This window comes from Pseudomonas sp. AC239, assembly GCF_979258545.1.
Genome location: NZ_OZ409864.1, coordinates 2,453,114 through 2,510,784 on the forward strand (window position 1 = coordinate 2,453,114; position 57,671 = coordinate 2,510,784).

The 57,671-nt window shown below is 59.9% G+C and carries 46 protein-coding genes and 1 riboswitch (2 of these 47 running past the window's edge); of the genes, 31 read left to right on the plus strand and 15 right to left on the minus strand.

Annotation, left to right across the window (positions count from 1 at the left end; genetic code table 11):
• Nucleotides 1-721: the 3' portion of a glycosyltransferase family 2 protein gene (locus ACZ0AZ_RS11265; RefSeq protein ID WP_463537386.1), read on the plus strand. It extends 188 nt beyond the left edge of the window; 721 of the gene's 909 nt are visible here — the last part of the coding sequence; the start codon falls outside the window, past its left edge; it ends in the stop codon at nucleotides 719-721.
• A 49-nt stretch (nucleotides 722-770) separates the two neighbouring features.
• Nucleotides 771-2,231 (plus strand): hypothetical protein, encoded by a 1,461-nt coding sequence (locus ACZ0AZ_RS11270; protein ID WP_463537387.1) that lies wholly within the window; start codon nucleotides 771-773, stop codon nucleotides 2,229-2,231.
• Nucleotides 2,232-2,234: 3 nt separating this feature from the next.
• On the opposite strand, the gene ACZ0AZ_RS11275 is transcribed toward ACZ0AZ_RS11270, so the two are convergent.
• Entirely contained in the window at nucleotides 2,235-2,888 is a 654-nt protein-coding gene (locus ACZ0AZ_RS11275) for a lipopolysaccharide kinase InaA family protein (protein WP_039756786.1), read from the minus strand.
• A gap of 125 nt (nucleotides 2,889-3,013) precedes the next feature.
• On the opposite strand from ACZ0AZ_RS11275, the gene msbA reads away from it, so the two are divergent.
• The 7 genes from msbA (at nucleotide 3,014) to ACZ0AZ_RS11310 (ending at nucleotide 11,271) form a co-directional block, all read left to right on the plus strand.
• Nucleotides 3,014-4,840, plus strand: a complete 1,827-nt coding sequence (msbA, locus tag ACZ0AZ_RS11280) for a lipid A export permease/ATP-binding protein MsbA (protein ID WP_039756787.1) — start codon at nucleotides 3,014-3,016, stop codon at nucleotides 4,838-4,840.
• Nucleotides 4,834-5,730 carry a GNAT family N-acetyltransferase gene (locus ACZ0AZ_RS11285; protein WP_039756789.1) on the plus strand — a complete coding sequence of 299 codons (897 nt, stop codon included), beginning with the start codon at nucleotides 4,834-4,836 and terminating at the stop codon, nucleotides 5,728-5,730. The genes msbA and ACZ0AZ_RS11285 overlap by 7 nt, the downstream gene beginning before the upstream one ends.
• A gap of 4 nt (nucleotides 5,731-5,734) precedes the next feature.
• Nucleotides 5,735-7,129, plus strand: coding sequence for a PIG-L deacetylase family protein (locus tag ACZ0AZ_RS11290; RefSeq protein WP_463537388.1), 1,395 nt, complete (start codon nucleotides 5,735-5,737; stop codon nucleotides 7,127-7,129).
• Nucleotides 7,130-7,199: 70 nt separating this feature from the next.
• Nucleotides 7,200-8,621: a bifunctional D-glycero-beta-D-manno-heptose-7-phosphate kinase/D-glycero-beta-D-manno-heptose 1-phosphate adenylyltransferase HldE gene (gene hldE / locus ACZ0AZ_RS11295; protein WP_039756793.1), complete on the plus strand. Its 1,422-nt coding sequence runs from the start codon at nucleotides 7,200-7,202 to the stop codon at nucleotides 8,619-8,621.
• Between the two features lie 130 nt (nucleotides 8,622-8,751).
• Nucleotides 8,752-9,726, plus strand: coding sequence for a glycosyltransferase family protein (locus ACZ0AZ_RS11300; protein ID WP_463537389.1), 975 nt, complete (start codon nucleotides 8,752-8,754; stop codon nucleotides 9,724-9,726).
• Complete coding sequence (locus tag ACZ0AZ_RS11305; RefSeq protein WP_039756798.1) at nucleotides 9,727-10,413, plus strand: hypothetical protein; 687 nt, start codon at nucleotides 9,727-9,729, stop codon at nucleotides 10,411-10,413.
• Between the two features lie 57 nt (nucleotides 10,414-10,470).
• Nucleotides 10,471-11,271 (plus strand): hypothetical protein, encoded by an 801-nt coding sequence (locus ACZ0AZ_RS11310; RefSeq protein WP_039756800.1) that lies wholly within the window; start codon nucleotides 10,471-10,473, stop codon nucleotides 11,269-11,271.
• Nucleotides 11,272-11,274: 3 nt separating this feature from the next.
• Here the strand turns inward: ACZ0AZ_RS11310 and ACZ0AZ_RS11315 are convergent, their stop codons facing one another.
• The 4 genes from ACZ0AZ_RS11315 to ACZ0AZ_RS11330 all read right to left on the minus strand — a co-directional run bounded on the left by ACZ0AZ_RS11315 (nucleotide 11,275) and on the right by ACZ0AZ_RS11330 (nucleotide 14,706).
• Nucleotides 11,275-12,240, minus strand: a complete 966-nt coding sequence (locus ACZ0AZ_RS11315) for a metal ABC transporter ATPase (RefSeq protein WP_129998207.1) — start codon at nucleotides 12,238-12,240, stop codon at nucleotides 11,275-11,277.
• Nucleotides 12,241-12,271: 31 nt separating this feature from the next.
• Nucleotides 12,272-13,084: an aldo/keto reductase gene (locus ACZ0AZ_RS11320; protein WP_039756802.1), complete on the minus strand. Its 813-nt coding sequence runs from the start codon at nucleotides 13,082-13,084 to the stop codon at nucleotides 12,272-12,274.
• Complete coding sequence (locus ACZ0AZ_RS11325; RefSeq protein ID WP_039756803.1) at nucleotides 13,081-14,256, minus strand: NAD(P)/FAD-dependent oxidoreductase; 1,176 nt, start codon at nucleotides 14,254-14,256, stop codon at nucleotides 13,081-13,083. Before ACZ0AZ_RS11325 ends, ACZ0AZ_RS11320 begins: the two co-directional genes overlap by 4 nt.
• Nucleotides 14,257-14,373: 117 nt before the next feature.
• Nucleotides 14,374-14,706, minus strand: coding sequence for a DMT family transporter (locus ACZ0AZ_RS11330; RefSeq protein ID WP_039756804.1), 333 nt, complete (start codon nucleotides 14,704-14,706; stop codon nucleotides 14,374-14,376).
• Between the two features lie 108 nt (nucleotides 14,707-14,814).
• Here ACZ0AZ_RS11330 and ACZ0AZ_RS11335 point away from each other — a divergent pair, with 108 nt between their 5' ends.
• Nucleotides 14,815-15,711: a LysR family transcriptional regulator gene (locus ACZ0AZ_RS11335; RefSeq protein WP_039756805.1), complete on the plus strand. Its 897-nt coding sequence runs from the start codon at nucleotides 14,815-14,817 to the stop codon at nucleotides 15,709-15,711.
• A gap of 11 nt (nucleotides 15,712-15,722) precedes the next feature.
• Complete coding sequence (gene waaA, locus ACZ0AZ_RS11340) at nucleotides 15,723-16,997, plus strand: lipid IV(A) 3-deoxy-D-manno-octulosonic acid transferase (protein ID WP_463537390.1); 1,275 nt, start codon at nucleotides 15,723-15,725, stop codon at nucleotides 16,995-16,997.
• Nucleotides 16,998-17,653: 656 nt separating this feature from the next.
• Here the strand turns inward: waaA and ACZ0AZ_RS11345 are convergent.
• Nucleotides 17,654-19,087, minus strand: a complete 1,434-nt coding sequence (locus tag ACZ0AZ_RS11345; protein ID WP_016771977.1) for a TolC family outer membrane protein — start codon at nucleotides 19,085-19,087, stop codon at nucleotides 17,654-17,656.
• Between the two features lie 204 nt (nucleotides 19,088-19,291).
• A riboswitch (TPP riboswitch) is annotated at nucleotides 19,292-19,397 on the plus strand.
• 145 nt (nucleotides 19,398-19,542) lie between these two features.
• Between ACZ0AZ_RS11345 and thiC the strand changes: the two genes are divergently transcribed.
• On the plus strand, nucleotides 19,543-21,432 hold the full coding sequence (thiC, locus tag ACZ0AZ_RS11350; RefSeq protein ID WP_039756807.1) for a phosphomethylpyrimidine synthase ThiC: 1,890 nt from the start codon (nucleotides 19,543-19,545) through the stop codon (nucleotides 21,430-21,432).
• A 109-nt stretch (nucleotides 21,433-21,541) separates the two neighbouring features.
• Nucleotides 21,542-22,834, plus strand: a complete 1,293-nt coding sequence (cytX, locus tag ACZ0AZ_RS11355) for a putative hydroxymethylpyrimidine transporter CytX (protein ID WP_310403992.1) — start codon at nucleotides 21,542-21,544, stop codon at nucleotides 22,832-22,834.
• Here the strand turns inward: cytX and ACZ0AZ_RS11360 are convergent.
• The gene (locus ACZ0AZ_RS11360; protein ID WP_463537391.1) at nucleotides 22,803-23,549 is read right to left on the minus strand and encodes an RsiV family protein; all 747 of its coding nucleotides are present in this window, start codon (nucleotides 23,547-23,549) and stop codon (nucleotides 22,803-22,805) included. The two genes, cytX and ACZ0AZ_RS11360, sit on opposite strands and share 32 nt — an antisense overlap.
• Before the next feature lie 227 nt (nucleotides 23,550-23,776).
• Between ACZ0AZ_RS11360 and ACZ0AZ_RS11365 the strand changes: the two genes are divergently transcribed.
• The 9 genes from ACZ0AZ_RS11365 to ACZ0AZ_RS11405 all read left to right on the plus strand — a co-directional run bounded on the left by ACZ0AZ_RS11365 (nucleotide 23,777) and on the right by ACZ0AZ_RS11405 (nucleotide 33,158).
• Nucleotides 23,777-24,394: an NUDIX domain-containing protein gene (locus ACZ0AZ_RS11365; protein WP_463537392.1), complete on the plus strand. Its 618-nt coding sequence runs from the start codon at nucleotides 23,777-23,779 to the stop codon at nucleotides 24,392-24,394.
• A complete protein-coding gene (locus ACZ0AZ_RS11370) occupies nucleotides 24,385-24,837 on the plus strand; it encodes a DUF1249 domain-containing protein (protein WP_039756811.1) in 453 nt (150 codons plus the stop codon). The genes ACZ0AZ_RS11365 and ACZ0AZ_RS11370 overlap by 10 nt, the downstream gene beginning before the upstream one ends.
• A gap of 97 nt (nucleotides 24,838-24,934) precedes the next feature.
• Nucleotides 24,935-25,750 carry a 3',5'-cyclic-AMP phosphodiesterase gene (cpdA, locus tag ACZ0AZ_RS11375; RefSeq protein WP_463537393.1) on the plus strand — a complete coding sequence of 272 codons (816 nt, stop codon included), beginning with the start codon at nucleotides 24,935-24,937 and terminating at the stop codon, nucleotides 25,748-25,750.
• A 172-nt stretch (nucleotides 25,751-25,922) separates the two neighbouring features.
• On the plus strand, nucleotides 25,923-26,531 hold the full coding sequence (locus ACZ0AZ_RS11380) for a YqiA/YcfP family alpha/beta fold hydrolase (RefSeq protein WP_463537394.1): 609 nt from the start codon (nucleotides 25,923-25,925) through the stop codon (nucleotides 26,529-26,531).
• Nucleotides 26,532-26,572: 41 nt separating this feature from the next.
• Entirely contained in the window at nucleotides 26,573-28,480 is a 1,908-nt protein-coding gene (gene parE / locus ACZ0AZ_RS11385) for a DNA topoisomerase IV subunit B (RefSeq protein WP_024011346.1), read from the plus strand.
• Nucleotides 28,480-29,469 (plus strand): esterase-like activity of phytase family protein, encoded by a 990-nt coding sequence (locus ACZ0AZ_RS11390; protein WP_123443957.1) that lies wholly within the window; start codon nucleotides 28,480-28,482, stop codon nucleotides 29,467-29,469. Before parE ends, ACZ0AZ_RS11390 begins: the two co-directional genes overlap by 1 nt.
• On the plus strand, nucleotides 29,466-29,990 hold the full coding sequence (locus tag ACZ0AZ_RS11395; RefSeq protein ID WP_016771968.1) for a retropepsin-like aspartic protease family protein: 525 nt from the start codon (nucleotides 29,466-29,468) through the stop codon (nucleotides 29,988-29,990). Before ACZ0AZ_RS11390 ends, ACZ0AZ_RS11395 begins: the two co-directional genes overlap by 4 nt.
• Nucleotides 29,991-29,997: 7 nt before the next feature.
• Nucleotides 29,998-32,262 (plus strand): DNA topoisomerase IV subunit A, encoded by a 2,265-nt coding sequence (gene parC / locus ACZ0AZ_RS11400; protein WP_024011349.1) that lies wholly within the window; start codon nucleotides 29,998-30,000, stop codon nucleotides 32,260-32,262.
• A 185-nt stretch (nucleotides 32,263-32,447) separates the two neighbouring features.
• Nucleotides 32,448-33,158, plus strand: a complete 711-nt coding sequence (locus ACZ0AZ_RS11405) for a PqiC family protein (RefSeq protein WP_039756820.1) — start codon at nucleotides 32,448-32,450, stop codon at nucleotides 33,156-33,158.
• Nucleotides 33,159-33,389: 231 nt separating this feature from the next.
• Here the strand turns inward: ACZ0AZ_RS11405 and ACZ0AZ_RS11410 are convergent, their stop codons facing one another.
• Complete coding sequence (locus tag ACZ0AZ_RS11410; RefSeq protein WP_129998198.1) at nucleotides 33,390-34,901, minus strand: AhpA/YtjB family protein; 1,512 nt, start codon at nucleotides 34,899-34,901, stop codon at nucleotides 33,390-33,392.
• 134 nt (nucleotides 34,902-35,035) lie between these two features.
• Here ACZ0AZ_RS11410 and serB point away from each other — a divergent pair, with 134 nt between their 5' ends.
• Nucleotides 35,036-36,250, plus strand: a complete 1,215-nt coding sequence (gene serB / locus ACZ0AZ_RS11415; RefSeq protein WP_463537395.1) for a phosphoserine phosphatase SerB — start codon at nucleotides 35,036-35,038, stop codon at nucleotides 36,248-36,250.
• 104 nt (nucleotides 36,251-36,354) lie between these two features.
• Here the strand turns inward: serB and ACZ0AZ_RS11420 are convergent, their stop codons facing one another.
• The 4 genes from ACZ0AZ_RS11420 to ACZ0AZ_RS11435 all read right to left on the minus strand — a co-directional run bounded on the left by ACZ0AZ_RS11420 (nucleotide 36,355) and on the right by ACZ0AZ_RS11435 (nucleotide 41,444).
• Nucleotides 36,355-38,103 carry a molecular chaperone gene (locus tag ACZ0AZ_RS11420; protein WP_463537396.1) on the minus strand — a complete coding sequence of 583 codons (1,749 nt, stop codon included), beginning with the start codon at nucleotides 38,101-38,103 and terminating at the stop codon, nucleotides 36,355-36,357.
• Nucleotides 38,104-38,169: 66 nt separating this feature from the next.
• Nucleotides 38,170-39,030 carry an archaetidylserine decarboxylase gene (gene asd, locus ACZ0AZ_RS11425; protein WP_024011354.1) on the minus strand — a complete coding sequence of 287 codons (861 nt, stop codon included), beginning with the start codon at nucleotides 39,028-39,030 and terminating at the stop codon, nucleotides 38,170-38,172.
• On the minus strand, nucleotides 39,030-39,863 hold the full coding sequence (gene rhdA / locus ACZ0AZ_RS11430; RefSeq protein ID WP_129998194.1) for a thiosulfate sulfurtransferase: 834 nt from the start codon (nucleotides 39,861-39,863) through the stop codon (nucleotides 39,030-39,032). The genes asd and rhdA overlap by 1 nt, the downstream gene beginning before the upstream one ends.
• A gap of 42 nt (nucleotides 39,864-39,905) precedes the next feature.
• Nucleotides 39,906-41,444 carry an HDOD domain-containing protein gene (locus ACZ0AZ_RS11435; protein ID WP_039756826.1) on the minus strand — a complete coding sequence of 513 codons (1,539 nt, stop codon included), beginning with the start codon at nucleotides 41,442-41,444 and terminating at the stop codon, nucleotides 39,906-39,908.
• A 166-nt stretch (nucleotides 41,445-41,610) separates the two neighbouring features.
• Here ACZ0AZ_RS11435 and motA point away from each other — a divergent pair, with 166 nt between their 5' ends.
• Nucleotides 41,611-42,462 (plus strand): flagellar motor stator protein MotA, encoded by an 852-nt coding sequence (gene motA / locus ACZ0AZ_RS11440; RefSeq protein ID WP_024011357.1) that lies wholly within the window; start codon nucleotides 41,611-41,613, stop codon nucleotides 42,460-42,462.
• A 3-nt stretch (nucleotides 42,463-42,465) separates the two neighbouring features.
• Nucleotides 42,466-43,512: a flagellar motor protein MotB gene (motB, locus tag ACZ0AZ_RS11445; RefSeq protein WP_039756828.1), complete on the plus strand. Its 1,047-nt coding sequence runs from the start codon at nucleotides 42,466-42,468 to the stop codon at nucleotides 43,510-43,512.
• A 106-nt stretch (nucleotides 43,513-43,618) separates the two neighbouring features.
• Here the strand turns inward: motB and ACZ0AZ_RS11450 are convergent, their stop codons facing one another.
• The 3 genes from ACZ0AZ_RS11450 to rsgA form a co-directional block, all read right to left on the minus strand.
• Nucleotides 43,619-44,104, minus strand: coding sequence for a toll/interleukin-1 receptor domain-containing protein (locus ACZ0AZ_RS11450; protein WP_016771960.1), 486 nt, complete (start codon nucleotides 44,102-44,104; stop codon nucleotides 43,619-43,621).
• Nucleotides 44,104-45,063: a caspase family protein gene (locus tag ACZ0AZ_RS11455; protein WP_129998193.1), complete on the minus strand. Its 960-nt coding sequence runs from the start codon at nucleotides 45,061-45,063 to the stop codon at nucleotides 44,104-44,106. The genes ACZ0AZ_RS11450 and ACZ0AZ_RS11455 overlap by 1 nt, the downstream gene beginning before the upstream one ends.
• Nucleotides 45,064-45,355: 292 nt before the next feature.
• Nucleotides 45,356-46,387: a small ribosomal subunit biogenesis GTPase RsgA gene (rsgA, locus tag ACZ0AZ_RS11460; protein ID WP_024011360.1), complete on the minus strand. Its 1,032-nt coding sequence runs from the start codon at nucleotides 46,385-46,387 to the stop codon at nucleotides 45,356-45,358.
• Between the two features lie 107 nt (nucleotides 46,388-46,494).
• On the opposite strand from rsgA, the gene orn reads away from it, so the two are divergent.
• The 6 genes from orn to ACZ0AZ_RS11490 all read left to right on the plus strand — a co-directional run.
• Complete coding sequence (orn, locus tag ACZ0AZ_RS11465) at nucleotides 46,495-47,037, plus strand: oligoribonuclease (RefSeq protein WP_039756832.1); 543 nt, start codon at nucleotides 46,495-46,497, stop codon at nucleotides 47,035-47,037.
• 109 nt (nucleotides 47,038-47,146) lie between these two features.
• On the plus strand, nucleotides 47,147-47,761 hold the full coding sequence (locus tag ACZ0AZ_RS11470; protein ID WP_186547712.1) for a trimeric intracellular cation channel family protein: 615 nt from the start codon (nucleotides 47,147-47,149) through the stop codon (nucleotides 47,759-47,761).
• Nucleotides 47,762-47,932: 171 nt separating this feature from the next.
• Nucleotides 47,933-48,964, plus strand: coding sequence for a hypothetical protein (locus ACZ0AZ_RS11475; RefSeq protein WP_129998192.1), 1,032 nt, complete (start codon nucleotides 47,933-47,935; stop codon nucleotides 48,962-48,964).
• 183 nt (nucleotides 48,965-49,147) lie between these two features.
• On the plus strand, nucleotides 49,148-51,673 hold the full coding sequence (locus tag ACZ0AZ_RS11480; RefSeq protein ID WP_463570878.1) for a leucine-rich repeat domain-containing protein: 2,526 nt from the start codon (nucleotides 49,148-49,150) through the stop codon (nucleotides 51,671-51,673).
• Nucleotides 51,674-52,011: 338 nt separating this feature from the next.
• Complete coding sequence (locus tag ACZ0AZ_RS11485) at nucleotides 52,012-52,998, plus strand: hypothetical protein (protein ID WP_129998190.1); 987 nt, start codon at nucleotides 52,012-52,014, stop codon at nucleotides 52,996-52,998.
• Nucleotides 52,999-53,078: 80 nt separating this feature from the next.
• Nucleotides 53,079-57,671, plus strand: partial view of an RHS repeat domain-containing protein gene (locus ACZ0AZ_RS11490; protein WP_463570876.1) — the 5' portion only. The gene runs 183 nt beyond the window's last position; 4,593 of the gene's 4,776 nt are visible here — the first part of the coding sequence; it begins with the start codon at nucleotides 53,079-53,081; the stop codon falls past the right edge of the window.

Sequence of the window (57,671 nt, forward strand, 5' to 3'; positions counted from 1 at the left end):
TCGTGCCATACGCCAAAGCAATGGCGGACTGTCTTCAGTGCGCAATCGCGGGATCGAGGAAACCGTCGGGCAATTTCTGGTTTTTCTCGACGCAGATGACGAGATGGCTTCCGGGGCACTGGCGGCGTTATCGCAACACATCGCCAGTTACCCTGAAACGCGGATGATCATCGGCGCTCATTGGTCAATCTTCTCCGGTGGCAAGCGCAGCCTGCAGGCTGTCAAACCACTGCCGGCAACGTTGCGCCAGCGGGTCAGAGGCTATTTGCTGGACAAGACGGTGTCGATCTCCAACGGTGCTTGCGCAATGCATCGTGATGTATTCGCGCCGGGCAACTATCCCGAGCATCTGCGCAACGTTGAGGATTTACCGGTATTTGCGCAAGTGCTGGCGCGCTTTCCCTGCACGGTGATCGAACAGCCACTGGCACTCATTTACAAGCACGCCGACAGCATGCGCCATGATTTGCGCCAGAGCCTGGCAGCGGGTACCGAGCAGGTGGTTGCTGAAGTTTTTTCCAGTCAGCGGATGCCGCGAGAATTTCACGATTTGCGTCAGGCATATCTCGCTCAACGATGCCTGTCATTGTTTCGAGATTGCTATTCGCATGGCGAATACGCATTGGCGAAAGCATTCTACATGCAGGCGCTACGCGCCGATTGGCGCATTCTCGGGCGTTGGTCTTACATGCGCAAAGCCTTGCGCCTGCTGTTCCGATAAATCTGTTGTTTTTTGGCGTACCTGTGGCGCGTGATGTTGAGGGGGCTGGGTGAAAGGTACGGATAACAAGTGGGTGATCAAGGCAGCTCGGGTAATCAATGAGCGACCGGTCAGTGTCGCGTTCTGGGCAAGCATTCTCCTTTCACTGATCGCCGTGTGGGGTACCGCAACGGTCGGTCGCGATGCCGCGCTGTACATCGATATCGCCCATGAGGTTGTCTTGCACGGGGCCGACGTGGCCTGGGTGCATTTCGACTGGCCGTGGTTCTCTATTCTTCTGGCCCTGACCCATCGCTTTCTGTGGTTGCCGCTGGAGTTGAGCGCCTATCTCTGGTGCGGTCTGTTTTTCGCCGGCACCAGTGCCCTGATGGTCGATTGTATTCGCCGACGTTCGCCACAACTTGCCGGGTGGGCATGCCTGGTTGTGCTGGCAATGCCCGCGGTCAATTCCTTTCGAAATGACATCATCCGTGAATGCGGTTTCTGGTTTTTCTGCACGCTGGCGTTATGGCAGGCGCTGCGTTGGCAAGCCTTGGGCGGCTGGCTCAGAGCCGGCCTGATTCACTTGGCTATCGTGGCCGCAGCGCTGTTCCGGCTGGAGGCATTGCTTTTATTGCCAGCGCTGGGGCTGTGGCAGTTGCCGGGGCTGTGGCGCTCCGGTCAGCGCGCGCGTTTGCTGCAGTTTGCTCTGTTGCCGGTGGTGGGGCTGCTGGTTGCATCGGCCTTCGGATTTTTCATGTCGGCACGCTTCCTCCTGTATCTGGACATGATTGCACCGCAGGGCGTCTACAAGTCGTTTCAGATGCTGTCTGAACAGTTTGGCAACTCGCTGATCAACAAGTACTCCCAGGATGAAGCTGGGCGCATTGTGTTCTTCGGGCTGCTGGCGACGATGATGATCACCTTCGTCAAGCTGATGGGGCCGTTCGCTGCGCCATTTGTCCTGCGTCGCAACTGGGGAGTCTTGGGTGTTTACTGGCGTGACTATCGTCCGTTCGCCTGGGCAGCACTGCTGTATCTCGTCGTGCTGATGCTGTTTTTCATCAAGCAGCAGTTCATGAACGCCCGGTATCTGAGTTTCCTGAATTTGCTGTTCGTACCGGTACTGGCGATGGGGCTGGCGGCATTTGCCCGGCAGTTTCCGCGCTGGACCAAAGTGCTGGTCGTGGCAGCGTTGCTGGTGATGCTGTCGAATGTGATTTCGACTGGCGCTGGCAAGACCCATTACGTGGCCGCCGGGCGCTGGATGTCCGCGCACGTTGAGCCTGAGGCCAGCGCCTGGTTCGAAGACGGTCGCATCAGCTATTACGCGGGGCGGGGTTATGTCCTGCCGACGCTCACGCGTGAACAGGCGATGTCGCCGGAGCACGCCGATGACTATCGCTATTTCCTGATCGAAGGCAAAGGCGATGAGCCGTGGCTGGGCGAGTGGCTGGTGGCGCACAAGATGCGCATCATTGAGCGCTTCGCCAATCGCAAGGGTGCGACGATTCTGGTGATCGGCAAGTAAGGCTCAATCGAGCAGTAGGCGCAGGCGTTCGATCAGCGCAGCCTGCCGCTTGCTCGGCAACGCCTGGCGATAACCTTCCAGGAAGGTGTGCCCGGCGTCGTCGCCGAGCAGCCATTGCCGGTCTTGTTTGTAGCGCAGCAAATGGGCGAAGTTGCGCAGTCGCTTGCTGTCGCTCAGAGCGCGCCTCTGGCAGCGCAGGTCGGCGATGTCGATCAACCCGAGCTGATTCTGCGGCGTCTGCACGACATTACCGAAGTGCAGGGACCGGAAATACACGCCTTTTTCGTGCAGTTGCGCAATGAACGCGCCCAACTGAGCGCGCAACGTCTCGGTTTCTTCGGGCGTGCCCTGCAATTGCCGTACGGTCTCGCCCGCCAGCGGTGCGTAATACACGCCATCGCGCTGAATGCTTGGAATACGATAAACCGCGATCACATCGGGGCAGAGAATGCCGCGCTGCTGCAACGCCTTGGTGTTGTTGGCGAAGCGCTGGGCGTAGGGAAAGAACAGCGCTGAACTCAACAAGCGCTTGCGGCGGAATAGCTTGAGCATGCGACCGTCGGCCAACCTGAGCACCTTGTCGCCGGAACCGTCGGCTTCGAGTACCTGAGCGCCCTTGCGCAGTGCCTCGTAAGTGCTGTGATCAATCGATTGCATGCCTGACTCCCCATCGTGAGCCGGCTATCTTAACCGACTTGGCCAAAGGCTGGCGTCCGGCGATGTTTATCGGCGCAAAAGGGCCTGTGATATCATCGCCGCCTCACTGATTTACGCGGATTACCATGAGCAGTCCTGAACCGAAAGCCCAGTCAACGCTGGCGATCTATTTCCGCCTCTTGGCTTACGTGCGTCCCTACGCCGGCTTGTTCATCCTGAGTATCGTCGGCTTCCTGATCTTCGCATCGACCCAACCGATGCTCGCCTACATCCTCAAATATTTCGTCGACGGTCTGGCCAATCCCGAGGCCAGTCTGTTCCCCGGCAATCCTTACCTTGGCAAGTTGCAATTGCTCGAGAGTGTGCCGTTGTTGATCGTGCTGATTGCCGTGTGGCAAGGCGTCGGCTCGTATCTGGGCAACTACTTTCTGGCGCGGGTTTCGCTGGGGCTGGTGCATGACCTGCGTGTGGTCCTGTTCAACAAGCTGCTCGATCTGCCCAACAGCTATTTCGACAAGAACAACTCTGGTCACCTGATTTCCCGTATCACCTTCAACGTGACGATGGTCACCGGCGCCGCCACCGACGCGATCAAAGTGGTGATCCGCGAAGGCATGACCGTGATTTTCCTGTTCTGCACCCTGTTGTGGATGAACTGGAAGTTGACCCTGGTGATGGTCGCCATCCTGCCGGTGATCGGTCTGATGGTGAACAGCACCAGCAAGAAATTCCGCAAGCAGAGCAAAAAGATTCAGGTGTCGATGGGCAACGTCACGCATGTGGCGTCCGAGACGATTCATGGTTACCGCGTGGTGCGCAGCTTTGGTGGCGAAACCTACGAAAAGGTTCGCTTTCACGACGCCAGCCAAAGCAACACCGACAAGCAACTGACCATGACCAAGACCGGCGCGGTGTATACACCGATGCTGCAATTGGTGACCTATAGCGCCATGGCGGTGGTGATGTTTCTGGTCCTGTACCTTCGCGGTGATGCATCGCCTGGTGATCTGGTGGCCTACATCACCATGGCCGGCCTGCTGCCAAAACCGATTCGCCAGCTCTCGGAAGTCAGCTCGACGATCCAGAAGGGCGTGGCCGGTGCCGAGAGCATTTTCGAGCAGCTGGACGAGCCGGCGGAAGTCGATCACGGCACGGTCGAGCGCGACCGTCTGCAAGGTCGCCTCGAAGTGCGCAACCTCAGCTTCAGTTATCCCGACAGTGAGAAGAAAGTCCTTGATGACATCAGTTTCGTCGTCGAACCAGGACAAATGGTCGCGCTGGTCGGTCGTTCCGGCAGTGGCAAGTCGACCTTGGCCGGTCTGATTCCGCGTTTCTACCAGCACGAGCAGGAACATGGGCAGATTCTGCTCGATGATGTGCAGGTGCAGGACCTGACCCTTCGCAGCCTCCGTCGGCAGATAGCCCTCGTGACCCAACAGGTCACGCTGTTCAACGACACGGTGACCAACAACATCGCTTACGGCGACCTGGCGGGGGCGCCGTTCGATGAGGTCAAACGCGCGGCCACCGAAGCCTACGCCGATGAGTTCATCGTCAAGATGCCGCAGGGCTATGAAACCCTGGTCGGCGAAAATGGTGTGTTGCTGTCCGGTGGACAGCGTCAGCGCATCGCCATCGCACGTGCATTGCTCAAGGACGCGCCGCTGTTGATTCTCGATGAGGCCACCTCGGCCCTCGATACCGAGTCGGAACGGCATATCCAGGCGGCTCTCGATCATGTGGTGCAGAACCGCACGACGCTGGTCATCGCTCACCGTTTGAGCACGATCGAAAAGGCTGATCTGATTCTGGTCATGGATGACGGCAAGATTGTCGAACGCGGCACTCATGCCCAGCTTCTCGCGCAAAATGGCTATTACGCACGCTTGCATGCGAAGGAATTCGAAGAAGGCGACGAGCCGCAGCCGACCCATGTGACCGACCTATGCTGACGGCGTTTCGCGCTTGGCGGGAGCGCGGCTGGAGCCAGATCGATCAGGCGGCCTACGCACAGGCTTGGCAGCGCTTCGGTGGCAGTTTTGCCACGCATCCCGATGTGGTGGAGCGGCTGTCGGCATTTGTCGGCATCCAGCTGCATTATTTGGGCTGGATCGTTGACGGCGAAGTCGTCGCGGCTGTTGCTTGCTGGGGAAAACATGCCGCGCTGTCCAAGGAAGTGCTCAAGCGCGAGGGCAAGCGCGGGCTGCTGGACATGGGCAACGCCGAAGTGATTCTGCCGATTGCTGCGGATGCCGTGGTTCCGGTTCGCCAGCGCATGGCTTACGTGTCGCAACTCAACGCCGAGCAGATCAGCACCCTGCGCGCCCAGCCCGAAGGCCTGGCACTGGCGCGGCTGCCCGAGGATTACTCGAAGAAGTTTCGCTACAACCAGCGTCGCGAACAGCGCCTGCTGGAAGAGGCGGGTGGTGCGCTGATTCCGATGGCCGACTTGACGCCAAAGGAGCAGGCCGCCGCTTACGGTGATCTGTTCCAGCGTCGCTGGGGTTTTGATGTGCCTGGCAAGGCCGGGCTGGTCGAGGTCTTCACGCTCTTGCGCGAGTTCATGACCGGTTCGGTGGTCATGCTTGAGTCGGCGCCAGTGGCGATTCAGATCCTCTACCGTGTCGAAGCACCGCAATGGGTATCGCTGGAATACGTCAACGGCGGCGTCGATCCGCAAAGCCGTGAGTTCAGCCCCGGCAGCGTGCTGAGCTTCGTCAACACCCAGCAGGCCTGGGCGGATGCTCAGGCACTGGGCAAGACGCTGCGCTATTCGTTCGGCCGTGCCGACCGTGAATACAAGGATCGCTGGTGCCACACGGTGCCCGTCTACAAGGTCTGAAGCCATGACTGCTCGCAAGCAACAGCTCCTCAAGGCGCATCGGCGCAGCAAGCGCTTGTTCCTCATCGCGTTCCTGATCGTCCTGGTGGCGGCCGGTTTCGGGCTGGGCTGGTGGCTGGTGCCGGTGCTGCTGGTGTTGGCGTGGGGGGCGCACGAAGCGTGGTTCGCCGACCACCTGTTCTACCGCGCAAGCGACGACTATCAGTACCAGTTTCCCGGCGATACAGCGCGGCAAAGCGTGAAGCTGGATGGCGGAGTCGTACATCTGAGCGAGCCGCTGGCGCCGGGTGAAACGCTGCTGCTGGAGCTCAAGATAACGGCCAAGTGGCTGGGCCGCTGGCGGGATCCTTATGTCTATCTGGGTGATGATCGCCAGGATTTCGAGCGGGGCGTAAACGGCCGGCGCTTTCTCAATCTCTCCGGGCAAGCCGCAGCGCTTGGCGAAAACGAGCTGACAGTGCGTGGTCGGCATTGCACGCTGAGTTCCAGCGGCACGTTGTGGGTCATGAGCAATCCCGATTACGCGCAGCAACGGGTCATGGTCATCGCGCCCCACGCCGATGATGCCGAGCTTGCAGCGTTCGGGCTCTACAGTCGCGGCGAAAAAGCAAGCATCGTCACCCTGACCCAGGGCGAAATCGAAGCCGAAGATTTTCAGCGACTGGGTCTGGACAAGGCTCAGGCGGCTCGTTTGAAAGGTCGCCTGCGCAGTTGGGACAGCCTGAGTATTCCGTTGTGGGGCGGGGTGCCGGCCAGTCGTTGTGTACAGCTGGGCTATTACTGCCTGCAATTGCCAGCGATGGCCGAAGAGCCGAACACCTCATTCGGCTCGCGCGAATCCGGCGAAAATGATGTGCGCACTGTCCGTCAGCACAATCCGTTCGACCTGCCGGGCGATGTCGATGGCGCGCCGACCTGGATCAATCTGGTCGGCGATTTACGGCAATTGCTCGAGCACTTTCGCCCCGAAGTCGTCGTCACTCCGCATCCCGAACTGGACCCGCACAGCGATCACGTCGCTTCCACCCGTGCCCTGCTGGAAGCCATCGCCGCCAGTACGTGGCAGCCGTCGACCTTGCTGATGTACGCCAACCATCTGCATGACAATGATCGTTGGCCAATGGGCCCGGCCGGTGGCGGTATTGCACTGCCGCCGGCGATCGAACCGTTGCCGACCGACCGTTTGTGGAGTCCGCTGCTGTCAGCGGACGTGCAGCTGGACAAGGCCATGGCGCTGGCCATGGAGCATGACCTGCAGGGCCCGCTCGGATTCAAGCGGCAGTTGCGTCGCGTCATTCAACAGGTGCTTGCTGGACGTCGCTGGCCTGTCACAGGCAGTAACGAGTTTTTCCGCAAGGCTGTTCGCCGCCACGAACTGTTCTGGGTCCGCGACCTTTGAGATTGAGGCGGACGGCGCTTTACCCTGTGTTAATATCGCGCCCCTGTTCATTTTGTATGTGGGTTGCTCCATGAAGTTGTCCATGCCGCGTTTCGATCAAGCCCCTGTCTTGGTGGTCGGCGATGTCATGCTCGACCGTTACTGGCATGGCGGAACCTCACGGATTTCCCCTGAGGCGCCAGTGCCGGTGGTCAAGGTCGAGCAGATCGAAGACCGCCCGGGCGGTGCCGCGAACGTTGCCTTGAACATTGCCGCGCTGGGTGCGCCGGCATCGCTGGTCGGCGTGACCGGCGATGACGAAGCCGCCGACAGCCTGAGCAACAGTCTCAAGGGGGCCGGCGTACGCGCATTGTTCCAGCGCATCGCGCACCAGCCCACCATCGTCAAGCTGCGGGTCATGAGTCGGCACCAGCAATTGCTGCGTATCGACTTCGAAGAACCCTTTGCCACCGACGCGTTGGCACTTGGCTCGCAGGTCGACGACCTGCTTGAGGGCATCAAGGTGCTGGTCCTTTCCGATTACGGCAAAGGCGCGCTGAAAAATCATCAGGCGCTGATTCAGGCGGCACGGGCGAAAAACATTCCGGTACTGGCCGATCCGAAGGGCAAGGATTTTTCCATCTATCGTGGCGCCAGCCTGATCACGCCGAACCTGAGCGAATTCGAAGCCATCGTCGGCGGTTGCGTTGACGAACACGAACTCGTCAGCAAGGGCGCAGCGCTGATGCATGATCTCGATCTCGGGGCGCTGCTGGTCACCCGTGGCGAACACGGAATGACGCTGTTACGGCCCGATCATCCAGCACTGCATTTGCCTGCCCGTGCCCGGGAAGTCTTCGATGTGACCGGTGCAGGCGATACGGTGATTTCCACGTTGGCAGCGGCCATAGCGGCTGGCGAAGAACTGCCGCACGCGGTGGCGCTGGCCAATCTGGCGGCGGGCATTGTCGTCGGCAAGCTGGGTACCGCAGCGATCAGCGCCCCGGAGCTGCGTCGCGCCATTCAGCGCGAGGAAGGCTCCGAGCGTGGTGTGCTGGGTCTTGAGCAATTGGTGCTGGCCGTTGCCGACGCCCGTGCGCATAACGAACGAATTGTCTTCACCAACGGCTGCTTCGACATCCTGCACGCCGGCCATGTGACTTATCTTGAGCAGGCACGAGCGCAAGGCGATCGACTGATTGTCGCGGTCAACGACGATGCCTCGGTCAGTCGCCTGAAAGGCCCTGGTCGCCCGATCAACAGTGTCGACCGGCGCATGGCTGTTCTGGCGGGCCTCGGTGCGGTGGATTGGGTTATCAGTTTCCCGGAAGGTACGCCTGAGAACCTGCTGCGCGAGGTCAAGCCTGATGTGCTGGTCAAGGGCGGCGATTACGGCATCGATCAGGTTGTCGGTGCTGATATCGTCACCGCTTATGGCGGTACCGTGAAAGTGTTGGGGCTGGTGGAAAACAGCTCGACGACCGCGATTGTCGAAAAAATACGCAGTCGCTGATCAGATGAGTTTTTGCCGTTGTGTACCGCGTGTGAACGGATTTTGCCTTGGGGATTTCACCGTTTCCGTTGATGTAGGCAGGTTTGAATCCGCTGCGCTTGCCCGCCTATGTTACGTGGTCGACTAATCTATGAAAGTCATGCTTCTGGTGATGGACGAGCAACGGGTCATACTTGACCGGCTCTACGACATCGTTCAGCAGAACTGCGATGAGTGTTTCATCTATCGTCTGAGCAAACAGCAGCAGATGAACCTCGGCGTTTTTCTGGCTTCGGTCGATTACCAGACCTTTGACCGCGTGGTGATTTTCTCCCGGGTCAAGCGTCTGGCCCCGCAACTGCGGGTGCTCAAGTGCATTCCCGGGCTGGTCTTTCTCGAGCACGATGCCTACCAGAACTACATGCCCGCCAGTAAATACCGCGGCGTGTATTCGCGCCTGTATAGCCGTTTGCCGAGCTGCCGGGCCTTGGTGTCCGGCGCTGTTGTCGCGCGCAAGATGCTGGCGGAAGGCATCGATACGGTGTTCGTCTCCAAAGGCTACGACGAGCAGATGCTGCGCAACACCGGCGTCGCGCGCGACATCCCGATCGGCTTCCTCGGCAGCCTGAAAAGCACTGAGTACGCCGAGCGCAAGGCCATGCTCGAATCCCTTTCGCAGCGTACCGGCATGCTCGTGACTCGCACCAAATCGGGTGCGGAATACCTCGAAACGCTCAATCGCATCAAAATCTTCGTCAGCGCCGATATCGGCATGAACGAGTTCATGATCAAGAACTTCGAAGCCATGGCGTGCGGCTGTGTGCTGCTGGCCTGGAGCCAGGGCGAGGAAGACCGCTTGCTTGGTTTCGAAGACATGCACAACACCGTGTTCTATCGCAGCGCAGACGAGGCGGTGGCCAAAATCAAGATGCTGCAGGACGACCCCGAGCTGGCGCAACGCATCGCCAGCAACGGCCAGGCGTTTGCCGAGAGTCGCTATTCGTTTGCGCGGGTCGGTCAGGCACTCGCCGAGGCCATCCAGCGCGAGATGCGTCCATGGCAGCCACCGTCGGCTTTCACTCGGTTCTGGGTCAAGCTGCGTTACGGCATGAAGGTGCCGGTCTGAATGACGGACGAATACATGGCGCTGGATGCGCTGCCCGGTGGTGACCAGTCGGTTTTGCAGGCTTTGCCCGAAGCCCTGCGCGAATGCCTCAGCCGTGCGGCGCGGGTGGTATTGATCGCTAATAATCCCGCGATTACCGCAGCAGATTTCGCAGCGCTGAATATCGGCGCTGATGACGTCGTCGTCAGTTTCAATCACTGCATCAAGGCGTCGCTGCTCAACGAGCAAAGCGTCAATCTCTTCGTGCACGGCTACAACGCGCCCGACGCCTATTTCTTCGGGCTGCCCGGCAACCAGGATGTACAGCGACTGTTCGACCGCGCGGGCGAGCGCTGCTTCACCATGCTCGTGGGTTGCGCAGCGCCGATGTGCCCGATGCCGCGCGTGGCCATGTACTGGGATCGCATACCGTTGCCGCCGCTGTGGAACTACCCGGTCGACCGCCCGGGCGGCAAGCGCTACGTCGGCCCCTCCACCGGCTTCAACACGCTGGTGCTGCTCGACTGGCTGCGCGGGCATCTCGGTTATACCTATCAGCTGATGACCCTGGGTTTCTCCAACGAAGCGGGGAAACTGTGGGGTGGCCATGCCTGGGATTACGAGCGGGACTGGTTGCAAAAGTCCAATGTCATTGTCGTGCCGCTGCAACCCCGACGCTGGTGGCAGAAACTGTTCAAACGCAAATAAACCACGCCGCAGTCAGGTGCCTGCCGGGCCGAATCATTTCTTCATAGGTGCAATCGAGTGGTGAAAATTGCCGTGGCGTTTTTCGGAATTCCGAGAAATTCGCCGATCTGCTTCCCTTCAATCGAACAGAACGTACTCGCGCAGTTGCCTGCGGGCAGCGAGGTCGAGTGCTTTTATCATCTGTATAAAGTCGATGAAGTGCAGAATTCGCGCTCCGGCGAGAAAGGCGAGCTGGCGGCTGACAACTACCAGCCCTTCGAATCGATGACCGGCGCGCTCACCTCGACTGAAGGTGTGCTGGAGCGCTGGGATTTCGAGCAGGTCAAGGCGCAGGGTGATACCTGGGCCGACGACTATGCGTCGCTGCGCAACCTGATTTATCAGCTCAACTCATTGCACACCGTTACCACCGAGATCGAATCCTTCAATCCGGATTTCGTTGTGTTCGTGCGGCCGGACAATTTCTTCCACACGCCGCTGCCGGGCTACCTGTTCAACCACGCCGAAGCGCGACGGCACAACGTCTATATCCCGGACTGGCAGTGGTGGGGTGGTCTGAATGATCGGTTCGCCGTATGCGGGCGCGATACGTATATCGCCTATGGCAAACGCATCGAGCGCATCTTCGATTTCTGCAAGGCGACCGGCCGCAAGCTGCATTCCGAGCGCTTGCTCAAATACGCCCTGCTCGAGGCAGGCGCCAAGGTCTGCACGTTGCCGATCCAGGCGTCGCGCGTTCGAATCACTGGCGCATTTGCCGAAGAGTCGTTCTCACCCAAGCGTGGCATGGGCAAGCGCGAAAACCGTTACTTCCATTTCTTCGCGAAGTTGCGCACTTGGTGGGATCGTCGCCGCTAGGGGTTATCGGCTCGCGCGCTTCCTGCCCAGCCCGACCAGGCGCAGTGCCTTGATGCTCAATTGTTTGAGACCCGTGCGCGGTGCCTTGGCCGGTTGCAGGCCTTGTTGCACCAGCCAGTCCTTCCAGCGAATGCGTTCGTCATGCACGACCCAGCCTTGCTGCGTAGCGAAGCTTTCAGCCAGGTGAATGCCGCGGGTGCTCGCCGGTATCAGCTTGTCGCGTTTGAGGGTGAACAGCTCCGCGGTTGGCGCGCCGTCCTTGAGTGGCATCAGATACAGATCCGGACGCTTGCGGTCCAGCCGCGCCACCAGTTGATCGCCCTCCAGGCGTTCATCGACATGAAACAGGCTCAGGGATTTGGCTTCCTTGGGCACTTCCAGGCGCAAGTCGTAGATCAATTGCAGTGACGCGGTCGGCAAATGCACGTAGGCCCGTGGCCGTTCCAGCAGTTGCAGGTTGGCGCAGCGTACCGGACGCGCCGAGCCGGACAGCGGCGACAGGCGAAACGGCAGCGCCTCGCGATAATGCAGGGCCGCGGAGTAGGGCGCTGGCAGCCAGGTGTCGTTGAAGCGCCCGCCGAGCCAGCCTTCCGGGGTTTCCAGCAGGCACTCTTCAGCAATTTCCTGAATCGCCGTGTGCAGCGGGATATTCAATTCATGGGCCGGCACGTAGCCGGAAATCAGCTTCAGCACGACATCGCCGCGATCCTGCCGACGCTGGCGCACCAGCACCCAATAATCGCGGTTCTGCCAATGCAGGGTCAGGCGCACGGATACGCCGAGGTTGGCTAATTCGACGGCAAAGCGCTCGCTGTCGGCGACGCTGACCGGTTTGCGTCGTTGCAGAGTCTGGGCGAAGTTCAGCGGCATGCCGACGCTCTGGTAGCTCAGGCCTTCGGGCGTGGCTTCGACGAACAGCGGCAGCGTCTTGAAGTTGCTCGGGTTCTTGCGGATGAGCGTGCGCGGCATATCGGCTCCTGCTTAAGGCCGCGGGGCGGCGTCAGTGACCACGCAGGACCTGGGCAACGGTCGCTACGTTATGGGCGAGGTGCAGCGGATTGATCGTGCCGACAATAGCACTGGCGACGCCGGGCTGAGTGAACAGCAACTCGAAGCTGGCGCGCACCGGATCGACTCCCGGACTCAGACAGACATGACCACTGGCCAGGGCTTTTTTCACCAGAATGGCTTTGCCGTGGGCAGCAGCATAGTCAATGACCGCTTTTTCGTTTCGTTCGTTCAGATTGTAGGTGACCATCGCGCAGTCGCCTTGCTCCAACGCTTTCAAGCCGCCTTCGACGGTTTTGCCGGAAAAACCGAAGCCGCGGATCTTGCCCTCGGCCTTCAACGTCGCGAGGGTGGCGTAGACCTCTTCCTGCTCAAGAATGACCTTGTCATTGCCGTCCGAGTGCACGAGGACCAGATCGATAAAATCCGTTTCCAGACGTTGCAGGCTGCGCTCGACCGACATCCGCGTGTGCGCGGCGCTGAAGTCGTGACGCGATACGCCGTCGGCAAACTCTTCGCCGACCTTGCTGACGATCACCCAATCCTGTCGCTGACCGCGCAGTAGCGGGCCGAGGCGTTCTTCGCTGCGACCATAGGCCGGTGCCGTGTCGATCAGGTTGATGCCCAGGTCGCGCGCCTGGCGCAGCAGCATGCGCGCCTCGTCGTCGCCGGGAATCTGAAAGCCGTTGGGGTATTTCACCCCCTGGTCACGGCCGAGTTTGACCGTGCCCAGGCCCAGCGGGGAAACCGTCAGGCCGGTGCTGCCCAACGGGCGATGCAGATCGTGCAGAGTGGCGATGGTCATGGCAGCAGTTGCTCCCACGCGGGTACGCCGAGCGGCGGTTTCGGTAGCGGCGGCAACGGCTCAGTCGCTTGCGGCTGAATGCCGTCGTGTTGCAGCGAAGCGATGACGCGGTCGGCGAAGTCCGGCGCCAGTGCCAGTTTGGTCGGCCAGCCGACGAGCAAGCGGCCTTCCTCGGCTAGGAACGCGTTGTCCGGGCGGGTCAGGCCAGTCTGCAGCGGCTCGGCGCGGTCGACGCGCAGGGTGGCCCATTGCGTGGTGCTGAGGTCGATCCACGGCAGCAGCTGGGCGATTTCCTTTTGCGCCGTGGCAATCTGTTCTGCCGGCTCGCGAGCCACGCCTTCGCTTTCGGCGATGTCGCCGCCCATGTACCAGACCCACTGGCCGTCAGCCGCCGGATGCGTGGTCACGGTGATGCGCGGCTTGGTGCCGCCGCCCAGGCAGTGCGCGTACAGCGGTTTCAGGCCGGGGCCTTTGGCGAGGATCATGTGCAGCGGCCGGCGTTGCATGGCCGGCCGGCTCAGGCCCAAGGCTTCGAGCAATTCGGCGGTACCAGCGCCGGCGCTGAGAACGATGCGCTGGGCGCGGATTTCGCGACCATCGACTTTCAGCCCGACCAGCACACCGGCTTCCAGCAGCGGCTCGATCACCTTACCGGCGAGCAAACCGTCACCGGCCAGCTCGGCCAGACGCTGGATCAGGCTCGGGACATCCACCACCAGTTCGGCGAGGCGATAGACCTTGCCCTTGAAGCGCTTGTCTTGCAGGGCCGGCGGCAGTTCGTCGCCCTTGACCTGATCGACCCGGCCACGCACGGCTTTGCTGGCGAAGAAACTGGTGAGGTTGCCGGCCAGAGTGCCTGGCGACCATAGGTAATGGGCTTCGGACAGGAGGCGCACGCCGGACAAGTCCAGCTCGCCATTGCCGGCCAGCGCCTCGCGCCAGCGGCGCGGCATGTCGGCGATGGCTTCGGAGGCACCGGTCAGCGCGCCATGCAGCGCGTACTTGGCGCCGCCGTGGATGATGCCCTGGGACTTCACGCTCTGCCCGCCACCGAGGCTGGCGCTTTCCACCAGCACGGTCGAGAAACCCTGACCGCGCAGGCGCGCATTCAGCCAGAGGCCGGCGACACCAGCGCCGACAATCAGAACGTCGGTGGAAATAACGGATGGCATGCAGCGACCTCGGAGCTTGAAGAAGCCGCAAGTTTCAAGCTTCAAGCTGCAAGCTGCAACCCGGACCAGCAAATCAGCAATGCTTGCGGCTTGCCGCTTGAAGCTTGCTGCTGCTTTTTAATGCCCGGCAGTTTTCGAAAACAGCTGGATCACAACGACACCCAGCACAATCAACGCCATCCCGAGCATGGCCGGTACATCGAGCTTCTGCCCGTAAATAAACAGAGCCGCGACGCTGACCATGACAATGCCCATCCCGGCCCAGACCGCGTAGGCAACGCCCACCGGTACGGTGCGCACCACCAGCGTCAGCATCCAGAATGCGATCCCGTAGCCGACGATGATCAACATCAATGGCAGAGGTGTGCTGAAGCCTTTGACCGCTTTCATCGAAACGGTGGCGATCACTTCGGCGCAGATGGCGATGGCCAGATAGACGTAGGCGTTCATGATTTCGATCCTCAAATAAATCGTCGCTTGCTGAGGTGACATTTTAGGGATTGCTGAGATGGGGTAAAATCATTACCTATCTGTTTTGAAGATGGGCTGGAAACAAGCATGCAATGGAATCTCGAACAATTGCGCGTATTTGTAGAGGTTGCCGAACAGCGCTCGTTTTCCGCCGTGGCGCGTCGGCAACGCAAGGCGCAATCGGCGATCAGCAACGCCGTTGCGATGCTCGAAGAGGATCTGGGCGTGAGCCTGTTCGAGCGCAGCAGCGGCCGTCAGCCGAGTCTCACCGAGGCGGGCGAGGCGTTATTGGAAGAGGCCCGCGAGGTGTTGCGCCAGTGCGAGCGCCTCAACGGCCGGGCCATGGCCATGCTGCGCGGCCAGGAGGCGCAGTTGCGTGTGGCCCAGGACGAGGCGATGCCCTATCAGGCGCTGGTGGAAAGTTTCGGCGAACTGGCCGAGCAGTTTCCCAGCCTGGAAGTGCAACTGACCAGCGCCGCCCAAGGCGAGGTCGCGCGCAAACTGGTCGAGCGCCGCGCCGATCTCGGCTTGCTGTTCTATCACGATGAAATTCCCGAAGCCCTCGAGCGTCGCGTACTCGGTCGTGTCGAGATGGTCACGGTGTGCGGCGTCAATCATCCACTGGCGCAGCAGGCTTACGTGACCTGCCAGCAACTGGCGCAGCACCGGCAACTGTTGATGTCGACGCAGACCAGCGTCTATCCCGGCAACGAGCCGGCCAGCCCGCAGGTATGGCGTGCCGACAGCTTCTACGTGATGTCTGAATGGCTGGTGCGCGACCTTGGCTGGGCCTGGCTGCCGCGTCACGTTGTGCAGTACTCGGCGTATCAGGGCCAGATGATTGAACTCGACAGTGAGTGGACGCCGCCAGCGCTGGTGGTGGAGCTGGTCTGGCGCCGCGACGAACCGCTCGGTCCGGCCGCACGCTGGCTGGCGGAACGTTTTGCCGTGCACTTGCGGGCGATCGGTGACAAAAGCCGATAAACTCCGCCGCCATGAATAGAACTCTCTACACCGTGCTGTTTTACCTGGGGCTGCCATTGGTGGCGATTCGGTTGTGGCTGCGCGCGCGCAAGGCGCCGGCGTATGCCAAACGCATTGGCGAGCGCTTCACGCTTGGCATGCCGACCCTGCAGCCCGGTGGCATCTGGGTGCACGCGGTGTCGGTGGGCGAAAGCATTGCCGCCGCGCCGATGATCCGCGCCTTGCTCGAGCGCTACCCGGCCATGCCAATCACCGTGACCTGCATGACCCCGACCGGTTCAGAGCGGATTCAGGCACTGTTCGCCAATGAGCCGCGCATCCAGCACTGCTATCTGCCGTACGACTTGCCGTGCGCCGCTGCACGCTTTCTCGATCGCGTACAGCCTAGGCTTGCGGTGATCATGGAAACCGAGCTGTGGCCCAACCATATTCATCAATGTGCCAAGCGCGGAATTCCGGTGGCGCTGGCCAATGGGCGATTGTCGCAGCGTTCCGCCAAAGGCTATGGCCGCTTCAACAAACTCACCGCGCCGATGCTCGCCGAGATGAGCCTGTTGGCCGTGCAGACCGAAGCCGAGGCCCAGCGCTTCCGTGATCTCGGCGCGCGCCCAGAGACGGTTGAAGTCACCGGTTCGATCAAGTTCGACCTGACCATCGACCCGCAACTGCTGGAGCGTGCAGCCGAACTGCGCAGCCAGTGGCAGGCGCAGGATCGCCCGGTATGGATCGCCGCAAGCACTCACGAAGGCGAAGACGAAGTGGTGCTGGACGCCCATCGTCGTCTGTTGGCCAATCATCCGGATGCGTTACTGATTCTGGTACCGCGTCATCCCGAGCGTTTCAATTCGGTGTTCGACCTGTGTCAGCGCGAAGGTTTCGCCACGGTACGTCGCTCGACCGGGGCTAATGTCGATGCGCAGACGAGCGTGCTGCTCGGCGACACGATGGGTGAGTTGCTGTTTCTCTATGCCTTGGCCGACAGCGCTTTTGTCGGCGGCAGTCTGGTGCCGAACGGCGGGCACAACCTGCTCGAACCCGCCGCGCTGGCGAAACCGGTACTCAGCGGCCCGCACCTGTTCAACTTCCTCGACATCGCTGCGCAATTGCGTGAAGGCGGGGCATTGGCCGAAGTGGATGATGCCGAAGGCCTCGCAGTCGAGGTGCAGCGTTTGTTCGAACTGCCCCGTGATGCGCAGCGCATGGCCGAGGCCGGGCTGGCGGTGATGCGGCGCAATCAGGGCGCATTGCAGCGGCTGCTGGATGGCTTGGCGCGGCTGATCCACTAGTCGCCTGGAATATTACTGTGGTGAGGGGATTTATCCCCGCTGGGTTGCGGAGCAGCCCCAAACCATTCAACGCGGTCATTCAGAAAAACCGTGTCCACCGCTATTGCGACTGCTGCGCAGCCGAACGGGGATAAATCCCCTCACCACAGGGATTCATTCCAGATTGTTCATGGCCGGGCCTTACTGTGGCGAGGGGATTTATCCCCGTTGGGTTGCGAAGCAGCCCCGAAACCACTCAGCGCGGTGATTCAGTCAGATCTGGCAAGCAGGATTCACGACTGCTGCGCAGCCGGACGGGGATTCATCCCCGCTGGGTTGCGAAGCAGCCCCGAAACCATTCAGCGTGGTCATTCAGTCAGATCTGACAAGCAGGATTTACGACTGCTGCGCAGCCGGACGGGGATAAATCCCCTCGCCACAGGGGATTCATTCCAGATTTTTCATGGCCGCACCTTTGGCTGGATGGTCTGGCGCGGCTGATCCAATAGTCGCTTGGAATATTACTGTGGTGAGGGGATTCATCCCCGCTGGGTTGCGAAGCAGCCCCAAAACCATTCGACGCGGTGATTCAGTCAGATCTGGCAAGCAGGATTTACGACTGCTGCGCAGCCGAACGGGGATAAATCCCCTCACCACAGGGGATTCATCCAGATTGTTTAAGGCCGGGCCTTGAGCTGCGCTTCAGCCGCCGACGCCAGATCCGGCGGCAGGAAATCCTTGTCCGGGTTGTAATCGGCTTTCAGATAGCGCCGCAGGTCTTCCAGATCGCCCGGGTTCAGCGTCCCTGCCGCTTGCTTCAGGCGCAGGTTGTCGAGGATGTAGTCGTAGCGGGTATTGTTGTAGTTGCGCACCGAGGTGTACAGCTGGCGCTGCGCGTCGAGCACGTCGACGATGTTGCGTGTGCCGACCTGATAACCAATTTCCGTGGCTTCCACCGCGCTCTGGTTGGAGATGATCGATTGGCGGCGCGCCTGCACCTGCTCGACGTCGGTGTTCACCGCGCGGTGCAGATTGCGGGTGTTTTCCACCACTTGCCGGCGCAGCGATTCGCGCTGCTGTTCGCTCTGATCCAGTTGCGCATAGGACTGGCGCACTTGCGAACTGGTCAGCCCGCCGCTGTAGATCGGGATGTTCAGTTGCAGGCCCAGGGTGCTCTGCTCGACGTTGCCGCCATAAGGCGCGCCGAACGAGTTGGGGTTGGCGAAGCCGAGGGCGTCGTTGTCGCCTTTCTCGTATTTCGCCACGGCGTCGAGGGTCGGCAAGTGGCCGGCCTTGCGCTGCTTGAGTGTCTGCTCGGCAGAGCTGACCGCGTAGTTGCTGGCGAGCAGGTTGAGGTTCTGCCGCGCTGCCGTGTCGACCCAGGATTTCGCATCGTTGGGCGCTGGCGGCAGGATCGGCAGCGTATGGACGATGCCCTGAATCGAGTTGTACTGACGGTTGGTCAGGGTGATCAACGCCTGGAACGCATCATCGACCTGACGCTGGGCGACGATGCGGTTGGCTCGCGCGGTGTCGTAACTGGCTTGCGATTGCAGCACGTCGGTCTTGTCCGAGAGGCCGACATCGAAACGCTCGTTGGACTGGTCGAGCTGACGCTTGAACGCCGCTTCTTCAGCCTTGGTCGAGGCGAGATTGTCCTGGCTGCGCAGCACGTTGAAGTAGCTTTCAGCGCTCTGCAGGATCAGGTTCTGCTCGGTGGCCGACAGCTGCAGAGCGGCCTGCTCGTTGACGTCCTTCGCCGCTTGATACTGGAACCAGCGATCGGCGCGGAACAGCGGCTGCGCGAGGGTCGCCTGATAGGAATGCGCGCTGCGGTTGGCGATGGCCGAAGGCTGGTCGATCGAGGTGCGCACGTCGGCGACTTCGGCGCCACCGGACAGGTTCGGCAGCAGACCGGCGCGGGCCTGCGGCACCACTTCTTTCTGTGCGCCATACTGGGCGCGGGCCGCCGCGAGGTCGGCGTTGTTGTCGACCGCTTCCTGATAGACGCTGACCAGATCGGTTTTGGTCGACAAGGGTGCTTCCGCTGCCCAGGCCATTGTGTTGGACGCACAGGACACGGCAACAGCCAGTGAAAGTTTGCGCAGCATGAGGCGATCCCTAGCATGAATATTATGGAAGTAATCCGGGCGCCAAAGGTAAGGCGCAGCCCGCGCAGCGTCAAGGCTCAGCAGGCCAAGCGAGTGTAGTTGCGCATTGCTCCGGCAACAATCGGCCAGCCTGTGTATTTACGCCATTCATCATGGCGTTCGCTGCGGTGTTGGCGTTCCTCGGTGGTTGTGTCTAGACTGGCCGGGTTCTTGTCGGGGTGCCTTGCTATGAGGCTGAGATCGAATAATTTCGGATCCCGTTGAACCTGATCAGGTTAGCGCCTGCGTAGGGAACAAGATTTCTCGTCACCCGGCGAGTCCTCTTGTGCTTCGTCCGGGATATTGTTCGACAATCGAACGCTCATGACGAATGCACAGCACCGGTCCTGGTGCGTCCGTGCCTTTCAGGTTCTGCTCCGACAATCCACTGCTGGATGCTGTCTGGAGAGCCCGTGATGACAACAAAAGAAAAAAACGCGATCAACCTGAGTGACTCGGCCAAGGTCGACGAGCAATCGGTCAAGCCGTTCACCCGTTCGCAAAAAGTCTACGTTCAGGGCTCGCGCCCGGACATTCGCGTACCGATGCGCGAAATCAGCCTCGATGTAACCCCGACCGATTTCGGCGGCGAGATCAACGCGCCGGTTACCGTCTACGACACCTCCGGCCCGTACACCGATCCAAACGTGGTCATCGATGTGCGCAAAGGCCTCGGCGATGTGCGTTCGGCGTGGATCGATGACCGTGGCGACACCGAGCGCCTGCCGGGCCTGAGTTCGAACTTCGGCCAGCAGCGTCTGGCCGATGCCGAGCTGACCAAACTGCGTTTTGCCCACGTCAACAACCCGCGCCGGGCCAAGGCCGGGGCCAACGTCAGCCAGATGCACTACGCGCGCAAAGGCATCATCACCGCCGAGATGGAGTACGTCGCCATCCGCGAAAACATGAAACTGCAAGAGGCCCGCGCGGCCGGCCTGCTCAAGCAGCAACACGCTGGCCACAGCTTCGGCGCAAGCATTCCGCAAGAAATCACCCCGGAGTTCGTCCGCGAGGAAATCGCCCGTGGCCGCGCGATCATTCCGGCCAACATCAACCACGTCGAACTGGAGCCGATGATCATCGGCCGTAACTTCCTCGTGAAGATCAACGGCAACATCGGCAACAGCGCGCTGGGCTCTTCGATCGAAGAAGAAGTGGCGAAACTGACCTGGGGCATTCGCTGGGGCTCGGACACGGTGATGGACCTGTCCACCGGCAAACACATTCACGAAACCCGCGAGTGGATCATTCGTAACTCGCCGGTGCCGATCGGTACCGTGCCGATCTATCAGGCGCTGGAGAAGGTCAACGGCGTCGCTGAAGACCTGACCTGGGAGCTGTTCCGCGACACGCTGATCGAGCAAGCCGAGCAGGGCGTCGACTACTTCACCATTCACGCCGGCGTGCTCCTGCGTTACGTGCCGCTGACCGCCAAACGCGTCACCGGCATCGTTTCCCGTGGCGGCTCGATCATGGCCAAGTGGTGCCTGGCGCACCACAAAGAGAACTTCCTCTACACCCACTTTGACGAAATCTGCGAAATCATGAAGGCCTACGACGTCAGCTTCTCGCTGGGCGATGGCCTGCGTCCCGGCTCGATTGCCGACGCCAACGACGAAGCGCAATTCGGCGAACTGGAAACCCTCGGCGAGCTGACCAAGATCGCCTGGAAACACGACGTGCAATGCATGATCGAAGGCCCGGGCCACGTGCCGATGCAGTTGATCAAAGAGAACATGGACAAGCAGCTCGAATGCTGCGACGAGGCGCCGTTCTACACCCTCGGCCCGCTGACGACCGACATTGCGCCGGGCTACGACCACATCACCTCGGGTATCGGTGCGGCGATGATCGGCTGGTTCGGTTGCGCGATGCTCTGCTACGTGACGCCGAAGGAGCACTTGGGCCTGCCGAACAAGGATGACGTGAAGACCGGAATCATCACTTACAAGATCGCCGCGCACGCAGCGGACCTGGCCAAGGGACACCCGGGCGCGCAGATCCGTGATAACGCACTGAGCAAGGCGCGTTTCGAATTCCGCTGGGAAGACCAGTTCAACCTCGGTCTGGACCCGGACACCGCACGTTCCTACCACGACGAAACCCTGCCGAAGGATTCGGCCAAGGTCGCGCATTTCTGTTCGATGTGCGGGCCGAAATTCTGCTCGATGAAGATCACCCAGGAAGTCCGCGAGTATGCGGCCAACCAGCGCATCGACGCGGTCGATGTGGACGTCGCCAAGGGGCTAGCTGAGCAGGCCGAGCGGTTCAAACAGGAAGGCAGCCAGCTGTACAAAAAAATCTAGCCACAAGCGGCAAGCTACAAGCTGCAAGCTGCAAGATTAGAAGCAGTCCGCGTACCGCTTTTAACTTGCAGCTTGCAGCTTTTTCCTGCTCCTCTTTGAGATAACACCCTTGAGCATTCAACCCGGCACTTATTCTCCCGATCTCGCCGTCCCCGCTGAAAAGCGTGTGTTCGGCGGTCGCGATCTGTTTTCCCTGTGGTTCTCCCTCGGCATCGGCCTGATGGTTCTGCAGACCGGCGCATTGCTCGCGCCGGGCCTGGGTCTGTCCGGTTCTTTGCTGGCGATCTTCCTCGGCACGCTGGTCGGCGTGCTGTTGCTGGCCGCCGTCGGCGTGATCGGCAGCGACACCGGCCTGTCATCGATGGCGGCGCTGAAGCTCAGCCTCGGCAGCAAAGGCGCGAGCCTGCCGGCGCTGCTCAATCTGCTGCAACTGATCGGCTGGGGCTCGTTCGAAATCATCGTCATGCGCGATGCCGCCAGCCTGCTCGGCACCCGCGCCTTCAGCGAAGGTTCGCTGTGGGCCAATCCGATGCTGTGGACGCTGTTTTTCGGCGCACTGGCGACCTTGCTCGCGGTGAGCGGGCCGTTGACGTTCGTGCGGCAGATTCTGCGCAAGTGGGGCATCTGGCTGTTGCTCGCAGCGTGCCTGTGGCTGACCTGGAACCTGTTCGCCAAAGCCGACCTCGCGGCGCTGTGGGCGCGCGCCGGTGACGGTTCGATGCCGTTTGCCGTGGGCTTCGACATTGCCATCGCCATGCCGCTGTCGTGGCTGCCGCTGATTGCCGACTACTCGCGTTTCGGCAAACGCGCGAAGAATGTTTTCGGTGGCACGGCTGTCGGTTTTTTCATCGGTAATTTCTGGCTGATGAGCCTTGGCGTGGCCTACACCCTGGCGTTTGCGCCGAGCGGTGAAGTCAACGCGCTGCTGCTGGCCTTGGCAGGTGCCGGTCTGGGCATTCCGCTGTTGCTGATTCTGCTCGACGAGTCGGAAAACGCTTTTGCCGATATACATTCGGCAGCGGTCTCGAGCGGGATTCTGTTGCGTCTGAAAGTCGAGCACCTGGCCTTGGCCATCGGCGTGATCTGCACGCTGATCGCACTGCTGGCGCCGTTGGCGCAGTACCAGAATTTCCTGCTGTTGATCGGCTCGGTGTTTGCCCCGCTGTTCGGCGTGGTGCTGGTGGATCACTTCATCCTGCGCAAGCGCAGTGCTCAGGTCGCCTCAGCCGCATTGCGCGGGCCGGCGTTGCTGGCGTGGCTGGGTGGCGTGAGCACCTACCACTTGCTGGCGAATCTGTATCCGGATGTCGGCGCAACCCTGCCGGCGCTGGTGCTGGCAGGGCTGTTGCAGTTAGTGCTGGGCCGGGCCTTCAGTTACGGCCGGGAAACAGCTCAGGCTTGAGAATGCCGTTCAGGCGCGGGTAAGGAATCTTCAGTTCGACGTGGCCCAGCGCATAAGGCGCGATGGTGGTCACGTCGTACTTGAGAATCACGCCACCGTAGGTCAGCGCCACGTGCGGGGTTTTCACGAACGGCCAGTTCGCGACGAATTCCGCCTCCTGATCAAGCTTGGTGCTGATCAGCCAACTGTTGTGCGCCACTTGCGCGGCTTTCCAGAATGCCTCTTCCTGACCCGGCAGCAACATGTCGGACAGGTTCAGCACCTTGTGCTGCTGGCGCGAATAGTTGATGAAACCGCGACCCGGCGTGCCGTGGGCGCCGCCGGTGTCGAGGTAGCTCGACAGCTCGATGATCACCAGTCCGTCATGCTGCTCGCGTACTTTCGCTTGCAGATAGCTGCTGTTGCGCGGGCCGGCGCTGGCGAGGAACTGCTCGCGGTAGGCGGCCAGGGTTGGCGCGACCGGTGCGTTCTTCTCGGTGCGGGTCATTTGCAGCAGACGTTTTTCGATGATGCCGTCCAGTGCCGGCTCATCCGGGAAACGCAGGGTGTCGATGTTCACCAGCGGGCAATCGGGATTGGAACAGCCGGGTTTGAGTTGTTCCGAGGCGTCGCGGGTGGTTTCCAGCGGCGTGCGATAGTTGGGCTGGAACAGGCTGGCACAAGCGCCCAGAGTCAGGGCAATAGCGGCCACAGAGGCAATTTTGACAAGCGACATGGGCGTCCTTTCGAAAGCAGGGGAAGGCGAAAAGTTACCGCTTCGACTCTCAACGGAGCAGTCAGTTCGCCACTAAGCTAATTAGAGTGGGTTTCACCGTCACCGTCCATCCCGCTGACGGTAAAGGGGCTGCATCAAACGGTGCGGGCGCGTTAGGATGGCGCGAAGTCGAGGTTGCCGGTCACGCACAGCAACCTCGTATTGGATGTGCAGTGAAGAGGATGCTTATGACGGACTTTGCCAACGCCATTCCGACCGCCGTCGATATCGTGCGGCGCGAAAAATGCTACGAGGGCTTCTACAAGCTCGACCGTGTGCACCTGCGCCATGAGTTGTTCGCCGGTGGCATGAGCCGCGAGATCAATCGTGAAATCTTCGTGCGCCACGATGCTGTTTGCGTCCTGCCTTACGATCCGCAGCGCGATGAAGTGGTGCTGATCGAGCAGTTTCGCGTCGGCGCCATGGGCAAGGCCGACAACCCGTGGCTGGTCGAACTGGTCGCCGGTCTGATCGACAAGGATGAGCAACCGGAAGAAGTTGCTCACCGCGAGGCGCAGGAGGAAGCTGGACTCGACATCAAGGCGTTGTGGCCGATGACCAAGTATTTCCCTTCGCCGGGTGGCAGCAACGAATTCGTGCATTTGTATCTGGGACGTTGCAGCAGCGACGGTGTCGGCGGTCTGCACGGGCTGGAAGAAGAGGCTGAAGACATTCGCGTAACGGTCTGGGCATTCGAAGATGCCTTGCAGGCCGTGCGTGACGGACGGATTGCCAACGCGGCGAGCATCATCGCCTTGCAGTGGCTGGCGCTGAACCGCGCCGAAGTGAGGGGGCTATGGTCGTAAACAAGCTGCGCGATCGTTATCGGGTTGACCTCGTAGGGCTGCAAGCCGCCTGCGAGGCCAACTACGCGCGCCTGATGCGACTGCTGCCGGACATGCGCAACGAACCCGAGGCGCGGCGTATCGCTGTGACCCAGGGCGAGCAGATGCTCGGCGTGCTCGCCCTCGAAGTGCTGCAGACCTGCCCGTACACCACGACCTTGCAGGTGCGCCAGGAACACAGCCTGCCTTGGCTACCGGTGCCGCAACTGGAAGTGCAGGTCTATCACGACGCGCGCATGGCCGAAGTGATCAGCGCCGAACATGCACGACGCTTTCGCGGCATCTATCCTTATCCGAACGCTGCTATGCACCAGCCTGACGAAAAGGCCCAGCTCAATGTCTTTCTGGGCGAATGGCTGAGCCATTGCCTGGCGCTGGGGCACGAGTACGAAGTCGTTCGCTAGTTGTGAACTGCGTCCGCTTCGACGGTTTCCCCTTTGTGTCATCCCCCAGCATAATTGCCGCATCCATCCATTGCGTGCCTAGCCCCGGGAGAGCGCCTTGCCCAGCGTATCGACATTGACCAGCGCCGACCCGGCGCTGCTGGTGCAGTTGTCCGACAGCCACCTGTTCGCTGAAGCGCACAGCAAGCTGCTGGGCATGAAGACCCGCGAGAGCCTGCAACAGGTCATCGACCTGGTGTTGGCGCAACAGGCGCAGATCGATCTGCTGCTGGCGACCGGAGATATTTCCCAGGACGGCACGCTGGAGTCGTATCAGGCCTTCCGCCAGATGAGCGCGCAGATCAATGCCCCGGCGCGCTGGATTCCCGGTAATCACGACGAGCCGATGGTCATGGCCGAGGCGGCGGTGCAAAGCACGCTACTGGAGCCGGTGGTCGATATTGGCAATTGGCGGGTGACGATGCTGGATTCGGCGGTGCCGGGTTCGGTGCCGGGTTATCTGCAGGATGATCAGTTGCAGCTGCTGGCCCGCGCGCTGAGCGAGGCGCCGGAGCGTCATCATCTGGTGTGCCTGCATCATCATCCGGTGTCGATCGGCTGCGCGTGGATGGAGCCGATCGGCCTGCGCAACCCGGAAGCGTTCTTTGAAGTGCTGGATCGCTTCCCACAGGTTCGCGCGGTGTTATGGGGGCATGTGCATCAGCAAATCGATCGCGAACGCAATGGCGTGCGCTTGATGGCTTCGCCTTCGACGTGCATCCAGTTCGAGCCGGGCAGTGCGGATTTCAAAGTGGGCGAGCAGGCGCCGGGGTATCGCTGGCTGCGGTTGTTGCCGGATGGGCGTTTGGAAACCGGGGTTGAGCGCGTGACTGGATTCGATTTTCAGGTTGATTACGGTTCCAACGGTTACTGAGACCATACGGGCCTCTTCGCGAGCAGGCTCGCTCCCACATTGAAACGCGATTCCCTGTGGGAGCGCCGGTGCGACGCTTCGACCTGCTCGCGAAGGCGGCCGCACAAACACCCACGATTGCTCTGACTCCCTGTAAACTCCGCTATCTTTCGCCGACAGCCAGGGAGCTCAAATGTCCGGTTCGATCCTCTATATCCACGGTTTCAACAGCGCGCCGGCCTCGAAGAAGGCCTGTCAGCTGGTCGCGGTCATGGAGCGGCTGGGGTTGAGCGAGCAATTGCGCGTGCCGGCGCTGCATCACCATCCGCGCGAAGCCATCGGTCAGCTCGAGCAGGCAATCGCCGAGCTCGGCCGGCCGTTGCTGGTGGGAAGTTCGCTCGGCGGCTACTATGCGACTCACCTGGCCGAGCGCCATGGCCTGAAAGCCCTGCTGGTCAACCCGGCGGTCAGCCCGCACCGGATGTTCGATGGTTATCTGGGCACGCAGAAGAACCTCTACACCGATGAAACCTGGGAACTGACCCACGGCCACGTCACGGCGCTGGCTGAGCTGGAAGTGCCGGCACCGCAGGATCCGCAGCGTTATCAGGTCTGGTTGCAAACCGGCGACGAAACGCTGGATTATCGCCTCGCCCAACAGTATTACCGCGCCTGTGCCCTGCGCATTCAGGCTGGCGGCGACCACAGTTTCCAGGGCTTTGCCGGGCAATTGCCGGCGTTGCTGAGTTTTGCCGGCATGGCTGCCGATATGTATCAGGCAATCGATTTCACCACGCTGTGAAGTCTTGCCCCTCTTTCATGAATGACTGACGACGAGACCTTATGGCCACTCCCAGCGCTAGTTCTTATAACGCCGACGCCATCGAAGTCCTCTCGGGCCTCGACCCGGTGCGCAAACGCCCCGGCATGTACACCGACACCAGTCGGCCGAACCACCTCGCCCAGGAAGTCATCGACAACAGCGTCGACGAAGCCCTGGCCGGCCACGCCAAATCGGTGCAGGTCATCCTGCACGCCGACCATTCGCTGGAAGTCAGCGACGACGGCCGAGGCATGCCGGTCGACATTCACCCGGAAGAAGGTGTGTCCGGTGTTGAACTGATCCTTACCAAGCTGCACGCGGGCGGCAAGTTCTCCAACAAGAACTACCAGTTCTCCGGCGGCTTGCACGGCGTGGGTATTTCCGTGGTCAACGCGCTGTCGACCGAAGTGCGCGTACGGGTCAAACGTGACGGCAACGAATACCAGATGACCTTCAAGGACGGCTTCAAGGCCTCCGAGCTGGAAATCGTCGGCACCGTCGGCAAGCGCAACACTGGCACCAGCGTGTACTTCGCGCCGGACCCGAAATACTTCGACTCACCGAAATTCTCCATCAGCCGCCTCAAGCACGTGCTCAAGGCCAAGGCTGTGTTGTGCCCGGGGCTGCTGGTCAGCTTCGAAGACAAAGGCACCGGCGAGAAAGTCGAGTGGCATTACGAAGACGGCCTGCGCTCTTATCTGGTCGATGCGGTCAGCGAATTCGAACGTCTGCCAAACGAGCCGTTCTGCGGCGCTTTCGCCGGTAATAAGGAAGCGGTCGACTGGGCACTGTTGTGGCTGCCGGAAGGCGGCGACGCGGTGCAGGAAAGCTACGTCAACCTGATCCCGACCGCTCAGGGCGGTACGCACGTCAACGGCCTGCGTCAGGGCCTGCTCGATGCGATGCGCGAGTTCTGCGAATTCCGCAGCCTGCTGCCGCGCGGCGTGAAACTCGCGCCGGAAGACGTCTGGGAGCGCATCGCTTTCGTCTTGTCGATGAAAATGCAGGAGCCGCAATTCTCCGGCCAGACCAAAGAGCGTCTGTCTTCCCGTGAAGCGGCGGCGTTCGTCTCCGGTGTGGTGAAAGACGCTTTCAGCCTGTGGCTCAACGCCAACCCGGAGACCGGTCTGGCCCTGGCCGAACTGGCGATCAACAACGCCGGCCGCCGTCTCAAGGCGAGCAAGAAAGTCGAGCGCAAACGCGTCACCCAAGGTCCGGCGCTGCCAGGCAAACTGGCTGACTGCGCCGGGCAGGACCCGATGCGTTCCGAGCTGTTCCTGGTCGAGGGTGACTCCGCCGGCGGTTCGGCCAAACAGGCGCGGGACAAGGAGTTCCAGGCTATCCTGCCGTTGCGCGGCAAGATCCTCAACACCTGGGAAGTCGACGGCAGCGAAGTGCTCGCCAGCCAGGAAGTGCACAACATCGCCGTGGCCATCGGCGTCGATCCGGGCGCGGCGGACATGAGCCAGCTGCGCTACGGCAAGATCTGCATCCTCGCCGACGCCGACTCCGACGGTCTGCACATCGCCACTTTGTTGTGTGCGCTGTTCGTCCAGCACTTCCGCCCGCTGGTGGATGCCGGTCACGTCTATGTGGCGATGCCGCCGCTTTACCGTATCGACCTCGGCAAAGAGATTTACTACGCCCTCGACGAGGCCGAGCGCGACGGTATTCTCGATCGCCTGGTGGCCGAGAAGAAACGCGGCAAGCCGCAGGTCACCCGATTCAAGGGTCTGGGCGAAATGAATCCGCCGCAACTGCGTGAAACCACCATGGACCCGAACACTCGGCGTCTGGTGCAGTTGACGCTGGGCGAAGACTTCGCCGAAACCTCGGAAATGATGGACATGCTGCTGGCGAAGAAACGCGCCGGTGACCGCAAATCCTGGCTGGAATCCAAAGGCAACCTCGCCGAGGTGCTGGCCTGATGCAGTTTGGCTGGGCCTTGGCGGGTGCGTTGCTGCTGAGTGCGCTGAGCGTGTCGGCCGAGCCGCTGCAACAATTGCGGCTGCTTTCCGAACACCCGGTCGAAGGCATGCGCGGCGGTAACCTGTCGGGTCTGGCCATGTGCGGCAATGAGCTGTGGACGGTTTCCGATCGCGATGACGAGCAGATCTATCGGCTCGATACCCGCGATCCGGTCTGGCAGGCGCAAACCGTGCACATCGACGTGCCGCCTGTGCCGGAGAGCGGCCTGCCGTGGGGCTTGAGTTCGCGTACCTGGGCGGCGTCGTTCATTCGTGGGGGCGATCTGGATTTCGAAGGCATCAGTTGCGACAGCGTAGGCAATCGCTACATCGTCAGTGAGGCCCATGCGGCGGTGTTGCAGGTGCCTGTCAGTGGCCCGGCGAACTGGCTGAAAATCTCGCCGCTGCTGGTGCGCGAAGCGCGGGCGAGCGGCCTGCTGCTCAAGTTCAATTCGATCTTCGAAGGCCTGGCGATCAACCCGGCCGGTGATCAGATATGGCTGGCCGCCGAACGGCAAAAACGTGGTTTGCTGCTGATCAAGCGCCAGCAGACGGTGTGGGATTGTGACGGTCGCTGCGTGCTGCTCAGTGAGGGCGGCAAGGAGATGCAGCCGCCACAGTTTCCCAAGGCGAAAGCGGTTCATCGCGACTTTTCCGACATTTCCTTGTTCAACGGCAAGCTGTTTACCCTTGAACGCAACGCTTTCGAGATATGCCGTCGCGATGCGCAGACGGCCAAGGTCGAGCAGTGCTGGTCGTATGCCGGCGAACTGTTGCAGGAAAAACGTCGCTACTCGCAGAACTACGGACTGGAGGAAGCGCTGATCATTGATGCCGAAGGTGCGTGGATCGGCGTCGACAACAATTTTGGCCCGCGTGCTGATGGCGAAGTCCGCCCGGTGGTCTGGCGCTTTGCCGCGCCGGACGGTGGCTGGAGTGCCAGGCCATGAGCCAGCAGCCACCGGGCAAGCGTGCCGGTCGGGTGTTGATGATCCTCGCCTGGTGCGCGGCGTTGTTTCTTGCGACGAAGTTTTTTGGGCAGTGGGAGCAGCGCCAGCAGAATCCGAACATCGTGGTTACGTCGGAGCAGGGCGAAGGTTTTATCGAAGTGAAACTGGCGAGCAATGCCCAAGGGCATTTTGTCGCCAGTGGCCAGATCAACGGCGAACCGGTCGAGTTCATGCTCGATACCGGCGCCACCGATGTGGCGATCCCGGCGGATCTGGCCAAGCGTTTGAAGCTGCAAGAAGGTTTCGGCGTGACCCTGAGCACGGCCAATGGCCTGAGCCAGGGCTATCGAACGAAGATTGCCCGCCTGCAATTGGGCGACATCGTCCTGCGGGATGTCCGCGCACTGGTGGCGCCGGGGCTGCATGGCGATCAGGTGCTGCTCGGCATGAGCGCCCTGAACAGACTTGAATTTACCCAGCGCGGTGGCACCATGCTGCTGCGCCAGACAACGAACCGATGAGGCCCGCATGAGCGACTCCCTTGATCTCAGCCTGGACGGTGTAGAACGCCGATCGCTGGCTGACTTCACCGAAAATGCCTACCTCAACTACTCCATGTACGTGATCATGGACCGCGCCTTGCCGCATATCGGCGACGGCCTGAAGCCGGTACAGCGGCGTATTGTCTACGCCATGAGCGAACTGGGGCTGGACGCTGATTCCAAGCACAAGAAATCGGCGCGTACCGTCGGTGACGTGCTCGGCAAGTTCCACCCCCACGGCGATTCGGCGTGCTACGAAGCGATGGTGCTGATGGCGCAGCCGTTCAGCTATCGCTACACGCTGGTCGACGGCCAGGGCAACTGGGGTGCGCCGGACGATCCCAAGTCCTTCGCCGCCATGCGTTACACCGAAGCGCGGCTGTCGCGCTATTCCGAAGTGCTGCTCAGCGAACTGGGCCAGGGCACCGCTGACTGGGGGCCGAACTTCGACGGCACCCTGCAGGAACCGCTGGTGTTGCCAGCGCGCCTGCCGAACATTCTGCTCAACGGCACCACTGGTATCGCCGTGGGCATGGCCACCGACGTGCCGCCGCACAACCTGCGTGAAGTCGCCACCGCCTGCGTGCGTCTGCTCGATGAGCCGAAAGCCACGGTCGAGCAGCTCTGCGAACACATTCAGGGGCCGGACTATCCGACCGAAGCGGAAATTATCACGCCGCGTGCCGACCTGCTGAAAATGTACGAAACCGGCAAGGGCTCGGTGCGCATGCGCGCCGTGTACCACGTCGAGGATGGCGACATCATCGTTACCGCGCTGCCGCATCAGGTCTCCGGCGCCAAAGTGCTGGAGCAGATCGCCGCGCTGATGCAGGCCAAACCGTCGAAAGCGCCGCAGATCGCCGATCTGCGTGACGAATCCGACCACGAAAACCCGTGCCGCATCGTGATCATCCCGGTCAACAGCCGCGTCGATCACGAAGCGCTGATGCAGCACCTGTTCGCCAGCACCGAGCTGGAGTCGACCTACCGGGTCAACGTCAACATCATCGGTCTGGACGGCAAGCCGCAGCTGAAAAACCTGCGTGCGCTGCTGGTCGAATGGCTGGAGTTCCGCGTGCTGACCGTGCGTCGCCGCCTGCAATTCCGCCTCGACAAGGTCGAGCGTCGCCTGCACCTGTTGGATGGTTTGCTGATTGCCTACCTCAACCTGGATGAAGTGATTCACATCATCCGTACCGAGGAGCATCCGAAAGCCAAGCTGATCGAGCGTTTCGCCCTCAGCGAGATCCAGGCCGACTACATCCTCGACACCCGCTTGCGCCAGTTGGCGCGACTGGAAGAGATGAAGCTGCGCGACGAGCAGGACGAACTGCTCAAGGAACAAGCCAAGCTGCAAGCCCTGCTGGGCAGCGAAGCGAAGCTGAAGAAACTGGTGCGCACCGAGCTGCTCAAAGACGCCGAAACCTACGGCGACGACCGCCGCTCGCCAATCGTCGAGCGCGCCGAAGCCAAGGCGTTGAGCGAGCACGACCTGCTGCCGAACGAGAAAGTCACTGTCGTGCTGTCGGAAAAAGGCTGGGTGCGTTCGGCCAAGGGCCATGACATCGACGCCACCGGTCTGTCGTACAAGGCCGGCGATGGCTTCAAGACCTCGGCGGCGGGGCGCTCCAACCAGTTTGCCGTGTTCATCGACTCCACCGGCCGCAGCTATTCGGTCGCTGCGCATACCTTGCCGTCGGCCCGTGGTCAGGGCGAACCGTTGACCGGCCGTCTGACGCCGCCACCGGGCGCTTCATTCGAATGCGTGCTGATGCCCGAAGACGATGCGCTGTACGTTATTGCCTCCGATGCCGGTTACGGCTTCGTGGTCAAAGGTGAAGACCTGCAAGCGAAGAACAAGGCCGGCAAAGCGCTGTTGAGCTTGCCGAACAACGCCAAGGTCATCGCGCCGCGCCCTGTCGCCGATCGTGAGCAGAACTGGCTGGCCTCGGTCACGACCGAAGGTCGCCTGCTGATCTTCAAAATCAGTGATCTGCCACAATTAGGTAAGGGCAAAGGCAACAAGATCATCGGTATTTCCGGTGAGCGCGTGGCCAGTCGCGAAGAATATGTCACGGACATCGCCGTTCTGCCGGAAGGCGCCACCCTGGTGTTGCAGGCTGGCAAACGGACTCTGTCACTGAAAGCCGACGACCTCGAGCACTACAAAGGTGAGCGTGGACGGCGCGGAAACAAACTCCCGCGGGGCTTCCAACGGGTCGATGCGCTGCTCGTCGAAAACCTCAATTAGGCGAGAACGCCTTCCTAGAGCGTTCGATCTGCGATTAAACGCGTAGATCGACGCTTTGGCGCTGGAGTCGGAACGCATATTCACGGATGATATGGCCTTTCAAGCGCCGGCGTGGCCGAGCGTTCTTCATATTTATTGAGTATTTTCACTGTGGTCAGCCTTGTGGCGGCCACCTGGACGGGATGATGACTGCTCTACGCCCCCTTATTTTGTTGCTCGCCGGCGTTCTTGGCCTGGCGGGTTGCAGCGTTCACCAGCCGGTGTCGCTGTATCAACTGGACAGTGGAAGTCCGGTTCAGCCTGCGCAAAGCGCGGGCATGGCGGTTTTGCTGGGGCCAGTGGTAGTGGCCGATTACCTGCAACGCGAAACCCTGTTGCAACGTCAACCCGACGGCAGCCTGCAAGCGGCGACCGACGGTCGTTGGGCTGGCAGCCTTTCGTCGGATATCGATCAGTTGCTGATGCGTCAGGTGGCTGGTCATCTGGACAGCCAGCGTGTAGTGCTGGCGCCTGCTACTGCCGGGTTCACCCCGGATGTGCAAGTGCTGCTGACCATCACTCGTCTGGATTCCGGGGCGAAACAACCGGCTATTCTCGATGCGCAATGGCGTTTGATCGATCGTCGAGGCAAGGTGCGCGATAACCGCATCATTCATCTGCAGGAGCTGCACGCCGGCAGCACCGCTTCGCAGGTGCAGGCACAAGGCATCCTGTTGCAGCGTCTGGCCGAGCAATTGTCGGTGGCGCTCAAGCCTCTGGCCAACCAGCCGCCCGTGGCCGAGGCACCGCGCAAAGCTGCGCCGAAGCCCGCAGCGCCGGCGGCGGATGCCGAGAAGCAACCGAAGATTCCAATGGCCTCGCCGATCCGTACCGATATGGAAGTGTTTCGCTTCTGAGGGCGGAACGAGTCAGAACAGAGCCCGCCTTGTGCGGGCTTTGTTGTGTCTGGGGGGCAGAGATTATTCGTCTTCAGCGCTGGCCCCTTCGCGAGCAGGCTCGCTCCCACATTTGATCGGCGACGTGCAGGCCCTGTGGGAGCGAGCCTGCTCGCGAAGGGGCCAGTACAGGCAACAAAAAGCCCGCAGACAATCACTCATCTGCGGGCTTTTGCGTATCTGGCCTAAGCCTTACGCCCGGCGCTCATGCATCCGCGCCAGTTGCCGCTCCAGCATCGATGGATAAGGCTCCATCAACCGCTCCACACAGCAAGCGCCCTCGGGGCTGGCGATCGGCCGGATCCGCGCGCGCTGCCGGATCAGCGCGTCATCGCTGATCTTGCGCTCGACCAGCAAGAGATTGCGGCTGTGCTGCGACAAGGCCAGTGCATCCTGGGCCGAATCGGTCAGCAGCAGATCAATCTGGCTCAGGCCAAACAGCTCATCGCCCAAGGTCAGGCCCAGCTGCAATTGCAGGGTGATGCCGCTGTCCGCGACCTCGATCTGCAACTGGTGACCGAGTGCGCGCAGCAATTCGCCGCAGCAGATGGCATTGGTCAGGTAATCGTCGCCGCAATCTTCGGTGTGGAACAGCAACAGCGTGCTGCCATCGTTGAGGGTTTCGATTTCGCCCTGATACAGCGAAGCGGCCTGTTCGAGGCAGTCGCGATAGCGTTCCTGCAATTCTTCCAGACGTGCGCGAGGCAAACGGCGCAATTGTTCCTGCGAGCCCAGTTGCACGGCCAGTACGGCGGTGTGCTGTGGCACGTCAGGCGTCGGTTTGCGCGTGAGCGGTTGTGCGGCGCTGGTGAGCGACTCGTCGCGCAGGTCGGCGAAGGCGTCATCATCGTCATCGTCTTCGACGGTGCTGACCAAGTGACGCGGGGCCGGTTTCTTCGCGGCCAGCGGGCGGCTTTCGTCGAAGCTTGGATCGCGCAGATTACGCACCTCGAATTCCGGCTCGTCTTCTTCCTCGGCGAATTCCGGCTCGGGTTCGGGCTCAGGCTCCGGTTCCGGGGCGTAGCTGGCGTGCAGCTGGCGCGCCAGATCACCGATTTCATCCTGACGATCGATGCCCGGTGTATGCGCGTCGATGCGGCGCAGCCACACACGCAATTGCAGCAGTGGCGTCGACAGATAACGGCCCATGCGCAGGCTCAGAGCCAGCGACAGTGCCAGCAGAATCGCGCTCAGAATGCCCATGCTTTGCAGGCTGATCGTCATCGGCTGCTGGAACTGATCCATGTCCAGGCTGATGCGCAGTTGCCCGGCGGTCACGTCCTGGAAAGTGATCTTGCTCTCGTACATGCCCTCGGCTTCGCCCAGCAGGCTGTGCTTGGGACGCTGACCGGACTCGGCGAGGATGCGGTTGTCCACGCTGTAGATCGCCGCGTGGGCGACCAGTTTGTTCTTGGTCAGGTTGTTGAGCAGCACGTTGAGGCTGAGGATGTCGTTGGACACCAGCAGCTCGGTGGCGGAGGTGGCGGTCTGCGTGGTCAGGCTTTCGCCCAGCGCATCGGCCTGCTCGTGCATGGCCTGCTTGAATTGCAGCCCCATCACCCCGGCATAGATCACCAGGGCCAGAGCGACCAGGATCACGTTGTGGCTGGCAATGCGCAATGCAATCGGTACACGGCGGTGGCGCAGTGCACGGAAGATCAGCAGGAAGAAGTTATCGGTTTTGACTGGCGTGGGCCGGTTCACTTGAGCTCGGCTCTTTGTCCGTGAAGTTGACGCGCAGTATAGCGACAGGCCCCAGACCGGCAAAGCGCTCGCGGTGCCCGATGGTCACTGAAAGTGGGTAGAATGCGGTTTTTTTCCAGTTGCGGGGGTGCGCGTTGCGCGAAATCGTCCTGATTAACATCACGGGAGTCGACCGTCCGGGTCTGACGGCGGCCATCACCGGTGTTCTGGCACAAGGTGGTGTGAACATTCTCGACATCGGTCAGGCGGTGATCCACGACACCCTGTCGTTTGGCATCCTGGTTGAAATTCCCGATTCCGAGCAGGGCAAATCGGTGCTCAAGGACATCTTGTTCAAGGGCTACGAACTGGATCAGCAAGTGCGCTTCACCCCGGTGTCCGAAGAGGATTACCAGCAGTGGGTGGGCAATCAGGGCAAGAAACGCCATATCGTCACCCTGCTGACGCGCAAGGTCACTGCCGGCCAATTGCAGGCCGTCAGCGCGATCACCGCCAAATATGGCCTGAACATTGACCATATCGACCGTCTGTCGGGGCGCATGCCGCTGGACACGCCGGCCGACGAGGGCAAGGGTTGCATCGAGTTTTCCGTGCGCGGCGAAGCTGCCGATCCGCAGGCCCTGCGCGCCGAATTCCTCAGCGTTGCCCAGGAATTGAACGTCGATATCGCCTTTCAGGAAGATTCGCTGTTCCGTCGCAACCGACGTCTGGCCGTGTTCGACATGGACTCGACGCTGATCGAAGCGGAAGTCATCGATGAGCTGGCCAAGGCGGCCGGCGTGGGTGATCGGGTTTCGGAAATCACCGAGCGCGCGATGGCCGGCGAACTGGATTTCCGCGCCAGCTTCAAGGAGCGTCTGGCGCTGCTCAAGGGCCTCGACGTCAGCGTGCTCGACTCGATCGGCGCCTCGCTGCGCCTGACCGAAGGCGCAGAAACCCTGTTCGCCGAACTCAAACGGCTCGGCTACAAAACCGCCATCCTGTCCGGCGGCTTCACTTATTTCGCCAAGCAACTGCAGGCCAGGCTTGGCATCGACTACGTGTTCGCCAACGAGCTGGAAGTGGTCGACGGCAAGTGCACCGGTGTGGCGGTCGAGCCGATTGTCGATGCGCAGCGCAAGGCTGACTTGCTCAAGGAATTGGCGCACAAGGAAGGTCTGCGTCTGGAGCAGACCATTGCCGTCGGCGACGGCGCCAACGATTTGCCGATGCTGGCGATCGCCGGACTGGGCGTGGCGTTCCGCGCCAAACCTCTGGTCAAGCAGTCGGCGAAGCAGGCGATTTCAACATTGGGGCTCGATGGTGTGTTGTATCTGCTGGGTTTCCGCGATCGTGACGGGCAGCTCTGAGATCTCAGATAAGCTGATCTGGCCTCTTCGCGAGCAGGCTCGCTCCCACGGGAAACCTCATTCCTGTGTGGGAGCGAGCCTGCTCGCGAAGGCCGCGCCTCGGTCTAGAGCGAATTCCACAACGAATCAAAATCCTCCTCGCCCCCGCCATTGTGCGCAGGATCCAGCGAGCGATAGGCGAACTGGTTGAAACTGTGCGTACTCGCCACCCGCCGATCCAGCCCGGCGCGGTGTTCCTCGCCCTGAGTGTTGATCAACACCTTGTTGCCTTCCTGAAACGGCAGACGCGGCGCGAGTAAGGTGGCCGGCACATCGATCGCACTGATTTCCGGCAGCAGCAAGCCGCGCAAATACTGGCTGTGATCGTCTTTCGTCCGTACCAGTTGCAAACCGCACGGCTGCGCGTGTGGCGCGACCAGTTCGATGCCCATCTGCGTGCCGCTGCCCCGCACCTGGCGGATCCAGCGAATCACCGCAATGCTCCAGCCTTTGCTCTCGCTGTCCTGAATGCCGAGCATTTCCCCGGCCTGCAATTCGGCCGGCACCTCGCTCGGCCAGGCCAGGCAATAGCCGCCGGGGCTGTGGTTGATCACCGGCAGGGCGTAAGTCGGATAGTTCGGTGCGTTGCCGGGGCCATCGTCCTCGCTCAACTGGTCGTACTGGATTTCCTCGTACGGCAACAGCTCATCGTTGCCTTGCGGCGCAGCGTCGAACGCTTGACTCCAGCTGTCTTTTTCACCTTGAGCGACCACGCTGCTGAAATTCGCCGCGCGGGCACCGGGATGTTTGAGCAACTCGCTGAAGGTGCGCTCGCCGCCGAGGTAGAAGTGCAGGGCGCTCATGCCGACACACACAGTCAATGAGCCTTGGCCGGCGATACGCTGAAAGCTGCGTTCCGCAGCCTGGCCCCAAGTGGCGTGGAGATGTTGCAGGGTATCGAGGCTGAGACCGGCGGAGACAGGCAAAGGTGTCGAGGTCGGCTGGTGCTGAAAGTGCGTTTCGAGCTGTCTGACCAGTGGCTGCGGATCGAAGCCCAGCAGCCCGCTCTGTTGTTCGCTGCGAAACATCTTGCGGTAGCGGGGGCCGACATCGAGTTCCGGACTGACCGCAAACAAGCCGTCGTCGGTGCTGCCGGGATGCAGCTTGAGCAGAGCGCTCCACGGCTCGATCACCTCCGCTAGCCGGGCGATCTGGCTCTGGCGCAATTGATTGCAACGGGCGCTGCCCAATAGCAGAGCGGCGATGTAGGTTTGCTCGACGCTCAGTTCGCTGGTCAGGTAAGCCAGATCATCGCGCAGCCGCCGTTGCTGCAGCTGTAGTTCAGAAGCGCTGCGATACAGTTGATGCAGTTCGAACCACACATGCTCGGGTGGAGAACTGTACAACTGCGTCGCACGCACCAGTTGCGCCTTCAGCGCGTGCGCGGCACGTTGCAAAGCGGTGCTGACCAATGTCGCCCGATCCTTGCTGTATTTGGGCAGGATACGCAGGGCGATCTGTTTATAGCCGATGGCCAACTGGCCTTGCAGGGCCTGACACAGGTTGCTGACTTTGCGCGAACGCTCGTCGAGCATGATCGCCTGATGCAGAAAGTGCCGTTCCAGATGCTGGCAGACGAAATACACCTCGGGCCGCAGCAGTTCCAAGAGTTGCAGGCGATTGTCGCTAGGAGTGAGCAACAGGTTCAGTTCGCCGAGGCCTTGATAGAGCAGGCGGGCGGTTTCGCCGATGTTGGCCTTGGGCAGGCCGGCGATCCAGCGCTTGAGGTCGCGCGGGCTGGCGTCGCAGAACGACAGGCGCGTTTGCGTGGGAGTCGGAGCGCGCAGCTTGGGAGAAAAGTTGGTCTGGCTCATGAGCAAAACCATAGCAGCAAATGCCGCGGTTTGCGGAAGCAGCCTTGGCTGCTTCCGCGAACAGGGTCACGCTTTTGGCAGTGCCAGACCCTGGCCCATCTGCACTGGCGAACCGGCCACCAGCTCTTCGGCCCACTTCACCTGATCCGGGCCAAACAGCACGATCGCCGTTGAACCGAGCTTGAAGCGCCCCAGTTCCGCGCCTTTTTCCAGATGAATCGGTGCGCGTGCGGCTTCGTCGTAGCGGAAGGTTTTCAGCTCGCGCTTTGGTGGTGTGACCAGACCGGCCCACACGGTTTCGATCGAAGCGACAATCATCGCGCCAACCAGCACCACGGCCATCGGCCCGCGTTCTGTATCGAAGATGCACGCCACACGCTCGTTGCGGGCGAACAGCTCGGGAACGTTTTCGGCGGTGGTCTGGTTCACCGAGAAAATCCGCCCCGGGATGTAGACCATTTCGCGCAGGGTGCCGGCCAGCGGCATGTGCACGCGGTGGTAGTCCTTCGGCGACAGGTAAATGGTGGCGAAGTCGCCGCCCATGAACGGCGCCGCGTTGGCCGCATCACCGCCGAGCAATTCGAGCACGCTGAAGCTGTGGCCCTTGGCCTGGAACACGCGACCGTGCTCGATCGGGCCGAGCTGGCTGACCGCACCGTCGGCCGGGCTGAGGATCGCGCCCGGGGTTTCGTCCAGTGGGCGTGCGCCATCTTTCAGGGCGCGCGTGAAGAACGCGTTGAAGTGCTCGTAAGCGGTGAGGTCTTCGACCAGCGCTTGCGACATGTCCACTTGATAACGCTTGGCAAACCATTGGGTGAAGGCATTCTTGAACCAGCGCACGCGGCATTCGGCGATGCAGCCGGCCAGGCGCGACAGCAGGTGATGCGGCAGCAGGTACTGACTGAGGATAAACAGACGCTCTTTCATTAGTTGTCCTTAAAACCTTGAATCTCGACAGGCGTGTCAGGGTGGTTGCCCCATTCGCCCCATGAACCGGCGTAGCCCTTGACCCGCGGATAACCGAGGGATTTGGCCACCAGATAAGTGAAGCCCGACCGGTGATGGGTCTGGCAGTGGGTAATGATTTCCTTGTCCTTGGTGATCCCAAGGTTTTCGAGGATCTGCGGCATGTCGCTGCGGATGCGCAACTGACGCGCCGGGTCCATGCCCGCGGTCCATTCGAAATTGACCGCGCCGGGGATGTGTCCGCCCTTGGCTGCGAGGACTTTCTCGCCGGAATATTCCAGCGGCCCACGCGCGTCCCAGATCGCCAGATCGGCCGCGCCGAGACGGCTTTGCAGGTATTCGCGGGTGGCGGTCGGTTCGTCGTGCAGGGTCAGCGAGACCGGGCCGCCGACTACGGGTGGTACCTGGATCGACATCGGCATTCCGTCTGCCAGCCAGGCCGGCAGGCCACCATCTATATAGTGGTACTTGTCATGGCCGATGACATCGAGCAGCCAGATGAAGCGTCCGGCCCAGCCGCCGCCCTCATCGTCATACACGACGTAGACCGCGTCTTTGCGATGGCCGAGCTCGCCGAACAGCGCTTGCAGATCGGCTTTCGCCGGCATCAAACCCGGCGCCGGTGGCTGGCCGAGCTGGGTGCGTTTCGGGTCGACAAAACGTGCGCCGGGCAAGTGACCTTCGGCATACCGGGCAGGGCTGGTCAGGTCCACCAGGATCAGTTCCGGGGACTCCAGACGCGGCAGCAGGTCGCTCGGCTCGATGACAAGCGACAAGCCAGAGAAGTCAGACATGTGAGGTCTCCAGAGCACAAAGGGGAGGATTGTAGCGCAGGCTCATTGGCCACGGCTGCTAAAGCTGTGCAGGGCTTTTTCGATGCACTGCGCGGTTTTGCCGAAGGCTTGTACGGTGATGTCGGCGAACGGCCCGCCGCCCTGATCGGCAACGACGATCATGATCACCCGGCCGTTATTCACCAGTGAGCGCAGGAATAAGTGCTCCCCGCGAAACAGCGTGCGCAGGCTCGCCGGTAACAAGGCCGAGAATTGCGCGTTGTTCTCCGGCGAGATCCGCACCTGCGCCTGCTGAGCGAGCAGGCGTTGCAGGACTTTGCTCTGGCTGACGGCAAAACTCAGCGCCGCCGCATCCTTCGGCAAACCGGCGGTCTGGTGCACGCGCAGGGTCGTGTGTGTGCGGTCGGCCATCAGAATCATCACCCGGCGCATGCCGCTGGCCACCAGTGCCTCGCGGGCGGCGACGGTCAGGCTCATGGCATTGGTGAAGCGGCTGGGCTCGGCGAGGAGTTCGGCGCATTGCCGACGCCACTGGCTCAGATCATCCGCATTCGGCGCTGCGGCCGGGAGCATGCCGGCCGGCAAGCGACGAGTGCCCCACGGCCAAATCAGTGAAACCGCCGGGTGCCACAGATCGGGCATTGCATGCTGACGCGCGCTGTTCGCCGCTTGCTGGTGCAACTGTTGCTGCACTTCGTCCATGGAAATCTGCAGATACAGGCTGGTCAGGTACTGCCAGCGCTTGCTGTGCAGACTGTCCCAGGCCTGTTGCGCCGACAGCGCCAGGCCGTTGGCGAGCAGCACGGTATTCGCCGGCTGGTTGAGCCAGCGCCGCAGTGTCGGGTCGTCGTCGAGGCGATTCTGCTGGCGCAGCGGGTGTTCGCTGTCGCGGGCAATGCGCAGCACTTTGACCAGTTCGCGTTGTTCACTGAGCAGCAATTTGTAGCCTTGCTCGACCCAGATCGGCAGATGCCAGGCCTGGACCAGTGCCTCGGCAATCCTCAACAGGCGCACGCCGAACAACTGCTTTTCGACGACCCCCGCCGATTCGCCCTTGTGGATAACTCGCAGTTCCCACTCTTCGAGCAACTGCGGATAGGTCAGTGCCAACGGCCACAGCGGCGACAAAAACAGCAAGCTGCCCCAGTGGATGTCCTGCCACAGCCGCGCCAGGCGACTGGCGAAAAAACCGTTGGCCTGTTGTGTCGCGTGTTGGCTGATCAGCTGCAATTGGCGCAAGGCCTTGGGAATCTGCCGGTGCGGTTCGGCGGGCAGGCGCGCGAGCAATTCTTCGGTGCGCGCCAGGCCCAGGCGATTGATTGCCACCTCGAGATTTTCCGCTGGCGCGGCCATGGTGCCGTGAGTGTGACGATTCGCCTCGCGGATGATGCTCAAGGCCAGCGCCGGGCTGTCCTGCATCAGATCGGCGATGTCGCGCAGCGAGCTGCGGTTGTCGCGGATCGCTCGGCAGACTTTGTCGTGAGCCTCTTGTGGTACGGGCAGGAGGACGCTGTCGAGCAGCTTGACCCAGCCGTCGAGGGTGGTCGGTTTTGCGTGTGGGACGTTCGTTTCATTAGCCATGTCTGGACGAGATCTTCACTGACTGTAGACGCGCCCGGCATGGGCTAAATTGGCTTTTCGCCTGAACTGGCTATAGTCTGGCGCAGTTTTGCCGATAAGTAGAAGAAGAGATTTTTTAACTTCCGAATATGACCTTGAACCCGACTTAAACAAGTACCTTCTACCTATGGCTAAAATTATCGGCATCATCGTCGTATTCGCGAGCGTGCTCGGCGGATACGTGCTCTCCCACGGCAAGATTGCCGCCCTGATCCAGCCTTTCGAGGTGATGATCATCGGCGGTGCGGCCCTCGGCGCCTTCCTCCAGGCCAACCCCGGTTACATGACGATGCACGTGCTCAAGAAATCCCTGAGCATGTTCGGTTCGCGCTTCACCCATACCTTCTACCTGGAGGTGCTCGGGCTGATCTACGAGATCCTCAACAAGAGCCGCCGCGAAGGCATGATGGCGATCGAAGGCGACATCGAAGATGCCGCCGCGAGCCCGATTTTTGCCAAGTACCCGGCCGTGCTCAAGGATGAACGCATGACTGCGTTTGTCTGCGACTATCTGCGCATCATGTCCTCCGGCAACATGGCTCCGCACGAACTCGAAGGCCTGTTCGACATGGAGCTGTACAGCCTCAAGGAAGACCTCGAGCACCCATCGCACGCCGTCAACGGCATCGCCGACGGCATGCCCGGTTTCGGTATCGTTGCGGCGGTACTCGGTATCGTGGTGACCATGGCCTCGCTGGGCGAGGGTGACCAGGCGTCGATCGGTCTGCACGTGGGTGCGGCACTGGTCGGTACCTTCTTCGGTATCCTCGCGGCGTACGGTTTCTTCGGTCCGCTGGCGCATTCCCTGGCCCACGATGCCAAGGAAGAGCTCAACGTCTACGAAGCCATCAAGGCCTCGCTGGTGGCTTCGGCGTCCGGCATGCCGCCGTCGCTGGCGGTCGAGTTCGGGCGCAAGGTTCTATATCCGGCGCACCGTCCAAGCTTCGCCGAGCTGGAACAAGCGGTTCGCGGTCGCTAAGTCATGGAAAATAATCAGCCGATCATCGTCAAGCGCGTCAAGCGCATTGCCGCCGGGCACCACGGCGGGGCGTGGAAAATCGCCTTCGCCGACTTTGCCACGGCGATGATGGCGTTCTTCCTGGTGCTGTGGCTGCTGTCCACCGCTACGCCGGAACAGAAGATCGCCATCGCCGGTTATTTCAAGGACCCGGTCGGCTTCTCCGAAAGCGGCACGCCGTACATCATCGACTTGGGTGGTACACCGACCCTGGCGCCGGAAAACACCCTCAATCCGGAAGTGAAGTCGCAGCCGCAACCGGACAAGGTCACGGTCGACACCGAACAGGTTGAAGGCATGGCCGAGCAGGTCGAGAAGGAGCGTCTCGAACTGCTGCTGCAAGAACTGCAGAACAAGGTCGACGAAAATCCGCAACTGCAGAAATTCAAGGATCAGATCCTTTTCGAAATTACCCCGAACGGCCTGCGCATCCAGATCATGGATGCCGAGAACCGGCCGATGTTCGACTCCGGTTCCGCACGCCTGAAACCGTACTTCGAAGACATCCTGCTGGCCATGGCCGACACCATCAAAGCGGTGCCGAACAAGATCAGCATCAGCGGCCACACCGACGCCAAGCCGTACATCGGCACTGGCGATTACGGCAACTGGGAGCTGTCGGCCAACCGTGCCAACGCGGCTCGCCGTGCTCTGGTCGCGGGCAGCTATCCGGATGCGCAGGTCGCGCGGGTGGTCGGTTATGCCTCGTCGGCGTTGTTCGATCGGGAAAACCCGTTCAACCCGGTTAACCGCCGGATCGACATTGTCGTGCTGACCAAGAAAGCCCAGGCTGCCATAGAAGGTGCGCAGGGTCCTGAGGCGGCGAAACCGGCAGATCAGGGTCAGAACGGTGCTGCTCCGGCAGCCCCGGTTGATCCTAATGCGTTGCCGGCGGACAAACAGCCGGTGCCAGCGCATGAGTTGCGCGAGCGCTTGAATCTGTTTGACGATGCGGCGCCGAAACCGGCTGAGCCGGGGAGTGCAGCACCAGCGCCTGCGCCGAAGCAGTAAGTGAAAAAAAGCCGACAGTGATGTCGGCTTTTTTGTGGCTATCGGTTCATGCCCCTGACCATTTTCTTAGCGTTGCTAAAATAATCGGGGACAGGCCGGCACAGTCTCAGAATCCCCGACGAATCCGGTTCTTCAACTGTTCATGAAACATCTCCGCATCGCGCTTGTAAGCCCCTTTGACCGATTCGCTGATCGAATCCAGCGCCATCGACCGCTTGTTCGACACCTCATCACGATACGCATCGATAAAGAAATCCAGGTCGCTGGCCGTGCTCAGCTTCGGCCACTTGTCCAGATAGATCGGCAATTGCGCCGGCCCCGTCTTGAACGTACAGATCCGCCGGTTGCTGATCGTCGCCTCGCCAATTTCGAACGGCACCCACCAGGACTGCGCAGTCTTCTCCGATACCACCGCCAGCAGATGCGTGCACTCGGTGATGTTGCGGGTAATGACCCCGGTGATGTCGTCGGTGGTCTGCGATTCCGGATCCAGCACGTCGAGGTAAGTCCTGATTTTCGCCTGGGTCAGGCGGGTGTTGATGGCGATCGCATGGGCGCGATCCATGTGGCGGTAGCTGATGAAGACTGGCATCAGAAATGTCCTTTGAGGGCGAGTTCGCGGTAATAGGCGCCGAGTGCCGTGAGGCGGCAGCCGGTGGAGTTGAGGGCGGCGTAGTACATGTGCTCGGCGTCGACCGGCTCGATCAGGCTGTGACGATTGCACTTCTGCAACTGGGCGAAGATCTCGCCGTGCTTGGGTGCGAATGCCTTTTCGGTGGGTTCGTAGCTGGGGTCGAGCGGGAAGACCGATTCGGCTTCGACGAACCAGTCCGGCAATTTGCGCAGGATGTCCTTGGGGATCAGCGGCGAGACTTCGCGCAAGGAAATGAACTGCGAAACATTGGTCTTGAACACCGGGCGCTGTTCCCACGGTCCGAGGGCGTTGTCGACGAAGGAGTACAGGCTGCCGGGGGTGATTTTGCCGAGGATATTCGCCGCGCCGCCATGCAGCGCTTGCAGGAGCAGGCCGGTGAACACACCGTGCTGCGCGCCCTCCAGCGCGGGCTCGGCTTTTTTGCAGGCGGTGAGAATGGTCATGCCCTCGCCGACCATACTGCTCTCGCTGCGCAAAGCGCGCACTTCGCCGGCCGAACCGCTTTCGCAGCAGTCGAGGATGATCACTTTGTTTTTGATCCGCGTGGCCTTGTCCGCCCAGTTGAGGATGTCGGTGATGCGGATGCCGTCCTTGGCGTTACGGTAGTCTTGCGCGATCAACATGCCTTCGTCAGTGTCGGCGTCGAAACTGCCATGGCCGGCGAAATACAGCAGGGCGACGTTGCAGTCACCGGAAAACAACTCGCGAATCTGGTCTTCGAGTTTTTGCCGGCTCAGATAATCCTCGGCGGACGTCAACAAGACATTCTTGAAGTTGGGATCGCCGTTGGCGTTGGTTTTCAGCACCGAAGCCATGGCCATGGCGTCGTTGCAGCAACCGCTCAGCCCGGAAATATGGGCATAGTCATTGATGCCGATAAACAGTGCCTTGCGCATGGTTACACCACCGTGGGCAGGCGGATCGTGCCGAAGTCGGTGCAGCAAGACGAATGGATGAAGAACAAAACGCAGGTTTGCATGGCTTTCCTCGAGTGTCGCTGTGAGCGAAGGAGGAAACGAATGTAGGCCGCTGGCGCGGGCCTACAAGGTCTGCGCGGCAAAACAGAAATGTCCTGCAAGCAGGCGCGCAAAAGCCTACAGACGAGGCTGATGTTTAAGGAGGAGGGGCGTGAGTCAGATGCAGTCCAACAATCGGCAGCCCATCGTGCAGGGCTGCCGGCGTGGCTGTTTAATAGCCGTTTTCAGGCAGGCTGGCGATGATCGAGCGATAGCTGTTCATGCGTTGCTGCTGGATGCGCCCGTCTTCCAGCGCCTTGAGCAGGGCGCAACCCGGTTCGCGGTCGTGCTTGCAGTCGCGGAAACGGCAAGTGCCGAGCAGGTCGTCGAACTCGATGAAACCGGCTTCGACGTCGGCGCGGCTGACGTGGCCCAGACCGAATTCGCGGATGCCCGGGGAATCGATCAGTTCACCGCCTCCGGGGAAATGGAACAGCCGCGCAGTGGTGGTGGTGTGCGTGCCCTGACCGGACAGCTCGGACAACGGCCCGACACGGGTTTCGACTTCCGGCAACAAGCTGTTGACCAGCGACGACTTGCCAACGCCGGACTGGCCGACGAATACGCTGATGCGCCCGTCGAGCTGCTTTTGCAACTGCTCCATGCCGTCGCCGTGGTGCGCCGAGACTTCCAGCACCGGATAACCCAGCGTGCGGTACACCGCCAGCAACGCGTTCAGTGCCGGGGCGTTCTGCTCATCGATCAGGTCGAATTTGTTCAGCAGCAGCAGAGGGCGGATGCCAGCGTGTTCAGCGGCGACCAGATAGCGGTCGATCAGGTTGGCGTGCGGCTCGGGCAGCGGCGCGAAGACGATGACGATCATGTCGACGTTGGCGGCAACCGGCTTGAGCTGGCCACGGCTGTCGGGACGGCACAGTTCGGTGCTGCGCGGCAGTTGCGCGACGATTACGCCAATGCCTTGGTTGCCGGCGCGCCAGACCACTTTGTCGCCGGTGACCAGCGCCGGCAGGTTGGCGCGCAAGTGGCAGCGGAACACTTGACCGGCGAGTTCGCCGTCAACAGCTTCGACTTCGACCTGCACGCCAAAGTGCGCGATCACCAGGCCGTGCTGTTCAGGGCCGAGGTCGCCGCCCTCGAGGGCTTCGACCGCCGAGGACTCGCGTTTGGCGGCGCGTGCGGCGCGCTCGCCCTGAATCTTTTCGATGCGCCAGTTTTGACGACGATTGAGTTGGCGTTTGGCCATGGGTGTTCCGTCTGAAGAATGCAGCGATTAGGTAAAACGGCCGCGAGTTTAGCACGCCCGGCTACCGGCCTAGGCTAAACTGCGCAGCATTGCCTAGGAGCCCGAATATGCAAAACCCGCAGAACCTGATCTGGATCGACCTGGAAATGACCGGTCTGGACCCGGATAACGACGTCATCATCGAAATGGCCACCATCGTCACTGACAGTGAGCTGAATACATTGGCCGAGGGCCCGGTGATCGCTATCCATCACAGCGACGAAGTACTCGCGCGCATGGACGAGTGGAATACCCGCACCCACGGCAATTCCGGCCTGACCCAGCGTGTACGTGACAGCCGCATCAGCATGGCCGAAGCCGAGGCGCAAACCATCGCCTTCCTTGAGAAGTGGGTGCCGAAGGGCAAATCGCCGATCTGCGGCAACAGCATCTGCCAGGACCGTCGCTTCCTTTATACCCACATGAAGGCACTGGAAAGCTACTTCCACTATCGCAACCTCGACGTCTCCACGCTCAAGGAACTGGCCGCGCGCTGGGCGCCGGATGTGCGTGACAGCTTCAAGAAGGGCAGCACCCACCTGGCGCTGGATGACATCCGCGAATCGATTGCCGAGCTGCAGCACTACCGCAAGCACTTCATCAAGTTCTGAGGGAGCGGCATTCGGCTTTACGCCTTCGCGAGCCTGCTCGCGAAAGGCGCGCCCTCTTCTGGTGCGGCGCTGAAATGGCTAGACTGCGCGCCTTCCTGCCTGGACTGCCATCATGTTGCTGATGCTCTATCTGATCGCCATCACCGCCGAAGCCATGACTGGCGCGCTGTCCGCCGGACGACGCGGCATGGATTGGTTTGGCGTGGTGCTGATCGCCTGCATCACCGCGCTCGGTGGCGGTTCAGTGCGCGACGTGCTGCTCGGGCACTATCCGCTGACCTGGGTCAAACACCCGGAGTATCTGGTGCTGACGTCGGTGGCGGCGATGTTCACCGTGTTCACCGCACGCTGGATGCGCCACCTGCGCTCGCTGTTTCTGGTACTCGACGCGGTGGGCCTGGTGGCATTCACCTTGATCGGTTGCATGACCGCTCTGGAGATGGGCCACGGTATGCTGGTGGCGTCGGTCAGCGGTGTGATCACCGGCGTCTTTGGCGGCATTCTTCGCGATATCTTCTGCAACGATATTCCGTTGATTTTTCGTCGCGAACTTTACGCCAGCGTCTCGTTTGCCGCTGCGTGGTGCTACATGTTGTGTCTTTATCTGAATGTGCCGGGTGAACAAGCCATTCTGATCACTTTGTTTGGCGGATTCTTGTTGCGTCTGCTGGCCATTCGTTTTCATTGGGAAATGCCGAAGTTCGTCTATAACGACGAACATTGACCGCGGTGGTGGTACTCTGAATGTAGTGCGGCGAAGCCAGGTTATTCGCTGGCGCCCGGCGTGCGTATATTCTTACATTTTGCTCTTTGATATTTCCCTGCCAAGAATGTAGTTTTTTTGCTGACATATTCCCTATGTCGCTATAAATCATTCCTTTGAAGGATCTGCATTATGAGTGAAAGCATGGACGCTACAAATAATCACCAAATTACTGCGCCTGTTCTTGCGGGTCTTGCCAGTTTTAAAGTCAAGTTCGATGCCAGTGATAATGCCCAGAGCAGGGCACTTTTCGCTAACGGTCGAATGCAGGTAAAAGTTCAAGTACTCGTTTCCGGAGTCAATGCTGACGGCGAAGCCATGCATGTCCCGACAGATGTGATGGAGAGTATCGAGCTCATTCATTACGCCACCGGCAAGACGTTGCGCGACGGCTGGGCTGCAAGCAACGTGCAGGGTCGATTCACCGTCGAGGCCCGATCCGCAACGTCTGTCGGGGAGATAGCTGATGATATGGACGATGACAGCGTTCACCCTCAGGTTCGCACATTCTGGGTGTCCTCATCGAGCGCAGGAGCGACTCAGATCGGTGCTCGACTGTTTCTGAACGGCGAGAGAATTCTCAGCAACGGAACCACACTCTCCAGTGTCCATGACAGCAGTGTAACTATCGAAGCAGAAACTCCTGCGACGTATTCTGTTGATGGTGTGTTTCGGTTGTATCAAACCAGGATTGGCAATGAGTCGCCCGGCAATCGAATCTGGAAGTACCATTTAGGCCTCTATCCGGGCGGGAAGCAGGTCAGGCTGGTTGACTGGATTGTAGAGGGCGTAAAAGAGGGCGAAAATCATAATTTTGCCGGCGGTAACCGTCTTAATGAAATAAAAACGAATTATATGGACTGCATTTTTGTACGCCCCGAAAATTCAAGTATCACTGTAACGTTGCCTGTTAATGGCGATCCGTTTGTATACACCTTTACCAGAGATGCGCAAACATGGAGTCATAAGCATTATAAAGTAATAACTCAGAGCGACGGAGAATTGACCATCGTGCAGGCGCTATCCGAATATTCGGAAAATACAACAGCGCGGAAATATGGGGGCGTACTTTTCTTCATCGCCATCGATGAATACGGTACCGAGCATAAACTGTCGATTCGTGTGGATTTTTACGAGCGAAATTTGTATCTACAACGAGGCTGAGTCTGATCATTCCCCGATGCAATGTCGGCGGATGCAATAAAAGTATATGCGTTGGACATTGCGTCTGTAGATAAGCTGCCATGTCCAATTATCAGGATGCGCGCCACCTGCGTTTTCTGATGTCTCGCGTTGGCCCCGCAGCAATGAGCGGCCAACGCAACCACTCCTCAAGGATGAGCATTCATGACTGGCAAACCGCCAAAAAGCAAATCTGTATCTGCCCCAACCAAACCATTCGATCCTGGAGTGGAACGCCCCCGCCCGCTGTCGTCCTCGCCTTCATCGGTAGCGCATCTGCCTGACGCACACGGTCAGGAACTGTCGTCCTTTTCGCCAGATTCGACGGCAATGACGCCCGTCATCAGCGTGAGCACGAGTCCTATATTTTCTGCAATTGACCAGTTCGCAAGGAGCCCGGCAAAAAACTCGCTGGAGAATTATTGGATACCCACACCAAAAAGTCTCGGCGAAGCCGGTGCGCAGGAAATCATGTTTTTCAAACAGCGCCAGTATGTGGCCGTCGCCGATGGCCGTCTCGTTCAAGTGATTCGGGATGCCGAGAGCGGCCTGTTTCGTGTCACTCATGCCAGTGAGCTGCATCCTTCCGGTCCGCTGTTGAGGCCGGATAGCGAGGGCCGGTTCTGGCATCCTCTGGAAAATGGCGATTGGCACAATCGTTCTTCAAGCACCTATTCGGAACACAGCCAGATAGCGGAACTGTTTCTGCGATCAGGCCATTCGGTGGATGATTTCTCCTCGCTCACTATCAAACGTGCTCTTGCAACGAGCGGTGTGGGCGCAATGCTCATACACGAATCGCCCATTCACCCCGTCGCTATGGCGTTGATGACGGATACGCTCAGGCGCTTTAACCTCGATTCGGACATCCAGCGATTCATCACCCAAATGCACAATCCCGATCCGTCCGTACGCTGGCAGGCGGACCCACAATGGCAGGCTTTGCTGTCGTCAGGGGAAGGCGAGCTGGTCGAGCACGATGGCAAAAGGCTCGGAGCTTTGCTCTTCGAGCGGAGTGAGCGGGCGTTTGAACTCGACTGCGATGAAAACACATTGCAGATGCGTCGGATTTTTCCTTACCTGCCCAAGACAATCGCTCAGGCATTGTGGCGAGAGGCGAGTGCCGCCGACCATCTGCATTTGCGTCTGCGGCCCGGGATGCCAAGGCACATGGCAGAAAAGACCCTGATGGCGCTGCGCGAAGTGCGTGTTGCCAGGGCCTGCGAAGGAATATATCTGGATTCGGCATCCAGTCTGGACAGTGATCTGTTGGCGTTGCTGATGATCGGGCGGCTCGAGAAGTGGCCGCAAGAGGTTCGTATCGAAATTCATCAGGATATGTCGGACGGCAACCCCTTGAGTGCCACCGGTGATGCAAGGTCGCAGGTGCATTACACACTGACGCGTCAGTTGGAAGGCTATGTGATCCGCGGCAGCAACATACCGACACCCGAAGGACCGATGGATCTGTATTCGGCAGTCTGGCGTCTGTTGCAGCCCGGGCAACGCCGATTGCTCGATGTGGCGCAGGGCGGTGGCGTGGCTCTACAACGGCTGATACGTGCACAGCCGTTGCCGTCGCGCCAAAGCGTGAGCAAGTTGTTAGGGGAGGAGCCATTGCCAGTTGACTTCATCTCCAGCGCTGCACTGCACGGGCAAGCGGGGCAGCTGCTGGGCGGTGGCGACAATAATCGGCAATCGACAAAGTCCGCTGCGGAGCGTGTAAAAGCACTTTATCCGCAGCTTTCGGATGAGCAGGTGACGTCGTTTGTCACCGAGCGCTTGCAGAGTGACCCATCGGCAATACTGACCCGTCTGGAAAAAGAGTTCGCGACATTGCGTAATGAGCTGACGATATGGAGCGCCGATGGGGCGGTACTTCATTCGCGGACCGCGGTACCCGAAAACGCGCCGCCACCCGCCGTGCAACGCCAGGCTCGAGAGCGGTTCAGCGCTAAGTTGCAGGATATCTGGCAGCGCAAGTCGGATTCCAGATGGGGGGAGGGAGACGATCAGTTTTCCTACTATGTCGATTTTTCGGGAGAGTTACCAAGGTTGTCCGGCCGGTTTGAGTACGTAACAGAGTTGCTATTGACCGCAAATGAACCGGGCGCACGGATAGGTGCGTTTCTTGACAGCTTTCCCAATATCCAGTCTTTGGGAATATTTGGCATTCAAATCGAGGAATTTCCGTCAGGAATATTTCAAATGCGCCAGTTAAGCGAGCTTACCCTGGACGGGTGCTCCCTTAGTCTTTCCGAAGCCACCGCTGAAGGGTTGTCCAGAATCGAAACGCTTACCCGGTTGAATCTGGCAAACAACCCTCTGACAGTTGCTCCGCATGTAGGCCACATGGCTGGTTTAACCGGATTGATGCTGAGCAACGCAAATCTGTCCAGCCTTCCTTCAGGCATGGATGCGCTCAGAAAACTGGGTGTCGTGGCCTTGCATGATAATCATATTTCCGACGTGGGATTCGAGTTGTTCGAGATTCCGGATACACAGAACCTGTTCGTTGGTTTGTTGAATAACCCCCTGAGTGACGCATCGCGGCAACGAATCAATCACTTTCTCGAGAATTCCAGTATGGACCGCAAGATGGAAATACAGACGCAGGAGGAAGTTCCTGTTTTTGACTCCGATAGTGAGTCCTCTGAAAGCGGGGTCTCGACAGGGTCAGACAGTGGCTGAGTGTTGGTGGAAGTAACGGATCCTTGGTTTTTATAACATATACAGACAAGAGTAAGCGCTCATGACGTCCCCTTCTGATTCTATGGATTCGAGATCAGGAGGGGAGAAAGTTTCTGGAGTGCTGGAATCAAAGGGGCAGAAACGATGTTGTGTTTATTTCTTATCGTGGCGCTGGGTTTTTCCATTTGTGAACATTTGTGTGAGTGGGTGACAGAGATGTTGAATTATTACCTTCTCACAATTTGTCGAAGGTTTCGACTGTTTTAATTCAAGTTGAGCCTCAATACTTTGCTGAGTCCTTAAAGGGCAAAATCTGTCAAACAGCAAGGTATCGTAAAATGATTGATGAACAAGTTGGTATATCCCGCATCGAGGTTAAGCTCGACTCCACAAACTCTGGCCAGCACAAAGTGCTCTATGCCAACGGTCGTATGCAGGTGCGTGTGTTGGTGCTTCTGCACGGGATCGATAACAATGGGGACGGCGCATCACTGCATGGACACCCTGCCCTGCAGTCGCTGCGCCTGATCGCCTATCACGGTGCGCGTCCTCTGGAGGGTGACTGGAGTGTAACGGTGCAGGAAAATCGTTACGCTCACGAAATGACGGGTGGTGCAACTCGGCTGACTGAAGTCCCGCGCGTCACGGACAACCGGGTAAGCAACGTCTCTGATCCGGTACAGATTTTTCAATTCTGGGTTTCGGCTTCCAGGCCTGGAATCATGGAAGTGGCCGCCGAGATTGTAATGGACGGCGTGGTACTGCGTAGCAATGGAATTGGTTTCGATAGCAGTGTTACGCTGGAAGCAGTTCCGCCGAAAAAATATAACCGGAACAGCTTTTCTCTTTATAAGTTCGGTGCGTTCAGGGAGCTGGTATACGAGGAGCGGATTCAAACTTTCCATATCGGGCTCCAGGCTGACGGTCGGCAGGTAAACTTGTTGGACTGGTACAGCAACGATGTAGCGCTTAATCCATATGACGCTGATGATGCGGTAATGGTGTATTCGTCAGGAACAATTAACCACTACAGTGGCGGCGGCAGGAGCTTTTACGGTTATCTGGCGCCGATCTATGGACAAACTGCTTCGATCCATACTCCTCACGGTTATGTTAATTTCCGGATCAACGATGTTCCCGGCGTGTTGACTCTCGTGCAACGCACTACTCTACAGACAGAAGAAAAACCGGAGAACGAAGGCGCGTTCGAACTCGCAGTTATTGATGAGTTCGGTACGGAGCACTGGCTTGCTATTGAGGGTGACAAAGTGCAGCGGACTTTCATTCTGGGTGAATCGAAACGGTCAACGAAGCAATTTTCCTGATTTGATTTTTTGAGGCCAGCGGCGCTTCGCTGGCCGACTTGACCGTTTTAATATCTATCTGGAAAAAGGAGCTTTTTTCTATGGAAAGTAATTCATCCTCCGCTGTCCATTCAAACGCTTTCAACTTCGGTGAGTTTGTTTCCGGAGGCGTTGATCCCCGCACGGGTATGTACACCTGCGCCTTTTCGTTGGGAAAGCTGCGCTCGGCGGATCTCAATGGTCCTGAACTTGCGTTTTCAGTGGCTTTCAATCCGCTCAACCAGACAGATGTCGGCTTCGGCATTGGCTGGTCGTTGACCCTTACAAATTACGACTTGCATAGCAAAGTCATGACTTTGTCCAACGGTGAACGCTACAAGGCTGTCGAGACGTCTACCGGTTTGAAGTTCAAGGAAATGAAACTGCAGACGGCAAAGGTGTTGGTGACCGGGGCAGGGCGCTATGAAGTTCGTTACAAGGATGGCCGGCGTGAGTTGCTGAAAGTCCTGGCTGGCAGTCATTTCGCTGTAGCAGAAAAAATAATTGCGGCGAACGGTGTCAGCGTTGCGCTGAAGCATGAGTTGTTCAATGGGTTTCCCAGGTTGGCTGAAATCAACGATACCAAGCGCTGCCTGTTGAGGGTCACACGCAAGGCAGGCCAAGTGGTATTGACGCGGCATCCCGACACTGCTTCCAGTTCCGACTACAAAATGGTGTTGAAAAACGCTCGGGTCACGGCGATCGAGCTACCGGTCGGTAGAGGTTGGGATCTGGAATATGAAGTCATAGATGGGGCCAGCTATTTACACCGCGTCGTCAATCCATTGCGCGGCGTAGAAATCATTCGCTACAAGCGCCAGGGTCATCGTTTCGTAAGTGGCGTTGAGCGGACACTGCCGTTTGTCATCGCTCATGATATTTACCCGGGGCGCGGCCAGCCCAAGCTCTGCAAGACGTACGAGTACTCCGATCATAACTTTCTCGGCCAAGGGCTATCGCCGGCCAGAGACAGTGACGGTGATCCTCTCTACCAGGCGCCCGGCTACTACGTGTACACCTCGGATGAGAAGTGGGTGGTAAAAGGTAAGGTTCACACGCGCATCAAACGCACCTACAACAAGTTTCATCTTCTGGTCGCAGAGACGACCACCTGTGGCGACGCGCAGATCGAAGCCATCACCGAGTATCACTGCTCCGTCACCAAGCCATTCAGTGACCAAGTGGCTCAGTTCCGCATGCCGAAGGTGCATTCGGTGACGTACCTTGATCGGCGCACCCAGCAAAAACGGCTGGAAACTACGGTCACCGAGTTCGATCACGAGGGCAACCTGGTCAAGCAGGTCGAGCCAAACGGGATCACGACTTCGACCGAATTCTATCCGGCAAGTGGTGGAGACAATTGCCCGGAGGATCCGCTGGGTTTCTCCAGGTTCCCGAGTAAGAGGACGGTTACTGCGGCCGCGTCGGATGGTACTTCGACTGTCACCTACTATGACTATGCGCTGCACACCGCGCTGGAGGGGGCGGAGCTGGGATCCGTGTTACCGGTCACTGAGCGTTTTTTCGAAGTTGTGGAAGGTGTTGAGCTACTGCGTTCGAAAACCCAACGCAGTTATCTGGACCTGCCCAAGGACCCGCTCAAGCACGGGGCTACGAAAGAGCAAAGTTTCATCCTGAATGAAAAAAAAACCTCTACCGAATTCACCTATGAACTTGAGGGTGACGGATTGCGGGTCAAGACCAGCACCCGCGGATTTGACGGGACGGTGCAGACCAGTGAGAAAGTGCTTTCGACGCTGACTGGATTACTGGTGTCGGAAACAGGTGTCGATGGCGAGCGTATCGAGCATGAATACGATGCGATCGGCCGGGCAGTGTGCAAAACGGTCGCTTCGGGCACCCCTTATGCGGCTGCTACCCGTTGGGCCTATCTGGCCGCCAACAGACAGCAACCGGCAACAATGGTGACCACGGATCCGGGCGGGGGAGAGCAAAGAGTGAGCTATGACGGCCTGGAGCGGATCATCACCGTTCAGGAAAAGGACTGCGACCATCCCGACAAGGACGGTCTCATCCAGGCTCGCACACTTTATTCTGCCCTGTATGATTCGGTCGGTCACAAGGTGAACGTGACGCTGACCGATTGGCGTGATGGCAAGCCTTATCCGGTCAGCACCCGCTACGAATTCGACTCGTGGGGCCAGGTCAGCAAAACCCTGCATGCCGATGGGCGTATCGAACACAGCGAGGTGGACCCGGTCCTGCGCCAGCAAACCAACTGGCTCCAGGGGATGGGCAAGACAATTACCCTCGTCAATGACTTCGGCAAGCCGCTGAGTGTCGAGAGCTTCAATCTGAAGAACAAGAGTCTCGGCAAAACCGTTTACACCTATGACGGTTACGGACGCACGACCAGCCAGACAGATCCTGTCGGCAATACCAGGAAATATGAGTACGACGTTTTCGACCGGATGATCCGCAGTGTTATGCCCGACGGCAGTAAGGTCGTAACCGACTACGCGGAGCATAGTGATGAAGGGCTTGCGATCGACATCAAGGTCGGTGACAAAGTGTTGGGCCAGCAGACTTATGACGGTTTGGGTCGTTTGATCCAAAGTACCGTGGGCGGACGAAAGTCTGAGGCTGGTTATGAAGCAGGCTTCACTCAGCCACAGTGGCACAAGAGTGCTGATGGCAAAAAAACCGAGTTCACTTATTTGCGCGATCTGGGCGGTTTACTGACTGAGCGCAAGGCAGGAGAACAGGTCACGAAACTGACTTACGACCCCGTCAGTGGCAATCCCTTGACCTGTACCGAAAGCGGCAGGACACGCAGCTTTGCCTATCACCCTTCCGGGCGCCTGAAATCTGAAACGACGACCTTCGGCGCTGTCACGAAAGCAACGTCCAGTACCTGGTCCCTCCAGGGGCGACCGATCACCCACGTTGATGTGCTCGGTACCGACAACAGATCTGAATACGATGAGTTCGGCCGCCTTCTATCCGCCTCGCAAGGGTCGCTGAAAACCGAGTTCCACTACGACGCCCAGACGGGAATGCTTGAGTGGACGAAAACCGAAGACACGTCGATCAAGCGTCATATGATCACCCGGTTCGTCTATGACGATATCGGTCGTGAAACCCGGCGTACATTCGAGATTCAGGGCCAGCCTGACCAGACGCTGCAATCGACTTACACGCTTGCCGGCAGACTGGCGCAGAAAGTCTCCAGGCGCGGCACGCAGATTTTGCGTGATGAGCAATTCACCTACGATGTGCGCGGGCGGCTGATCCAGTACGACTGTTCCGGCACCCAGAAGCCCCGCGATCCGTATGGCAAGGAAATCGTCCAGCAGACCTTCACCTTCGATGCGCTGGACAACATTCTTACGGTGCAGACGAAGTTCCCGCTGGGCGTGAATCTGACCACGTTCAGTTATGACAACCCCGATCCTGTACAGCTCAGTGCAGTCAAGCATTCCCATGTCGACTATCCACCGACAGTGACACTGGAATACGACGCGAACGGCAGGATGATCAAGGACGACCAGGCGCGAACGCTGGCCTATGACGCGTTCGGACGTCTTGAGCAATTGTCCGACGCAGGGGGATCAGTGATCCGTGGTTACCATTACGACGGTTTCGACGATCTGGTTGAACTGTCGCAACCCGATAAGGCGACTGTGCAGCGTTACTACCACGCAGGCCGGGTCGCCAATGAGGTGAGTGGTGAAAATTCATCCAGTGTCGTGCGTCACGGTGGCGCGCTTGTGGGACAGCGGCAACTCGGTTTGAATGCCAGCGCGCAGTTGTTTGGCACCGATCAACAGCAAAGCGTGCTGGCAACACTGGGTAAGGAGGAGCACCTCACCGATTGCGCCTACAGTCCTTATGGGCACCGTCCTGCCGAAGGCGGATTGTTCAGCCTGGCGGGGTTCAACGGCGAGCAGCTTGATCCGGTTACCGGGCTGTATCTGCTGGGCAACGGTTACCGGGCCTATAGCCCGACACTGATGCGTTTTCTTGCCCCCGATAGCATGAGTCCCTTCGGTGCGGGCGGATTGAATGCCTACAGTTATTGCCTGGGCGACCCTGTCAATCGGGTTGACCCTACCGGGCATGTCTCCTGGCAATCGATCCTCGGCATCGGCCTCAGTATTCTCGGGATCGTTGCCAGCGTGGTGACGATGGGCGCGGCGACTCCATTGGCAGTGGCAGCACTGGGGCTGGCGGTAGCTTCCGGTTTGGCGGGTATTGCCAGCGAGGTGGTCAATGAACTGGCACCGGGTTCTCAGGCGGGCGAGATATTGGGCTGGATCAGTTTTGGTCTCGGGCTGGCTTCGCTCGGTGCAGGTTTGGCGGCGGGTGCAAAAGCTGCTGTGAATGCGGGCAGGAAGATGGCTTCAGCTTTTAGCAAAGGCCTCAGTCCCGGTGCCAAGGACGCAGCCAAAGCGGCGCGACATATTAAAAAGGGTGGAAAAGGCGCCAGGGCTGCGGCCAAAAAAGCCCAGGCGCCCGTGGAGGAAGTCACGGAGAGACCTTGGCAATTAATCCGGCCCGATACAGAAGATTACGTCTATGCCACTCATAAGACTACGGCCGACCAATTCTTCGGGTACGTGGAAAGCGATATGTCCCCCCTCCAGGCAGCCAGGAAAGCCAGGATGTTTTACGAGGAATTCGGCGCAGCCGGT

Excerpts from the sequence above, each read along its gene's own strand:
- ACZ0AZ_RS11275 (WP_039756786.1), bottom strand. The coding sequence starts at position 2,888 with ATGCAATCGATTGATCACAGCACTTACGAGGCACTGCGCAAGGGCGCT.
- msbA (WP_039756787.1), top strand. The coding sequence starts at position 3,014 with ATGAGCAGTCCTGAACCGAAAGCCCAGTCAACGCTGGCGATCTATTTC.
- ACZ0AZ_RS11285 (WP_039756789.1), top strand. The coding sequence starts at position 4,834 with ATGCTGACGGCGTTTCGCGCTTGGCGGGAGCGCGGCTGGAGCCAGATC.
- ACZ0AZ_RS11290 (WP_463537388.1), top strand. The coding sequence starts at position 5,735 with ATGACTGCTCGCAAGCAACAGCTCCTCAAGGCGCATCGGCGCAGCAAG.
- hldE (WP_039756793.1), top strand. The coding sequence starts at position 7,200 with ATGAAGTTGTCCATGCCGCGTTTCGATCAAGCCCCTGTCTTGGTGGTC.
- ACZ0AZ_RS11300 (WP_463537389.1), top strand. The coding sequence starts at position 8,752 with ATGAAAGTCATGCTTCTGGTGATGGACGAGCAACGGGTCATACTTGAC.
- ACZ0AZ_RS11305 (WP_039756798.1), top strand. The coding sequence starts at position 9,727 with ATGACGGACGAATACATGGCGCTGGATGCGCTGCCCGGTGGTGACCAG.
- ACZ0AZ_RS11315 (WP_129998207.1), bottom strand. The coding sequence starts at position 12,240 with ATGCCGCGCACGCTCATCCGCAAGAACCCGAGCAACTTCAAGACGCTG.
- ACZ0AZ_RS11320 (WP_039756802.1), bottom strand. The coding sequence starts at position 13,084 with ATGACCATCGCCACTCTGCACGATCTGCATCGCCCGTTGGGCAGCACC.
- ACZ0AZ_RS11325 (WP_039756803.1), bottom strand. The coding sequence starts at position 14,256 with ATGCCATCCGTTATTTCCACCGACGTTCTGATTGTCGGCGCTGGTGTC.
- ACZ0AZ_RS11330 (WP_039756804.1), bottom strand. The coding sequence starts at position 14,706 with ATGAACGCCTACGTCTATCTGGCCATCGCCATCTGCGCCGAAGTGATC.
- ACZ0AZ_RS11335 (WP_039756805.1), top strand. The coding sequence starts at position 14,815 with ATGCAATGGAATCTCGAACAATTGCGCGTATTTGTAGAGGTTGCCGAA.
- waaA (WP_463537390.1), top strand. The coding sequence starts at position 15,723 with ATGAATAGAACTCTCTACACCGTGCTGTTTTACCTGGGGCTGCCATTG.
- ACZ0AZ_RS11345 (WP_016771977.1), bottom strand. The coding sequence starts at position 19,087 with ATGCTGCGCAAACTTTCACTGGCTGTTGCCGTGTCCTGTGCGTCCAAC.
- thiC (WP_039756807.1), top strand. The coding sequence starts at position 19,543 with ATGACAACAAAAGAAAAAAACGCGATCAACCTGAGTGACTCGGCCAAG.
- ACZ0AZ_RS11360 (WP_463537391.1), bottom strand. The coding sequence starts at position 23,549 with ATGTCGCTTGTCAAAATTGCCTCTGTGGCCGCTATTGCCCTGACTCTG.
- ACZ0AZ_RS11365 (WP_463537392.1), top strand. The coding sequence starts at position 23,777 with ATGACGGACTTTGCCAACGCCATTCCGACCGCCGTCGATATCGTGCGG.
- ACZ0AZ_RS11370 (WP_039756811.1), top strand. The coding sequence starts at position 24,385 with ATGGTCGTAAACAAGCTGCGCGATCGTTATCGGGTTGACCTCGTAGGG.
- ACZ0AZ_RS11380 (WP_463537394.1), top strand. The coding sequence starts at position 25,923 with ATGTCCGGTTCGATCCTCTATATCCACGGTTTCAACAGCGCGCCGGCC.
- parE (WP_024011346.1), top strand. The coding sequence starts at position 26,573 with ATGGCCACTCCCAGCGCTAGTTCTTATAACGCCGACGCCATCGAAGTC.
- ACZ0AZ_RS11390 (WP_123443957.1), top strand. The coding sequence starts at position 28,480 with ATGCAGTTTGGCTGGGCCTTGGCGGGTGCGTTGCTGCTGAGTGCGCTG.
- ACZ0AZ_RS11395 (WP_016771968.1), top strand. The coding sequence starts at position 29,466 with ATGAGCCAGCAGCCACCGGGCAAGCGTGCCGGTCGGGTGTTGATGATC.
- parC (WP_024011349.1), top strand. The coding sequence starts at position 29,998 with ATGAGCGACTCCCTTGATCTCAGCCTGGACGGTGTAGAACGCCGATCG.
- ACZ0AZ_RS11405 (WP_039756820.1), top strand. The coding sequence starts at position 32,448 with ATGACTGCTCTACGCCCCCTTATTTTGTTGCTCGCCGGCGTTCTTGGC.
- ACZ0AZ_RS11420 (WP_463537396.1), bottom strand. The coding sequence starts at position 38,103 with ATGAGCCAGACCAACTTTTCTCCCAAGCTGCGCGCTCCGACTCCCACG.
- asd (WP_024011354.1), bottom strand. The coding sequence starts at position 39,030 with ATGAAAGAGCGTCTGTTTATCCTCAGTCAGTACCTGCTGCCGCATCAC.
- rhdA (WP_129998194.1), bottom strand. The coding sequence starts at position 39,863 with ATGTCTGACTTCTCTGGCTTGTCGCTTGTCATCGAGCCGAGCGACCTG.
- ACZ0AZ_RS11435 (WP_039756826.1), bottom strand. The coding sequence starts at position 41,444 with ATGGCTAATGAAACGAACGTCCCACACGCAAAACCGACCACCCTCGAC.
- motA (WP_024011357.1), top strand. The coding sequence starts at position 41,611 with ATGGCTAAAATTATCGGCATCATCGTCGTATTCGCGAGCGTGCTCGGC.
- motB (WP_039756828.1), top strand. The coding sequence starts at position 42,466 with ATGGAAAATAATCAGCCGATCATCGTCAAGCGCGTCAAGCGCATTGCC.
- ACZ0AZ_RS11450 (WP_016771960.1), bottom strand. The coding sequence starts at position 44,104 with ATGCCAGTCTTCATCAGCTACCGCCACATGGATCGCGCCCATGCGATC.
- ACZ0AZ_RS11455 (WP_129998193.1), bottom strand. The coding sequence starts at position 45,063 with ATGCGCAAGGCACTGTTTATCGGCATCAATGACTATGCCCATATTTCC.
- rsgA (WP_024011360.1), bottom strand. The coding sequence starts at position 46,387 with ATGGCCAAACGCCAACTCAATCGTCGTCAAAACTGGCGCATCGAAAAG.
- orn (WP_039756832.1), top strand. The coding sequence starts at position 46,495 with ATGCAAAACCCGCAGAACCTGATCTGGATCGACCTGGAAATGACCGGT.
- ACZ0AZ_RS11475 (WP_129998192.1), top strand. The coding sequence starts at position 47,933 with ATGAGTGAAAGCATGGACGCTACAAATAATCACCAAATTACTGCGCCT.
- ACZ0AZ_RS11480 (WP_463570878.1), top strand. The coding sequence starts at position 49,148 with ATGACTGGCAAACCGCCAAAAAGCAAATCTGTATCTGCCCCAACCAAA.
- ACZ0AZ_RS11485 (WP_129998190.1), top strand. The coding sequence starts at position 52,012 with ATGATTGATGAACAAGTTGGTATATCCCGCATCGAGGTTAAGCTCGAC.